The sequence below is a fragment of the Streptomyces sp. NPDC057543 genome (genome assembly GCF_042801895.1).
GTDB lineage: Bacteria > Actinomycetota > Actinomycetes > Streptomycetales > Streptomycetaceae > Streptomyces.
Window position 1 is genome coordinate 1 of sequence record NZ_JBHVFF010000017.1, and the last position, 50,172, is coordinate 50,172.

General features: G+C 72.2%; 42 protein-coding genes and 2 pseudogenes. 18 read left to right on the forward strand and 26 right to left on the reverse strand.

Annotation, left to right across the window (positions count from 1 at the left end):
* Nucleotides 1–339 precede the first annotated feature (339 nt).
* On the forward strand, nucleotides 340–1,185 hold the full coding sequence (locus tag ACFU8Q_RS05305; RefSeq protein WP_384448027.1) for a hypothetical protein: 846 nt from the start codon (nucleotides 340–342) through the stop codon (nucleotides 1,183–1,185).
* Here ACFU8Q_RS05305 and ACFU8Q_RS05310 read toward each other — a convergent pair.
* Together ACFU8Q_RS05310 and ACFU8Q_RS05315 are read right to left on the reverse strand one after the other, a co-directional pair.
* Nucleotides 1,166–2,575 carry an ATP-binding protein gene (locus ACFU8Q_RS05310; protein WP_384448030.1) on the reverse strand — a complete coding sequence of 470 codons (1,410 nt, stop codon included), beginning with the start codon at nucleotides 2,573–2,575 and terminating at the stop codon, nucleotides 1,166–1,168. The two genes, ACFU8Q_RS05305 and ACFU8Q_RS05310, sit on opposite strands and share 20 nt — an antisense overlap.
* The gene (locus tag ACFU8Q_RS05315; protein ID WP_384448033.1) at nucleotides 2,575–3,249 is read right to left on the reverse strand and encodes a response regulator transcription factor; all 675 of its coding nucleotides are present in this window, start codon (nucleotides 3,247–3,249) and stop codon (nucleotides 2,575–2,577) included. Before ACFU8Q_RS05315 ends, ACFU8Q_RS05310 begins: the two co-directional genes overlap by 1 nt.
* A 133-nt stretch (nucleotides 3,250–3,382) precedes the next feature.
* Here ACFU8Q_RS05315 and ACFU8Q_RS05320 point away from each other — a divergent pair, with 133 nt between their 5' ends.
* Both ACFU8Q_RS05320 and ACFU8Q_RS05325 read left to right on the forward strand, forming a co-directional pair.
* Entirely contained in the window at nucleotides 3,383–4,069 is a 687-nt protein-coding gene (locus tag ACFU8Q_RS05320; protein WP_384448036.1) for a response regulator transcription factor, read from the forward strand.
* 134 nt (nucleotides 4,070–4,203) lie between these two features.
* A complete protein-coding gene (locus tag ACFU8Q_RS05325; protein ID WP_384448039.1) occupies nucleotides 4,204–5,619 on the forward strand; it encodes a sensor histidine kinase in 1,416 nt (471 codons plus the stop codon).
* Here ACFU8Q_RS05325 and ACFU8Q_RS05330 read toward each other — a convergent pair.
* From ACFU8Q_RS05330 to ACFU8Q_RS05345, 4 genes are read right to left on the reverse strand one after another with little or no spacing between them, the layout of a single operon-like run.
* Nucleotides 5,605–8,241, reverse strand: a complete 2,637-nt coding sequence (locus ACFU8Q_RS05330; protein WP_384448042.1) for an FtsX-like permease family protein — start codon at nucleotides 8,239–8,241, stop codon at nucleotides 5,605–5,607. The two genes, ACFU8Q_RS05325 and ACFU8Q_RS05330, sit on opposite strands and share 15 nt — an antisense overlap.
* Complete coding sequence (locus ACFU8Q_RS05335; RefSeq protein WP_384448045.1) at nucleotides 8,238–8,963, reverse strand: ABC transporter ATP-binding protein; 726 nt, start codon at nucleotides 8,961–8,963, stop codon at nucleotides 8,238–8,240. Before ACFU8Q_RS05335 ends, ACFU8Q_RS05330 begins: the two co-directional genes overlap by 4 nt.
* Nucleotides 8,960–9,628 carry an ABC transporter ATP-binding protein gene (locus ACFU8Q_RS05340; RefSeq protein ID WP_384448135.1) on the reverse strand — a complete coding sequence of 223 codons (669 nt, stop codon included), beginning with the start codon at nucleotides 9,626–9,628 and terminating at the stop codon, nucleotides 8,960–8,962. Before ACFU8Q_RS05340 ends, ACFU8Q_RS05335 begins: the two co-directional genes overlap by 4 nt.
* Nucleotides 9,625–10,236 carry a hypothetical protein gene (locus ACFU8Q_RS05345; RefSeq protein WP_384448048.1) on the reverse strand — a complete coding sequence of 204 codons (612 nt, stop codon included), beginning with the start codon at nucleotides 10,234–10,236 and terminating at the stop codon, nucleotides 9,625–9,627. The genes ACFU8Q_RS05340 and ACFU8Q_RS05345 overlap by 4 nt, the downstream gene beginning before the upstream one ends.
* Nucleotides 10,237–10,377: 141 nt before the next feature.
* Between ACFU8Q_RS05345 and ACFU8Q_RS05350 the strand changes: the two are divergent.
* Nucleotides 10,378–10,752, forward strand: a pseudogene (locus ACFU8Q_RS05350) (Uma2 family endonuclease); the annotation flags it as partial.
* A gap of 61 nt (nucleotides 10,753–10,813) precedes the next feature.
* Here ACFU8Q_RS05350 and ACFU8Q_RS05355 read toward each other — a convergent pair.
* The 3 genes from ACFU8Q_RS05355 to ACFU8Q_RS05365 all read right to left on the reverse strand — a co-directional run bounded on the left by ACFU8Q_RS05355 (nucleotide 10,814) and on the right by ACFU8Q_RS05365 (nucleotide 14,402).
* Nucleotides 10,814–12,382: a PTS transporter subunit EIIC gene (locus ACFU8Q_RS05355; protein ID WP_384448051.1), complete on the reverse strand. Its 1,569-nt coding sequence runs from the start codon at nucleotides 12,380–12,382 to the stop codon at nucleotides 10,814–10,816.
* Nucleotides 12,383–12,429: 47 nt separating this feature from the next.
* Complete coding sequence (gene murQ / locus ACFU8Q_RS05360; protein WP_384448053.1) at nucleotides 12,430–13,395, reverse strand: N-acetylmuramic acid 6-phosphate etherase; 966 nt, start codon at nucleotides 13,393–13,395, stop codon at nucleotides 12,430–12,432.
* A gap of 89 nt (nucleotides 13,396–13,484) precedes the next feature.
* Nucleotides 13,485–14,402, reverse strand: a complete 918-nt coding sequence (locus ACFU8Q_RS05365; RefSeq protein WP_114245853.1) for a MurR/RpiR family transcriptional regulator — start codon at nucleotides 14,400–14,402, stop codon at nucleotides 13,485–13,487.
* A gap of 121 nt (nucleotides 14,403–14,523) precedes the next feature.
* Here ACFU8Q_RS05365 and ACFU8Q_RS05370 point away from each other — a divergent pair, with 121 nt between their 5' ends.
* Nucleotides 14,524–14,892, forward strand: a complete 369-nt coding sequence (locus ACFU8Q_RS05370) for a hypothetical protein (RefSeq protein WP_384448057.1) — start codon at nucleotides 14,524–14,526, stop codon at nucleotides 14,890–14,892.
* On the forward strand, nucleotides 14,889–15,164 hold the full coding sequence (locus tag ACFU8Q_RS05375) for a DUF4031 domain-containing protein (protein WP_384448059.1): 276 nt from the start codon (nucleotides 14,889–14,891) through the stop codon (nucleotides 15,162–15,164). Before ACFU8Q_RS05370 ends, ACFU8Q_RS05375 begins: the two co-directional genes overlap by 4 nt.
* 243 nt (nucleotides 15,165–15,407) lie before the next feature.
* Here ACFU8Q_RS05375 and ACFU8Q_RS05380 read toward each other — a convergent pair whose 3' ends face one another.
* Complete coding sequence (locus ACFU8Q_RS05380; RefSeq protein WP_384448061.1) at nucleotides 15,408–16,649, reverse strand: Cmx/CmrA family chloramphenicol efflux MFS transporter; 1,242 nt, start codon at nucleotides 16,647–16,649, stop codon at nucleotides 15,408–15,410.
* A gap of 84 nt (nucleotides 16,650–16,733) precedes the next feature.
* Nucleotides 16,734–17,405, reverse strand: a complete 672-nt coding sequence (locus ACFU8Q_RS05385; protein ID WP_384448063.1) for a hypothetical protein — start codon at nucleotides 17,403–17,405, stop codon at nucleotides 16,734–16,736.
* A gap of 488 nt (nucleotides 17,406–17,893) precedes the next feature.
* Here ACFU8Q_RS05385 and ACFU8Q_RS05390 point away from each other — a divergent pair.
* Nucleotides 17,894–18,049, forward strand: a pseudogene (locus tag ACFU8Q_RS05390) (hypothetical protein); the annotation flags it as partial.
* Here the strand turns inward: ACFU8Q_RS05390 and ACFU8Q_RS05395 are convergent.
* On the reverse strand, nucleotides 18,036–20,315 hold the full coding sequence (locus ACFU8Q_RS05395; RefSeq protein ID WP_384448066.1) for a heavy metal translocating P-type ATPase: 2,280 nt from the start codon (nucleotides 20,313–20,315) through the stop codon (nucleotides 18,036–18,038). The pseudogene ACFU8Q_RS05390 and the gene ACFU8Q_RS05395 sit on opposite strands and share 14 nt — an antisense overlap.
* 259 nt (nucleotides 20,316–20,574) lie before the next feature.
* On the opposite strand from ACFU8Q_RS05395, the gene ACFU8Q_RS05400 reads away from it, so the two are divergent.
* Nucleotides 20,575–21,264: a copper homeostasis protein CutC gene (locus tag ACFU8Q_RS05400; protein ID WP_384448069.1), complete on the forward strand. Its 690-nt coding sequence runs from the start codon at nucleotides 20,575–20,577 to the stop codon at nucleotides 21,262–21,264.
* 103 nt (nucleotides 21,265–21,367) lie between these two features.
* On the opposite strand, the gene ACFU8Q_RS05405 is transcribed toward ACFU8Q_RS05400, so the two are convergent.
* Nucleotides 21,368–23,461, reverse strand: a complete 2,094-nt coding sequence (locus ACFU8Q_RS05405) for a HelD family protein (RefSeq protein ID WP_384448072.1) — start codon at nucleotides 23,459–23,461, stop codon at nucleotides 21,368–21,370.
* 394 nt (nucleotides 23,462–23,855) lie between these two features.
* Between ACFU8Q_RS05405 and ACFU8Q_RS05410 the strand changes: the two genes are divergently transcribed.
* Entirely contained in the window at nucleotides 23,856–24,047 is a 192-nt protein-coding gene (locus ACFU8Q_RS05410; RefSeq protein WP_384448074.1) for a hypothetical protein, read from the forward strand.
* Nucleotides 24,048–24,130: 83 nt separating this feature from the next.
* Nucleotides 24,131–24,544: a hypothetical protein gene (locus tag ACFU8Q_RS05415; protein ID WP_384448077.1), complete on the forward strand. Its 414-nt coding sequence runs from the start codon at nucleotides 24,131–24,133 to the stop codon at nucleotides 24,542–24,544.
* A gap of 234 nt (nucleotides 24,545–24,778) precedes the next feature.
* Here ACFU8Q_RS05415 and ACFU8Q_RS05420 read toward each other — a convergent pair whose 3' ends face one another.
* Together ACFU8Q_RS05420 and ACFU8Q_RS05425 are read right to left on the reverse strand one after the other, a co-directional pair.
* Nucleotides 24,779–26,422 (reverse strand): DNA repair helicase XPB, encoded by a 1,644-nt coding sequence (locus tag ACFU8Q_RS05420; RefSeq protein WP_384448080.1) that lies wholly within the window; start codon nucleotides 26,420–26,422, stop codon nucleotides 24,779–24,781.
* A gap of 213 nt (nucleotides 26,423–26,635) precedes the next feature.
* A complete protein-coding gene (locus tag ACFU8Q_RS05425) occupies nucleotides 26,636–29,095 on the reverse strand; it encodes a helicase-associated domain-containing protein (RefSeq protein WP_384448083.1) in 2,460 nt (819 codons plus the stop codon).
* 75 nt (nucleotides 29,096–29,170) lie between these two features.
* Here ACFU8Q_RS05425 and ACFU8Q_RS05430 point away from each other — a divergent pair, with 75 nt between their 5' ends.
* Nucleotides 29,171–30,262 carry a hypothetical protein gene (locus ACFU8Q_RS05430; RefSeq protein WP_384448086.1) on the forward strand — a complete coding sequence of 364 codons (1,092 nt, stop codon included), beginning with the start codon at nucleotides 29,171–29,173 and terminating at the stop codon, nucleotides 30,260–30,262.
* A gap of 212 nt (nucleotides 30,263–30,474) precedes the next feature.
* Here the strand turns inward: ACFU8Q_RS05430 and ACFU8Q_RS05435 are convergent, their stop codons facing one another.
* The 3 genes from ACFU8Q_RS05435 to ACFU8Q_RS05445 are packed head-to-tail and all read right to left on the reverse strand — an operon-like array spanning nucleotide 30,475 to nucleotide 33,430.
* Nucleotides 30,475–31,344, reverse strand: a complete 870-nt coding sequence (locus ACFU8Q_RS05435) for an ABC transporter ATP-binding protein (RefSeq protein ID WP_384448089.1) — start codon at nucleotides 31,342–31,344, stop codon at nucleotides 30,475–30,477.
* Complete coding sequence (locus ACFU8Q_RS05440) at nucleotides 31,341–32,423, reverse strand: FecCD family ABC transporter permease (protein ID WP_384448092.1); 1,083 nt, start codon at nucleotides 32,421–32,423, stop codon at nucleotides 31,341–31,343. The genes ACFU8Q_RS05435 and ACFU8Q_RS05440 overlap by 4 nt, the downstream gene beginning before the upstream one ends.
* A complete protein-coding gene (locus ACFU8Q_RS05445) occupies nucleotides 32,420–33,430 on the reverse strand; it encodes a FecCD family ABC transporter permease (protein WP_384448095.1) in 1,011 nt (336 codons plus the stop codon). Before ACFU8Q_RS05445 ends, ACFU8Q_RS05440 begins: the two co-directional genes overlap by 4 nt.
* A gap of 130 nt (nucleotides 33,431–33,560) precedes the next feature.
* Between ACFU8Q_RS05445 and ACFU8Q_RS05450 the strand changes: the two genes are divergently transcribed.
* Complete coding sequence (locus ACFU8Q_RS05450) at nucleotides 33,561–34,178, forward strand: HAD family hydrolase (protein WP_384448098.1); 618 nt, start codon at nucleotides 33,561–33,563, stop codon at nucleotides 34,176–34,178.
* A gap of 176 nt (nucleotides 34,179–34,354) precedes the next feature.
* Here ACFU8Q_RS05450 and ACFU8Q_RS05455 read toward each other — a convergent pair whose 3' ends face one another.
* Nucleotides 34,355–34,579 carry a hypothetical protein gene (locus ACFU8Q_RS05455; protein WP_384448101.1) on the reverse strand — a complete coding sequence of 75 codons (225 nt, stop codon included), beginning with the start codon at nucleotides 34,577–34,579 and terminating at the stop codon, nucleotides 34,355–34,357.
* A 208-nt stretch (nucleotides 34,580–34,787) separates the two neighbouring features.
* Here ACFU8Q_RS05455 and ACFU8Q_RS05460 point away from each other — a divergent pair, with 208 nt between their 5' ends.
* Nucleotides 34,788–35,171 (forward strand): cold-shock protein, encoded by a 384-nt coding sequence (locus ACFU8Q_RS05460; RefSeq protein ID WP_072485776.1) that lies wholly within the window; start codon nucleotides 34,788–34,790, stop codon nucleotides 35,169–35,171.
* A 21-nt stretch (nucleotides 35,172–35,192) separates the two neighbouring features.
* On the opposite strand, the gene ACFU8Q_RS05465 is transcribed toward ACFU8Q_RS05460, so the two are convergent.
* From ACFU8Q_RS05465 to ACFU8Q_RS05480, 4 genes are read right to left on the reverse strand one after another with little or no spacing between them, the layout of a single operon-like run.
* Nucleotides 35,193–36,050, reverse strand: a complete 858-nt coding sequence (locus ACFU8Q_RS05465) for a 1,4-dihydroxy-6-naphthoate synthase (protein ID WP_384448105.1) — start codon at nucleotides 36,048–36,050, stop codon at nucleotides 35,193–35,195.
* Entirely contained in the window at nucleotides 36,031–36,741 is a 711-nt protein-coding gene (locus tag ACFU8Q_RS05470) for a futalosine hydrolase (protein ID WP_384448108.1), read from the reverse strand. The genes ACFU8Q_RS05465 and ACFU8Q_RS05470 overlap by 20 nt, the downstream gene beginning before the upstream one ends.
* Nucleotides 36,742–36,770: 29 nt before the next feature.
* Nucleotides 36,771–37,250 (reverse strand): DUF2771 domain-containing protein, encoded by a 480-nt coding sequence (locus ACFU8Q_RS05475; RefSeq protein ID WP_384448111.1) that lies wholly within the window; start codon nucleotides 37,248–37,250, stop codon nucleotides 36,771–36,773.
* A gap of 27 nt (nucleotides 37,251–37,277) precedes the next feature.
* Nucleotides 37,278–38,690 (reverse strand): MFS transporter, encoded by a 1,413-nt coding sequence (locus tag ACFU8Q_RS05480; RefSeq protein WP_384448114.1) that lies wholly within the window; start codon nucleotides 38,688–38,690, stop codon nucleotides 37,278–37,280.
* A 456-nt stretch (nucleotides 38,691–39,146) separates the two neighbouring features.
* On the opposite strand from ACFU8Q_RS05480, the gene ACFU8Q_RS05485 reads away from it, so the two are divergent.
* The 3 genes from ACFU8Q_RS05485 to ACFU8Q_RS05495 all read left to right on the forward strand — a co-directional run bounded on the left by ACFU8Q_RS05485 (nucleotide 39,147) and on the right by ACFU8Q_RS05495 (nucleotide 44,668).
* On the forward strand, nucleotides 39,147–40,082 hold the full coding sequence (locus tag ACFU8Q_RS05485; RefSeq protein ID WP_384448117.1) for a DUF3027 domain-containing protein: 936 nt from the start codon (nucleotides 39,147–39,149) through the stop codon (nucleotides 40,080–40,082).
* Between the two features lie 300 nt (nucleotides 40,083–40,382).
* Nucleotides 40,383–43,589 carry a sacsin N-terminal ATP-binding-like domain-containing protein gene (locus ACFU8Q_RS05490; protein WP_384448138.1) on the forward strand — a complete coding sequence of 1,069 codons (3,207 nt, stop codon included), beginning with the start codon at nucleotides 40,383–40,385 and terminating at the stop codon, nucleotides 43,587–43,589.
* Nucleotides 43,590–43,792: 203 nt separating this feature from the next.
* The gene (locus ACFU8Q_RS05495) at nucleotides 43,793–44,668 is read left to right on the forward strand and encodes a DUF5707 domain-containing protein (protein ID WP_384448119.1); all 876 of its coding nucleotides are present in this window, start codon (nucleotides 43,793–43,795) and stop codon (nucleotides 44,666–44,668) included.
* A 49-nt stretch (nucleotides 44,669–44,717) separates the two neighbouring features.
* On the opposite strand, the gene ACFU8Q_RS05500 is transcribed toward ACFU8Q_RS05495, so the two are convergent.
* Nucleotides 44,718–47,198, reverse strand: coding sequence for an HAD-IC family P-type ATPase (locus tag ACFU8Q_RS05500; protein WP_384448121.1), 2,481 nt, complete (start codon nucleotides 47,196–47,198; stop codon nucleotides 44,718–44,720).
* A 123-nt stretch (nucleotides 47,199–47,321) separates the two neighbouring features.
* Nucleotides 47,322–47,648 carry a DUF2530 domain-containing protein gene (locus ACFU8Q_RS05505; RefSeq protein ID WP_384448124.1) on the reverse strand — a complete coding sequence of 109 codons (327 nt, stop codon included), beginning with the start codon at nucleotides 47,646–47,648 and terminating at the stop codon, nucleotides 47,322–47,324.
* Nucleotides 47,649–47,867: 219 nt separating this feature from the next.
* Between ACFU8Q_RS05505 and ACFU8Q_RS05510 the strand changes: the two genes are divergently transcribed.
* The gene (locus tag ACFU8Q_RS05510) at nucleotides 47,868–49,325 is read left to right on the forward strand and encodes an NCS2 family permease (RefSeq protein ID WP_384448126.1); all 1,458 of its coding nucleotides are present in this window, start codon (nucleotides 47,868–47,870) and stop codon (nucleotides 49,323–49,325) included.
* A gap of 33 nt (nucleotides 49,326–49,358) precedes the next feature.
* Here ACFU8Q_RS05510 and ACFU8Q_RS05515 read toward each other — a convergent pair whose 3' ends face one another.
* Entirely contained in the window at nucleotides 49,359–49,574 is a 216-nt protein-coding gene (locus ACFU8Q_RS05515; protein WP_384448129.1) for a ribbon-helix-helix protein, CopG family, read from the reverse strand.
* Nucleotides 49,575–49,720: 146 nt separating this feature from the next.
* On the opposite strand from ACFU8Q_RS05515, the gene ACFU8Q_RS05520 reads away from it, so the two are divergent.
* Nucleotides 49,721–50,161: a MarR family winged helix-turn-helix transcriptional regulator gene (locus tag ACFU8Q_RS05520; protein ID WP_384448132.1), complete on the forward strand. Its 441-nt coding sequence runs from the start codon at nucleotides 49,721–49,723 to the stop codon at nucleotides 50,159–50,161.
* The last annotated feature ends 11 nt before the right edge of the window (nucleotides 50,162–50,172 follow it).

The window sequence follows — 50,172 nt, forward strand, 5'->3', positions numbered from 1 at the left end:
CCGCCGCGCCGGGCCACGTCGCCATAGGACCAGCCCTGCTGCTCCAGCCGGCTCTTCACCAATTCCTGCAGTGCATTGGCCACGCGAGGGATTCTCTCCAGTCAGCGAAGGGTTGACGCGTACGGGCGAGGCCGAGTCTATCCCGGACGAACGTGAAAGGGCGTTCTCGGAATCCGAGAACGCCAAGGTCAGCGACCTGATCGCGCATGCGCCGCCAGGGACTCGAACCCCGGACCCGCTGATATTGAGAGTCAGCTGCTCGGCCACTGATCGACAAGCAGGTCGGGTGCCGTGCGCAGTCAGGAAAATTTCAGGGAGGCCCTGCCAGCGTGCCGTTCCATGACAACCGACACGACTGACACATATACGCCGGGCACGCGCTCCCGGGCGCGGCAGATGCTGAACAAGGTCCCGGAAGTGACCCTCTACTTCTGGGTGATCAAGGTGCTGTGCACCACCGTGGGCGAGACCGCGGCCGACCTGCTCAACGCCAATCTGGGCATGGGGCTGACCAACACCTCGTACCTGATGAGTGCGCTGCTGGTCGTGACCCTGTTCTTCCAGTTCCGGGCGCGTGCGTATGTGCCGGGCCTGTACTGGCTGACCGTGGTCCTGATCAGCGTCGTCGGTACGCTGATCAGCGACAACCTGACCGACAACCTCGGGGTTCCGCTCCAGACCACGACCGTGGTGTTCGCGGTGGCGCTCGCCGTCACGTTCGTCGCCTGGTACGCGAGCGAGCGGACGCTGTCCATCCACTCGATCCGGACGACGCGCCGTGAGGCGTTCTACTGGCTGGCGATCCTGTTCACGTTCGCGCTGGGTACGTCCGCGGGCGACCTCACGGCGGAGAAGCTGAACCTGGGGTACTGGCTCTCCGCGGTCGTGTTCGCCGCGCTGATCGCGGCCGTGGCGCTCGCGCACCGCACGCTGGACTTCAACGCGGTGTGGTCGTTCTGGATCGCGTACGTCCTGACCAGGCCGCTCGGCGCCTCGCTGGGCGACTACCTGTCGCAGCCCACGGCGGACGGCGGGCTGGGGCTGGGCACGGTCGGTACCAGCATCCTGTTCCTCGTCGTCATCCTCGGCCTGGTCGTCTTCCTGACCCGGACCCGGCGCGATGTGGCGCAGGACGGTGCCGTCGAGACGGCCGGCGCGCGGGGAGTCAGCCCGCGGGAAGGGTGACGACGAAGCGTGCGCCGGGGGCCGCGGCGTCCAGCGCGATGTCGCCGCCCGCGGCCCTGGCCAGTCGGCGGGCCAGGGCCAGACCGAGCCCCGCGCCGTCGTGTCCGTCCTCGGGGCGGGCGCGGCGGCCGGGTTCGAAGAGCGAGGCGACGAAGTCCTCGGGGACCCCGGGGCCGTCGTCGGACACGTACACCGTGACCTCGCCCGCGCTCGCCGCGCAGGTGAGGGTGATCGAGTGGGCGGCGTAGCGGCGGGCGTTGTCCAGGAGCGGCGTCAGGATGCGCTCGGCGACGTCCTGCGAGACGCCGATGCTCACGTCGGGGGGCGGTGTGCCGGGTGGTGATGTGTTGGGCGGTGGTGTGCTGTATGCCGCGACGGTCACCGGCGGGGCCGCGGGAAACAGGGTCGCGTTGCGTTCTGCCAGGCCGTGCGCGACGTCGGCGAAGCGGGAGCGGCCAGGGGTCTGCGCGTTGCGGGTACGGACCTCCGAGAGCAGTGAGTCGCAGATCTGCTGCATGGTCGCGGCGGCACCCGCGATGGCCTCCAGGGAGGTCTCCCGCTCCTGCTCGGAGCGCGGGCGTCCGGTCAGCCACTCGGTTTCGGCGGCGATGCGGGCGAGCGGGGTGCGCAGTTCGTGGGAGAGCTCGGCGGCCTGCTGCTGCTCGTGGCGCAGGACGGCGGCCAGCCGGTCCAGCAGGGCGTCCAGGCTGGTCGCGAACGCGGCGAGTTCGGCCGGCCGGTCCTCGGCACCGAACCGTTCGGGGGCGCCCGCGGCGCTCCACCGGTTCGCCTGCTCGCTCATCGACGTAACGGGGCGCAGGGCCCGTCGTACGACGAGGCGGGTCAGCAGATAGATGGTGGCGAGCAGGAGCACGGCCAGTGCGATCGAACCGACCAGGGCGGTGTCCGCCGTACTGCGGTACGGGTCGAGGCTCACGGAGCTGACGACGGTGCCGGCCTGCGTGGGCGGGTGCCCCGGCCGGGCGGGGGTGTCGACGGGGAACGCGTACAGCCGCCACGACCCGGGGCCCTCGGTGTCGGCGAACGTCTCGCGCCGCCCCGCGAGCCGGGCCGCCCGGGTCTCCAGGCCGGCGGGTGCGGTGGGCGGCTTCTCGACCACCGTGCCGCCCTGGAAGATCCAGACCCCTACGTCCAGGGCCCGGTCCTCGGTCGGCTCCCGGACGACGAGCCGGCCGTCGGGGCGCACGTCCACCGTCGCCGCCACGGCCTCGGCGCGGGTGCGCAGGACGTCGTCGGCCTGTCCGTGGAGCCGGTTGTCGAGGGCGATGTTGAAGACGATGGTCAGGACGCCGACCCACAGCGCACTGGCGGCGAGGGCCATCAGGGCGAGGCGGCCGCGAAGGGTGCGGGGGGTGAAGTAGCGGTTCATCAGCCGAAGCGGTAGCCGATCCCGCGGACGGTGCTGATGGTCTGCGGGCTGTCCGCCTCGCGGAGCTTGCGGCGCAGCCGGGTCAGGTACTGGTCCAGGGTGTTGTCGCTGACCTGCGCCCCCTCCGGCCAGCCCGCCCGCAGCAGAGCCCGGCGGCGCACCACGCTCCCGGGGCCGGACATCAGGCACGCGAGCAGGCGGAATTCGGTCGGCGTCAGGGCCACGGGCCGGCCGTGGACCGTCAGCTCGTGCTTCATCGGGTTCAGCCGCATCGCGCCCGCGCTGTCGGCGAGGGCGCTGTCGTGGTGACCGGTGCGGTTCAGGACCGCACGGACACGGGCTGCGAGCTCGCTGAGGTGGAACGGCTTCACCAGGTAGTCGTCGCCGCCCGAGGCGAAACCGGAGAGCCGGTCGGTGAGATTGCCGTGGGCGGTCAGGAAGATCACCGGGACGGTGACCCCCGCACCGCGCATCGCCTGGCACACGTCGCGCCCGTCGGAGTCGGGCAGCCCCACGTCGAGCACGACCGCGTGCACCGACTCGTCGACGGTCTTCAGGGCGGTGGCGCCGTCGACGGCGGTCACGACGTCGAAGTCCTCGTCGCGCAGGCCACGAGCCAGGACATCGCGCAGGCCGTGGTCGTCCTCGACGACGAGAATGCGTGCAGCGGTCACCCGGCCAGTATTACCCGGTCCGCACGCGCGTTCAGGTTCTGTTCAGGTGGCGTGCGACACCATCGGGGCGTGGCCGGGGCGGAGCAGTATGTGCGGACGGACCGGCGCCGCCCGGTCGCGGTAGCGTGACGGGGTGGCGCACATCGTGGTCATCGAGGACGACCCGGCGATCGGCAGCCGGCTGGTCGCCACCCTGCGGGTGCTGGGCCACGACAGCCAGTGGTGCCCCGACGGGGCGAGCGCCCTCGCCGTCACGGAGCGGCGGCCCGCCGCCGATCTCTTCCTCGTCGATCTGGGGCTGCCGGACATCGACGGTTTCGAACTCTGCCGCAGACTCCGTGAGCGGGCGCCGGACGCCGTGCTGGTCGTGCTGACCGCACGTACGGCGGAGATGGATGTCATCCAGGCGCTGGAGTGCGGTGCCGACGACTACCTGACCAAGCCGTTCCGGCTCGCCGAACTCCAGGCCCGGGTCACCGCCCATCTGCGGCGCGCGGCGCCCCACACGAACGGCAGTGCACCTCATCTCCGTGTCGGGGCGCTGGTGATCGACCGGTCGGCGCGACGCTGCACCACCCCGACCGGCGAGGTGGAACTCAGGCCCCGCGAGTTCGACCTGCTGGTGCGGCTCGCGGTCCACCCGGGGCAGGCGGTGAGCCGGGAGGATCTGATGAGCGACGTGTGGGACGAGAATTGGTTCGGCCCCACCAAGACCCTCGACGTCCATGTGGCCGCCCTCCGCCGCAAGCTCGGTGACCAGGTGCGCATCACGACGCTGCGGCAGTTCGGGTACCGGCTGGAGGAATCCACCGGGCCGTGACCGCAGCGGGGTCATGAGAAGCGGTGGCCGTAGTCGGGTCATGAGAAGCCGTGACCGAGGCCCGGTCGTGAGAAGCCGTGACCGTAGTCCGGTCATGAGCGTGACCGTAGTCCGGTCATGAGAAGGGGCGTGCCGTGCGTCGTCGCATTCTGAGAGCGACCGTTCTCGCCGTGGCGTGCGCGGTGCTGCTCTTCGCGTTGCCGCTCGGTTACGCGGCGCTGCGGCTGTACCAGCAGGACGAGGAGCGGGAGGCGCAGTCGCTGGGCGAACAGGTCGCACTCAGCCTGCCCGAGCGGATCACCGCCACGGGCGACCCGATCGAGCTGCCGCCCGTCGAGTCCGGTACGGACATCGCGGTGTACGGGACGGGCGCCCACCGCGTCCTCGGGACGGGTCCGGGCGCGGGTGATGCCCCGGTACGGGAGGCGGAGGAGGGCCGGGTCGTCACCCGGCAGATCGGCGGCAGCCTGGTCGTGGCCGTTCCCGTGGGGGGATCGGAGCAGGTGCGGGCGGTCGTACGGGTCGCCTCACCGGCCTCCGAGCCCTTGCGGCGGGCCGCGCTGACCTGGGCCGGGATGCTGGCGCCGGCGGCGGTCGCGGTGGGTGGGGGCGCCCTGCTGGCCGTGCGGTCGAGCAGGCGGCTGGCCCGCCCGCTGGAGGAGCTGGCCGGGGTCGCCCGGGAGATGGAGGGCGGCGATCTGACGGCCAGGGCGGAGCCGTCCGGGCTTCCGGAGCCGGACGCGGTCGGCCATGCGCTGGCGCGGGCCGCTGCCCGTGTCGATGAACTCCTGCGCCGGGAGCGGGCGTTCAGTGCGGACGCCTCGCATCAGCTGCGTACGGCACTGACCGGCGTACGACTGGAACTGGAGATGTCCCTCGCGGCCGGTCCGAACGCAGACGTTTCGGACACTGATGTGGTGGAGGGCGGTGCGGATGCCGGTGCGGGTGCCGGGTCACGTGCGGCCGTCCGCTCGGCCCTGGCGCAGCTCGAACGCATGGAAACCACCCTGGACGATCTGCTCGCCCTCGCCAGGGACATACCCGAACGGGCGCCGCTCGACCTCGCGGCCCTGCTCGCCCGTGCCCAGGAGGACTGGCACGGGCCGCTCGCCGCACAGGGGCGGCGTCTGAAGATCATGGTCGACGACGCACTGCCGCAAGCGCTCGGCTCGCGGCGGGCCGCCCGCCAGATCCTCGACGTACTGCTCTCCAACGCGGCGACGCACGGTCGGGGCACGGTGACCGTGCACGCGAAGGCGACGGCCGGGGTCGTCGCCGTCGGTGTCGAGGACGAGGGGGACGGCATCCCGGAAGCGGGTACGGACGGTGTCTTCGAGCGGCGGGGCGGTGAGGGAGGCCGCTCGGGCGGTGATGCCGCGCAGGGTGGACCGGCCGCCGGAAGCCATGGGATCGGACTCGCGCTGGCCCGGTCACTGGCCGAGGCCGAGGGCGGGAGGCTGTTCGTCTCCCGGCCCCGGCCCCGGCCCCGGTTCACCTGGCTCCTGGCGGCGTCACCGGTGGAGGAGCAAGAAACCTCACAGCTCCCGTAGTTCGGTCAGCGGAGGTCTGCGTGCGTGCCGCGCCGCCGCCCAGGCCGCCGCCGCCAGCGTGGCCGCGGTGACTCCGGCCAGCGCGATGAGATACGCCCACGGCACCGCGACCTGGTCCGGGGGCGGGTCGAAGACCCCGGAGAGCACCTTCACCAGCATCTGCGACAGGGCCCATCCCACGACCGCACCGGCCGCGCCACCCGCCACCGCGACCAGCGCCGCCTCGCTCCACACGAACCCGGACAGTTGCCGGCCCCTGGCCCCCAGCACCGAGGCCAGCGCCAGCGTGCGACGCCGTTCGGCCAGGCCCAGGGCCAGGACGAGACCGCCCGCCGCCGCACCGATCACCAGGGCGAAGCCCAGCTCGACCCGGGTGAGTCCGGCGAGATCGACCGCGGTCAGGCTGGAGCCGACGACGGCCTGCGACGACGGCAGATCCGTGACATGGGCGCTCGGGCCCAACGCCTTCTTCGCCAGGTCCGCCACCTGGCGCTGGCCGGTGCCCCCGGTGTCGGCGAGCAGTGTCCCGGCGGCGCCGCTGCCCGTCGTACGCGCGATGTACGAGGCGTTGGCGATCAGGAAGCTGTCCTTCGGGGCGGTCGGGAACTCCTTGACGACACCCTGGAAGTGGAAGGGGATCGTACGCAGTTGACCGGTCCGCGCGTCGGTCAGGCGCAGCCGCACCTGATCGCCGGGGTGCAACTGGAAGTCGTGCGCCGTCTCCGCGCTGACCAGCAGCCCGTCCGGGCGCTGGGCCAGGCGGTCCATCAGGGACCGTGCGGTGCCGCCGGAGAAATAGGCGTCCTGGAGCCGCCCCGCCGACACGATGCTCGCGGGCCGTACCCCGTACAGATCCTGCAAGTCGGCGCCCACATAGGCGAACCGGTGCTGGAGCGGTTCCACATGCCGTACCCTCGGCACCGCCGCCAGCTTCGCGGTGTCCGCCGCGGAAAGGGTCGGCTGGGTGACCGTGACATCGGCTCCATTGGTCAACACCGCGTCCACCGCTGCCTGTTGGCGGTACGTGGAGTTGAAGACGCCGGTCGACACGGCGAACGCGCAGGCCAGTGCCAGCAGCACCACCGAGCGGACCACGGTGCCGCGCTGCCGGGACAGGCCGGCCGCGACCGTGCCGGACAGGACCCCGGCCGCCGGGCGGAACAGCCGGGCGAGGACCGGCCTGCCACGGCGCAGCAGCAGATCCACCAGCAGCCACGCCACCACCGCGCCGCCCGCCCACAGCAGCGCCGGACCGGCGAACGCCCAGTAGTCGACCGACAGGGTCGGGGTGCCTTCGGGCGCCAGGACCAGGGCGTAGTTGGTGCCGCTCGTGGCGCGGAAGACGGCCAGCGAACCGGCGAGCAGGCCGAGTCCCAGCACCCACCACGCGGTACGCGGCACCGTGCGCCGCTCGACCGCGGTGCGCCCCGAGGCGATCGTGGCCCGGCGGGCGTCGTAGCGGGCGGGCACCAGCACGGTCGCCGCCGCGACGAGGGCGCCGACGACGCACGCAATCAGCATCCAGGACAGCGGAATGCCCGTGCCGTGGAAGGCCCAGCGGTCCACCAGCGTGGCCAGCCCCAGACCACCGGCCGCGCCGAGCACCGCGACCACGGCCGCCTCCACACCGGCCAGGCCCATCAGCCGGCCGACGGTCGCACCGCGCGTCCGCAGCAGCGCCTGCTCCTTGCGGCGACGGCCCGCACCGGACTGGGCGACCGCCCAGGTCAGGGCCGCGGCCAGCACAGCCCCGGGCACGCCGAGGAAGAGGAACAGCAACTGTGCGTACAGGGCGTCGGACCGGGCGGCGTCCAGGACCGAACCGAGATTATCGCCGACCAGGCCGGTACCGGCGAGCCGCACCTCGGCGTGGTGTGCGTTGCCGGTGGCCGTGGCGTACGCGGCGGCCGGGTCGGACGGCAGGGAGTGGGTGCGCAGGGTGTGGATCTGCGACTGCACCAGGTCGGGGCGGGCCGAGGCGAGCGGACCGAAGACGGAGTCCCAGGTCTGCCGGGGCATCAGGACGACATTGTCCGGCGGCGCGGAGGGCTGCGACTGGGGCGGGGCGCCCACCTTCTGGAACAACGAGTCCGCGAACGGCAGATCGACCACACCGGCCACCTTCACCGGCACGGGCGGCAGCCCGCCCGCCCGCTCGATGGTGACGGTGTCACCGGGGGCCGCGTGCAGATTGGCGGCGGTCTGCTGGGCGAGGAGCACGCCCTGCTCCCGGCCGGCCAGCAGCCGGATCTCGCCGGGGAACGTGGCGGCGTAACCGGGAGGCAGACCGAGGACCGAACCCGCGCCGGTGTTCTGTGTCGTTCCGCCGGTGTGCGCGCCCAGACCACCGGTTCTTGCGTACCCGACCGGCAGGGCCGCCCTGGTGCCGGGCAGGTCCCGTACGGTGGAGAGCACGTGCTGTGCGTCCGCGCCGGTGGTCACCTCCACCTGCCAGTCCACGGACACCGAACGCACCGACTGGGACGTCATGGTGGCGCGGGTCGTGGACAGGAAACCGCCGAGCGCCGCGAGCAGCGCGACGGCGACCATGACACCGAGCGCCGTCCCGATCAGGCGTCCGCTGCGCACCCGCAGCAGGCCCGCGAGCCAGATTCCGATCATCGCAACTCACGTTCCCGGTCGGGGGTTTCGGGCTGTACGAGACGGCCGTCGGCCATGTACCAGCGCTCGTCGAGGGCGCCCGCCACCCGGGCGTCATGGGTGGTGATCAGGACGGCCGCGTCGAGCGAGTCGGCGGCCGACAGCAGCACCTCCAGCACGTGCCGGGCGGTCTCGCGGTCGAGCTGGCCGGTCGGCTCGTCGGCCAGGATCAGCCGCGGCCGGCGGGCCAGCATCCGGGCGACCGCGACGCGTTGCGCCTGACCCGCGGACATCTCGTCCGGGAGTTTGGCGGCCAGCGTGCCGAGCTCCAGCTCGGCCAGGGCGGCGGACGCCCGGTCGGCGACCTCGTCCGCCGTGAGGCCGTCGATGAGCAGGGGCAGGGAGACGTTCTCCAGGGCGGTGAGCGGCGGCAGCAGGCTGGGCCCCTGGAAGACGACCCCGATGTCCCGGGCCTGCAGGATGTCCGCGCCGCCTTCGGGGTCCGTGGTCAGCCCGGGGTGGTCGACCGTACCGGCCGTGGGCCGGTCGAGGGCCGCCATCAGATGCAGCAGGGTCGACTTGCCGGAGCCGGAGGGGCCGACCACGGCGATCCGCGCACCGGTGGGGACGACGCAGTTCGCCCCGTGCACGGCGACGACGGCGTTCGACCCCGAGCCGTAGGTGCGGGCCGCGTCCACACAGACGACGAGCGGCTTCTCGGACATGGGACCGGCGCCGGTCATCGCACCCACCTCCCGTCACGCAGCCGGAGCACCCGGTCGGCGACGGCGGCCACCGCGCGCGAGTGGGTGACCAGGACCATCGCCGTGCCCGCACGCGCGCGTTCGCGCAGCAGCGCCAGGACGCGGCGCTCCGTCTCCCCGTCGACCTCGCCGGTCAGCTCGTCCGCCAGCAGGACGGCCGGGTTGTTGGCCAGCGCGACGGCCAGCCCGGCGCGGGCGGCTTCACCGCCCGACAGCTGCCGGGGCAGTGCGCCCGCCCGGGGGGCGATGCCGACGTCCCGGAGCAGCTCGTGCACTTCGGGGCGGTCCGTGCCGCAAGAAATTCCCTGCACCAGCCGGATGTTGTCGCGGACGGTGAGGTGATCCAGCAGGTTGCCGGACTGGAACAACACGCCGATGAAGCGGGCACGGAGCCGGCTGCGCAGGTGTTCTTGCTGGTGGGAGAGGCGTTCACCGGCGACGTGCACGGTGCCGCCGTCGGGTTCGTCGAGTCCGGCCAGACAGCTCAGCAACGTGGTCTTCCCGGAACCGGAGGGACCGGTCACCGCGACGATCTCGCCATTGTCGACCTGGAGTCCCACGCCCTGGAGCGCGAACGTCTCCTCCTCGCCCGCGCGGAAGAACCGGTACAGGGAATCGGCGGTGAGCCGGGGCGCGGTCATCATGCCCACCGGAAGGAGTCCGTCACGATCTGCCAGGGATCGACGTTGTCGGCTCCCACGGCACCGGACAGGGTCAGCACAACCTGGGTGCCGTTCTGCCAGAACGCGTACCGCTCGACATCCTGGCGGACGCTCTTCCCGGTCACCTGGTCGGGCGCCGAGTCGGCCCGGTAGGTGGCCAGCACGGCGGTTCCGCCCGAGCGCTTCACTGTGCCGACCTTCTCCACCGTGACGTTCTTCGCGCTGCGCCCGACGGCCGGCAGATCGACCGAGCGGACCGACTGGACCGTAGGCGCCTTGTCCGCCGGACTCCGGTCGATCCGGACGCTGTTGAACTTGTCGCTGAACACCGTGGCCCCGCCCACCTGCTGACGGGCCCACCCCTCGGGCACCTTCACCGTGTAGCCGCCACCGGACGGCGACCACGCGACGTACACCTGGTCGTCGGGGATGTCACCGGCCGGATTCACCTCCTTCGGAGGCGCGACCGTGGTGGAGGACGACGAGTGCGAGGAACCGGACGAACCGGAGGAGGAAGAAGAGGAGGAACAGGCCGTGGCCCCGGTGACGACCACAAGGCCGGTCACCACCGCTGACAAGGTACGACGCATGGGGAACACCTCTGCGCGAGCGAAGGAGCCGACCGGAATGCCGCCTCCGCTCCGACGCTAGAAACCCACCGGCCAGCGCCGTGGGTGTCGAGGGTTAGCGGGGGGTTAACGCCGGGAGGGTGTCCGGGTGTGGCCCATCGCCTCGGCGTCCACGTTGCGCCCCTCGACAGGCTCTACGTCCCCGATCCGGTCATCGTGGAGTGCGAACTGATCATGGCCGCCGACCCGGAGACCAGCGATCCGACGGACGCGTCGGACGCGCTGCTCATCGTCGAGATCACGGCGAAGGGAAATGCTCGGGACGACCGGACGAAGAAGTAGCGCGCCTATGCGCGCGCGGGCGTACCCATGTACCTGTTGATCGACCGGTTCGACACGCGTGGCGCGATGGCCACCCTGTTCACCGAGCCGAACGAGGACGGGACGTACAAGCACTCCGACCCGGTGCCGTTCGGGAAGCCGCTCACGCTGCCGCAGCCGTTCGGGACGACGCTCACCGAGGAGTTCCCGGTCTGAGAGGGCATGGAAGTGGGCGGCACCCGGCCTTCGGGGTGCTGCCCACTTCCATGTGCCGGGGTCAGACCCCCGCCGGTTCCTTCGCCGGGGTGCCGGGGCCGGCCGTCGGTGCGGCCGGGCTGCCCGTGACGGGGACCGCGGAGGCCGCCGGTTCCCGGGAGACGTTGAACTCCGTCAGCAGGTCCTTGCTGAAGCCGAAGAAGTACGTCGCGAGGAATCCGGCGAAGTAGCCGACCAGCAGTCCGCCGCCGTAGATCGCGATCGTGGTGCCCAGGCCGTGGTTGCCGTCGAGGAGGGGGAACAGGGCCCAACCGGACGGGCCGATCGCCGTGGAGCCGACCTTGTCGCCGAGCTGGTTGAACAGGCCGATGAAGCCGCCACCGAACGCACCGCCCACGCACGCCGTGATGAACGGGCGGCCCAGCGGGAGGCTGACGCCGTAGATCAGCGGTTCGCCGACGCCCAGCAGACCGGCCGGGAGTGCGGACTTGATCGTCCGGCGGATCGACTCGTTGCGGGGGAGACGGAAGTAGACGGCCGCGGCCGCACCGACCTGGCCGGCGCCCGCCATCGCGAGGATCGGGAGCAGGACCGTGTAGCCCTGCTGCTCGATCAGTGTGGTGTGGATCGGGATGAGCGCCTGGTGCAGGCCCAGCATCACCAGGGGCAGGAAGAGACCGCCGAGCACGAAGCCCGCTCCCGCGCCGCCGTTGGAGAGCAGCCAGTCGGCGAACGTACCGATGGCGGTGGAGACCTCACCGGCCACGTACATCAGGCCGAAGATCGTCACCAGACCGGAGACCAGGACCGTGAGCGTCGGCGTGACCAGCACGTCCAGGGCCTCGGGCACCCAGCGGCGGCACCACTTCTCCACGTACACCGCCAGCACCGCCGCGCCCAGCGCACCCAGCACGCCGCCCTGGCCGGGGGAGAGCTTCTGGCCGAACGCCTCGATGTTCGCGACCCCCGGGAAGACGATGATCGCGGCGACCGCACCGCCCAGGATCGGCGTACCGCCGAACTCCTTCGCCGTGTTGAAACCGACGAACACGGCGATCAGCGCCATGAATCCGGACGCCATCGCGGCCAGCGCGGGCGTGACCGAGGTCAGCCAGCCGAGGTTCACCAGCAGGCCGTTGAGACCGGCGATGATGCCGCAGCCGATGAGTGCCGGGATCAGCGGGACGAAGATGTTCGCGATCCGGCGCAGGAACAGCTTGAACGGGGTGGCGTTCTTCGCCTTCCGCGCCGCCTTTATCGCTGCGCCCTGGGCGGCCAGCTCGTCCGCCGAAGCGGCGGGGGAGGGCGAGGGGGTCGGGGAAGCGGCGGGGGAAGCGGGGGCGGTCGCCGGTTCGGGGGCCGCTGCCCTGCCCTCTTCCACCAGCTGCTCGAACTCCGGGGTGACCCGGGCCACGGTGCCCGGGCCGAGGACGATCTGGTACGTGTCGTCCTCGACCACGCCCATGACTGCGGGCACCGCCTTCAGGGCCTCGTCGTCGACGAGCGAGCGGTCGTGCAGCCCCAGCCGGAGCCGGGTCATGCAGTGGGCGATGGAGCTGACGTTCGCGGCGCCACCGACGAGCGGAAGGATCGCGGCGGCGGTGGCGCGGTTCTTGTCTTCTGTTGCCATGGTGCGTGGTGCCTTGCTGTGCGGGGGTACGGGGTGGAGCCGGAGGGTCAGGTGGTGCGGGGGGCGGCGGCGAGGGCGGCGCGGAGGTGGCCGCCGGACGCGGTCAGCAGGGTGGCGGCGGTGGGGCCGTCGACCTGGCCGAGGATGGTGAGGATGGCGTTCTTCACCTCGCCGTCGGTCGCGGCGAGCGCGGCCTCGATCTCCTCGTCGGACGCCCCGGTGGCGAGCGCGACGATCCGGCGGGAGCGGGCGCGCAGCTTCTCGTTGGAGGCACGGACGTCGACCATCAGGTTCCCGTACGTCTTGCCGAGCCGGATCATCGTGATGGTCGAGAGCATGTTGAGGACGAGCTTCTGGGCCGTGCCCGCCTTGAGCCGGGTGGAGCCGGTGAGCAGCTCCGGGCCGACGACGACCTCGATGCCGTGCTCGGCCGCGGCGCCCAGGGCGGAGTTCGCGTTGCAGGACAGCCCGATGGTCAGCGCGCCCTTGGCACGGGCGTGTTCGACGGCCCCGATCGCGTACGGCGTACGGCCGGAGGCGGAGATGCCGACCACGGTGTCGTCCGCGGTGAGGTCCAGCGCGTCGAGGTCGGCGGCGGCCAGCTCCTTGCTGTCCTCGGCGCCTTCGACGGCCTTGACCATCGCGGACGGGCCGCCCGCGATCAGGCCGACGACCTCGGCGGGGTCGGTGTTGAAGGTGGGCGGGCACTCGCTGGCGTCCAGTACGCCGAGCCGGCCCGCGGTGCCGGCGCCCGCGTAGATCAGCCGGCCACCGCGGGCCATGCGTTCCGCGGTGCCGTCGATCGCGGCGGCGATCTCGGGCAGCCGGGCGCCGACCGCGGCCGGGACGGACCGGTCCTCGCCGTTCATGATCCGGGCTATCTCAAGGGTGTCCAGGCGGTCGATCTCGGCGAGCTCGGGCCGGAACGCCTCGGTGGTGAGCGTTTCGAGCTGGGCGCGCAGCTCCCCGTATCCGTCGGGGGTGGTGGTGTCGGCGTCGGGGGTGGAGGTCATGGAGAGCGGCTCTGCTTTCTCGGTTGCGTACTCGTACGGCTCTGCGGGTGGGGGTGCGGGTGCGGGGTGGAGGTCGGTTCGGGGCGGGGTCAGCGGGGGCGTGGGGTGTGGCGGTGGGCCAGCGCCTCGTAGGAGGCGGCGAGCGCCGGTGCGGCCGTTTCGTATGTGCGCTGCGCCACGCCTATGAACAGGCAGTCGACGACGAGCAGTTGGCTCGTACGGCTCGACATGGCGGCGGGCCGCAGCTCGCTCTCCCGAGCGGTGGACGTGGTCAGCACGTGGTCGGCGTACTGCGTCACGGGGCCGTCGGGGCGGCCGGTGATCGCGATCGTCGTCGCACCGCGGTCGAAGGCGACCCGCAGCGGCTCGATGACGTCGACGGTGGAGCCGGAGTGCGTGATCGCGATGGCGACATCGCCGGAGCGGAGCTGCACGGCGTTGGTCACCGCGAGGTGCGGGTCCGTGTGGGAGTGCGCGATCAGGCCGATACGGGCCAGCTTCTGCGCCAGGTCCTGGCCGACGAGGGAGGAGGCGCCCACGCCGTAGATGTCGATGCGCCGGGCGGTGGCGGCGGCGGCCACCGCGGCGCCGAGCTGGACGGTGTCGAGCCCGGCGGCCGTGTCGGCGAGGGTCTGCTGCTCGTCGTAGGCCAGCTTGGCGACCACATCGGCGATCGGGTCGTCGACCGCTATGTCCGCAGTGACGGAGGGAGCCCGGCCCGACTGCTGGTGCGCGGCGAGCCCTGCGAGGGCGAGGCGCAGATCGCGGTAGCCGGGGTAGCCGAGGAGGCGGGCCGTGCGGACCACGGTCGCCTCGCTCGTGCCGGTGAGCTCGGCGAGACCGGTGACCGTGAGGGCGGCGCAGCCGGCGGGGTCACCGGCGACGGCCTCGGCGACGCGCTGCATGGAGCGGGTCATGGACGGCGCGAGCGTACGCACCTTGGCCGCGAGAGCCGCCGGGGCGGGCGGGGAATCAGCGCTGAAACTTTCCTTCAGGTCATTGGTCACATTTGAAAGATATTTTCAACCCTGTGGCCCGTCAACCCCCCTTTGGTCCCTACCTCTGACAGCGCGGAAAGGGCGGGGGCGGGCGCGAGAGGCGGGTTCGTGGGCGGGTGACAATGGGCCCATGGAGATGAACCCCCTGGAACAGGCGTTGCACACGGCCCGCGCGCTGGTCATGGCCGATCTCGCCGCCGGTGACGTCGCCGATGCCGGGATCGTCTCGCTGGTCGAGGACGCGGTGACCCACCGCCGCTGGTGGGTCGAACAGTGGCCCGACGGTGTCTCGTTCGTCGTCGGTCTCGTCGCGCAGGACGTGCAGGACGCGTTGCTCGAACGGCACGGACGCTGGCCGCTCTGCCCGGTCTGCGACGCGGGCGACCCGCACGCCCTGGACGTCGAACCGGAACTGGGCCCGGACCCGCACTGGGTCTGCACCAAGGCCGCCGTGGCCGTCGCGCCGGTCGGTGCGCTGAGCGGGATACTGCGGCGGTGACGGTCTACATCGACCCGCCGGACTGGCCGGGGCACGGGCGGCTCTGGTCGCATCTGGTGAGCGATGTGTCCTTCGACGAGCTGCACGCCTTCGCGGCTTCCATCGGCTGTCCGCCCCGCGCGTTCGAGCGGGACCACTACGACGTACCGGAATCGCGGTACGAGGACGCGGTACGGGCCGGGGCGCGGCAGATCGGTTCGAAGGAACTCGTCCGCCGGATCACGGAGGCGGGGCTGCGGCGGCCGAAGGGGCGTCCGGCCCCCCGGAGCTGAGGGGCCGCACACACCGGCAGCGCCGGCCCGGATGAGCCGGACGGTACGCATGCCGGCCCGGACGAGCCGGACGGCACCGACCATCCGCCGGATCACGGAGGCGGGGCTGCGGCGGCCGAAGGGGCGTCCGGCCCCCCCCGGAGCTGAGGGGCCGCACACACCGGCAGCGCCGACCCGGACGAGTCGGACGGTACGCATGCCGGCCCGGACGAGTCGGACGGCACCGGCCAACCGCCGGATCGGTCAGACGACGGGGGCGCCCACCTCCGCCGCCTTCGCGGACGTCACGGACGCCCCCGACAACGCAGCAGCCGGCGCCCCGGTCACCCGGCGCGACCTGCCCCCGCCCTGCAGCCGCAGCGAGAACACCACGGCCACCAACGCCAGCACCGTCATCGCCGCCCCCGCCCACGCGGTCGCCCCGAAACCGAAGTCCGCGTCGATCACCGTGCCGCCCAGCCAGGGGCCGCCCGTGTTGCCCAGGTTGAACGCGGCCGTCGTCGTCGCGCCGGCCAGTGTCGGGGCGGCGCCCGCGACATTGAACATCCGGGCGTTCAGCGCCGGGGCCGTGTAGAACGCCGACAGGCCCAGCAGGAACGAGAGCCCGACCGCCGCGACCTGGTTCGACGCGAACAGCGCCAGCGCGACCAGGAAGACGGTCGAGGCCGTGATACCGCTCATCAGCACCCCGAAGAGATGCGCGTCCGCGACCCGGCCGCCGATCGTCGTACCGACCAGCGCACCGATCCCGAACAGTGCGAGCACTGTCGGCACCCAGCCCGAGTCCAGCCCGGCGACATCCGTCAGCAGCGGCGCCAGGTAGCTGAACGCGCAGAAGACACCGCCCGCGGCGAGCGCCGTGATGACGATCGACAGCCACACCTGCCGGTCCCGGTAGATGCCCATCTCCTGCTTGAGCCGCGGCTTCTGCTCCGGCAGCGGAATGCGCGGAATCAGTGTGGTCACCCCGACCAGTGCCACGGCTGACGCCGCACCCACGGCCCAGAACGCCGACCGCCAGCCGAGGTTCTCACCGAGGAACGCACCCAGGGGCACGCCCAGCACATTGGCGATCGACAGACCGCCGATCATCACGGCCATCGCACGAGCCCGCGCGTTCACCGGCACCATCGCGATGGCGACCGCGGCCCCCACCGCCCAGAACCCGGCACAGGCGAAGGCGCTCACGACACGGGAGGCGAAGAGCACCTCGTACGTCGGAGCCAGCGCGCCCGCGACCTGACCGAGGCCGAAGACGGAGATCAGGCCGATGAGTGTGGTGCGGCGCGGCAGCCGGAGCGTGGCCACGGCGAGCAGCGGGGCGCCGATCACCATGCCGATCGCGAAGGCGGATATGAGAAGTCCGGCACGGGGGATCGACACGTTCATGTCGTCGGCGATGGGCGGCAACAGCCCGGAGAGCATGAACTCGCTCGTACCGAGAGCGAAGACCGAGAGACCCAGGATGTAGACGGCAAGGGGCATGCGAGGGCGGCGAGCGGCAGAGTCGGACACGACAGCTGCCAACAGCGATCACGGACCTCGCATTCCCCGCTGCCGCAGGTCGGGTCAGTGGCTGAGCAGCTCCCATTCGGTCAGCAGGTTCTGCCGCGCCCTCGGCTCCCAATGATCCGCCCCGTGCGGCGTACGGAACAGCCGTGGCAGCCCGAGGAGTTGACGCAGCACCGTCGCCCGCCCCTCCCGGAACGCGTCGTCGGGCACGAAGCCGTACTCCTCGCGCACCTGCGCCGCGTATGCCGCGTACTCCCTCGGGGTCGCCGCCAGGATCGCCAGATCCGCGTCGCACAGCACCTCGCCGTTGGCGTCGCCCTCCGCCGGATCGTGGGTGACCGTGAGCCGGACGAGCCGGGCGACCTCGGCCGTGACACCGGCCGGTACGCCTGCCTCCGGCAGGGCACGCTCGGCGAGTGCGGCGCTGCGTTCCTCGTTCTCGGACCGGTCGGGCCGGTAGACCGCGTCGTGGAACCAGGCGGCGAGGCGTACGGCATCCGCGTCGGCCGCGTACCCGGCGAGCGTGTCGATGTGATCGAGCACCGCGGTCAGGTGCGCGATGGTGTGGTACCGCCGCTGCGACTCGGCCCAGCGCGTCAGCAGGTTGTCGGCGTACGGCGCCGGATCGGGACCGGACGCCCCGCCCCGGGCACCGAGGAGCGCCTCCTGCCAGCGGTCACGGAGAGCGGCGGCCCCCGGGTCACTGCTTTCGCGCGAGCTGTCAGTCATGGGACGACCCTAAGGGCTGTCCCGTAGTCCCTGGCGGGCGCACGACGACAGCTACGGCACCTCGCCCGCGTTGTCGGAACGCACGAATACAGCCAGTATGCGAGCGCCCCTCCGCCTTGCGATGCACCGCATCCGACGCCGCGCGCTGATCCACCAGGGATTACGGGACGGCCCCTAGCCGGGGAATCCTCCCGGTATCCGGGGCTCCGCGTCAGGAGCCGGACGGTCGCCCGGCGGGTGGGTGGGGGTGCTTACGAACCTGACACTTCGGGTCGTGAGCCTCACGTTCACGCCTCGGGGGTACCCCCGAGGCCGGAGACGGAGAGTGCGGGCCGGCGGCGCGCGGCCGGGCATTTCGCTCGTGAGGTGGTGCGTGCCACGGCCACGCCCTCCTGGTGGTCGACGTACTCACCGGTCAGCCCGAACCCCGGCAGCTGGGCGTGCAGCCGGGGCCACCGCTGTCACGCCGCCATGCGCAGCCGCAGCACCCGGTGGTGTTCCTCGACGACCATCCGACGACCGGGGGCTGCCCGGTCGTCGGTGGCGTGCGTGAAACCGCACTCGCGGGCGCGGCACAGGCGGTGCCGGGAACGCGGGTGCGGTTTCGCGAGGGCGGGCCGAGAATCGGTCCTACGCGGCCTTGAACCCCCGCAGCCGCAGCGAGTTGCCGACGACGAAGACCGACGAGAACGCCATCGCCGCGCCCGCGATCATCGGGTTCAGCAGCCCGGCCGCGGCGAGCGGGAGGGCGGCCACGTTGTAGGCGAAGGCCCAGAACAGGTTCGTACGGATGGTTCCGAGGGTCCTCCGCGACAACCGGATGGCGTCCGCCGCGGCCCGCAGGTCGCCGCGGACCAGCGTCAGGTCACCGGCCTCGATCGCGGCGTCCGTGCCCGTGCCCATCGCCAGGCCCAGGTCGGCCTGGGCGAGGGCGGCCGCGTCGTTGACCCCGTCACCGACCATGGCGACCGAACGGCCCTCGGCCTGGAGGCCCTTGACGACGTCGACCTTGTCCTCCGGCATGACCTCCGCGTACACCTTCTCGATCCCGACCTCGGCCGCGACCGCCTCGGCCACCGCCCGGTTGTCGCCGGTCAGCAGGATCGGGGTCAGGCCGAGGGCCCGCAGCCGCTCGATGGCCTCCGCGCTGGTGTCCTTCACCGCGTCGGCGACGACGAGCACCGCCCGCGCCTCGCCGTCCCAGGCGACCGCGATGGCCGTCCGCCCGGCGGCCTCCGCCTCGGCCTTGTGCCGGGCCAGCTCCACCGGCAGGTGGATCTCCCACTCGGCGAGCAGCTGCTCACGGCCGACGAGGACGGCGTGGCCCTCGACGACCCCCTGGACGCCGAGGCCCGCGACGTTGGTGAAGTCCTCGGGGGTGGGCAGGTCGGCACCGGTGCGTTCGGCGGCTCCGGCGGCGACGGCGTGGGCGATGGGGTGCTCGGAGGAGTGTTCCAGGGCGCCCGCGAGCCGCAGTACATCGTCCTCGTCGGTGCCGTTCGCCGTGTGCACGTCCAGCAGGGTCATCCGGCCGGTGGTGACCGTGCCGGTCTTGTCGAGGACGATCGTGTCGACGCGGCGCGTGGTCTCCAGGACCTCGGGGCCCTTGATCAGGATGCCGAGCTGGGCGCCGCGCCCCGTACCGACCATGAGGGCGGTCGGGGTGGCGAGGCCCAGGGCGCAGGGGCAGGCGATGATCAGCACGGCTACGGCGGCGGTGAACGCGGCCGTCAGGCCCGCGCCGTTGCCGAGCCAGAAGCCGAGCGTGCCGAGCGCGAGGGCGATGACGACGGGGACGAAGACGGCGGAGATCCGGTCCGCGAGACGCTGGGCCGCCGCCTTGCCGTTCTGCGCGTCCTCGACGAGCTTCGCCATCCGGGCCAGCTGGGTGTCGGCGCCGATCCGGGTCGCTTCGACGACGAGCCGGCCGCCCGCGTTGAGCGTGGCCCCGGTGACGGAGTCGCCGACGCCGACCTCCACGGGCACGGACTCGCCGGTGAGCATGGACGCGTCCACGGCCGACGCGCCCTCCACGACGGTGCCGTCCGTGGCGATCTTCTCGCCGGGGCGGACCAGGAACCGGTCTGCGACCTGGAGGTCGGCCGTCGGCACGATCACCTCACGGCCGTCGCGCAGCACGGTCACCTCCTTGGCCCCGAGCTCCAGGAGCGCCTTGAGGGCGGCGCCCGCCTTCCGCTTGGAACGGGCCTCGAAGTAGCGCCCGGCGAGGATGAAGGCAGTGACTCCGGCGGCGGCCTCCAGATAGATGTTCCCCGCGCCGTCGCTCCGCCCGATGGTCAGCTCGAAGGGGTGCGTCATGCCGGTCATCCCGGCGGTGCCGAAGAACAGCGCCCACACCGACCACAGGAACGCCGCCGAGGTGCCGACCGAGATCAGCGTGTCCATCGTCGCCGCGCCGTGCCTGGCGTTGGTCCAGGCGGCGCGGTGGAAGGGCCACGCGGCATACGTGACGACGGGGGCCGTCAGGGTCAGCGAGAGCCACTGCCAGTAGTCGAACTGGAGTGCCGGGACCATCGACATCGCGATCACCGGCACGGCGAGCACCACGGCGGTGAGCAGCCGCTGCCGCAGGGGCCGCAGCTCGTCGGTCTCCGCGGCCCCGGGGTCTTCGCCCTCGACGGTTGCCGGGGGCGCGGGCTCGTGCGCGGTGTAGCCGGTCTTCTCGACGGTGGTGATCAGGTCCTGTACGGAGACGTCCTCGCCCCGGTAGCTGACCTTGGCCTTCTCGGTGGCGTAATTGACGGTGGCCTCGACGCCGTCCATCCGGTTGAGCTTCTTCTCGATACGGGCCGCGCAGGAGGCGCAGGTCATGCCGCCGATCGCGAGCTCGACCTCTGCGGTGGTGCCGGTACCGGTGCCGGTACCGGTTGTGGCGGTTTGCGCGGACACGGTGTCCTCCCTGGCGGAGTCGTTATACCCCTAGGGGGTATGTCTTGCAGGTTCAGGTATACCCCCCACCCCTATAAAACGCAAGGGTGAATATGGCATCGGGGTCCGGGGCGTGCGTGTCCGTCCGGCGCTCGCTCACCGGAAGCGCGTCTGACCTCACGTATCTTCACGTCACATTGAGGCTGCGCCTCCGGCCGACCGCCCCGTAGGCTGGTCATTGGACTAGACCTATTGCCGCTTCCTGGAGGATTGGGATCACATGAGCAACCGTGCAGTCCTGGAGGTGATCGCTCTCGACGCGGAGGACGCGGTCGCTGCCCAGGCGGGTGGTGCGGACCGGCTTGAGCTGGTCACCGACATGGCGGCGGACGGCCTGACCCCGTCCCGCGCGACCTTCGCGGAGATCCGGGCGGCGGTGGACATTCCACTGCGCGTGATGCTCAGGCTGGAGGACGGCTTCGCCGCAGGCGACATCGACGAACTCGTCGCCAGGGCGCGCGAGCTGCGGGCGGCGGGCGCCGAGGAGTTCGTCATGGGCTTCCTGGACGCCGAGGGCCACCCGGACCTGGTCGCCGTCGAACGGCTCGTCGCCGAGCTGGACGGCTGCCGCTGGACCTTCCACCGCGCGATCGACCGGGCCGCGGACCGGGACGCCCTGCGCAAGCGACTGGCGGACATGCCCGGCCTGGACACGTACCTCACCGCGGGTTCGCCCAAGGGCGTCGACGACGGCATCCCGACCCTGCTCGCCGAGGCGGCCCGCACGGGCGAGCCCGGCTACGAGCCGCGGATCCTGGTGGGCGGCGGACTCCGCCTGGACCACCTGCCGGAGCTGCTGGACGCGGGCATCGACGCGGTGCACATCGGTGGCGCGGCCCGCCCGCACGGCTGGTCGGGACCGGTGGACGTGGCGGCGGTACGGGAATGGCGCGCGGTCCTCGACGGGTAGCGGTGCTCGACGCGTAGCGGGGCGGGGCGGGTCGCCTGCGGCGGGCTGTTCCCCTGCCCGCCCCTTCCCGTAACCGGGGGCGTTGCCCCCGGGCCTCCGCTCCTCAGACGCCGGAGGGGCCTGCGGGTGCCAGCTCGCCCGGCAACCCCGCCGCGTGCACCAACGTCAGCCCCGACACCGCACGCGTCAGCGCCACGTACAGCCGCCGCAGCCCCGTGCGCTCGTCGGGCTCGCCGTCGACCACCGCGGCCGGCTCGTCCAGCACCACGTAGTCGTACTCCAGGCCCTTCGCCAGCGACGCCGGGACCAGGGTCAGGCGGGATTCGGCGGTCGTCTCCTCACCGGGGGAGAGATACGCGTGCCCCGCCGCGGTCAGCGCGTCAGCCAGCGCCGGAATCCGCGCGTCCGCCGCGATCAGTCCGATCGATCCCTCGTGCCGCAGCGACTCCTCGCACGCCGTCAGCACCGCCGCGTCCAGCTCCGCCGGACCGGCCACCTCCCGTACCTCCAGCGAACCCGGCGACTCACGCACCGACTCCACCGCCGCGAGGCCCGGCGAGATCACCGGCAGCAGCCGTGACGCGTACGCGATCACCTCGCGCGGCACACGGAAGCCCGCCGTCAGCTCCTCCACCACCGCGTCCGGCTTGCCCAGGTGGTGCAGTGCCTGCGCCCAGCTCTCCGTCGACCACGGCGTCGTGCCCTGCGCGAGGTCGCCGAGGACCGTCGCCGAACCGGTCGTGCACCGGCGGCCAACCGCCCGGTACTGCATGGGGGACAGGTCCTGCGCCTCGTCGAGCACGACATGGCCGAGCGAGTGTGTACGCGCCACCAGGTCGCTCGCCTCGTCGATCAGCACTGCGTCCGCCGCCGACCACTTCGCCGACTTCACACTCCGGACGGGCTTGGTCCACAGGATCGTCTTCTGCTCGTCCTCGGTGAGCAGCCCCGCCGCGTGCGCGGCCAGGAACTCCGCGTCGACGAGCAGCCGCAGCACCAGCTTGGCCGGTTCGACGGCAGGCCAGATCGCCTTCACGGCCGCCTTCACGGCGGGGTTGCGGGCCACCGCGTTCTGCACCCGGTCGTCGGGCGCCTCGCCCGCCTCCTCCATCCGCACCAGGACGGAGTGCGCGATCCGCTGCGGAAGCGCCTCGTGGGCGGCCCCGTACCGCATGTCACGGGCCAGGAGTTCGGTGACGATCTCCTCCAGCTCGTACGCCGGCACCCGCCAGCGGCGCGAACCGCGCACCACCATCACCGGCTCCGTCGGCGGCGTCACATGCGAACGGATCGCCCGCCGCAGCACCTCCGCCATCCTGGCGTCGCCCTTGACGACGGCGGCGGCCGCCGAGTCCGTGCCGCGCACCTCGATGCCCGCCGTCACCAGATCGTCGACGGTCGCCTGCTTCACCTCCAGCTCACCGAGGGCCGGGAGCACCTGCTCGATGTAGTGGAGGAAGGACCGGTTCGGCCCGATGACCAGCGTGCCGGTCCGGGCCAGGCGTTCCCGGTGGGCGTAGAGGAGGTACGCGACACGGTGCAGGCCGACGGCCGTCTTACCGGTGCCGGGCCCTCCCTGCACGCAGACCGTCCCGCCGAGACCGCTACGGACGATCTCGTCCTGCTCCGGCTGGATCGTCGCGACGATGTCACGCATCGGACCGACACGCGGTCGTTCGATCTCCGCCTGGAGGAGCTTGCTGGTCTGCGCGGCCTCGGTGGGGTCGCTGAGGTGCTCGTCCTCGTACGCGGTCAGCTCACCGCCGGTGTAGCCGAAGCGGCGGCGCCGGCCGACGTCCTGGGGATCCTTCTTGGAGGCCCGGTAGAACGGCTGCGAGACGGGGGCACGCCAGTCGATGACCATCGGGTCGCCGTCGGCGTCATGGACGTGGCGGCGCCCGATGTAGAACTGCTCGCCCTCGGCGCCCTCGGCCTGCTCGGCGCCGACCCGGTGCAGATAGTCCAGGCGGCCGAAGAAGAGGGGGGTGTGGGCGAGATCGGCGAGGGACTTGATGCGCTCGTCGATCTGGGCCTGCAGGACGGCCGCGTTGACCCAGTTCGCGGTGACATCGCGGATGTCGAGGGCTTGGGCGTCCTCACGCATGGCGCGCAACGCGGAGCGGGACGCGGCGAGATGGGCGCGTTCACGAGCCAGGGGATCGGTGGTGGTGTCGCTTTCGTGTTCGTGCGCGGGCACGGTGTTGCCTCCGGCTTTTCAACGCAGGACGGCGGACCGCACCTCGCCCCCGGTTACGGCTCGGGGGTGACGCGGTCCGCTCGGGGATCGATCACGGGGTACGCACGCGGGTGTACGTACGGCTGTCGGCCGGTTTCCGTCCGGTCGGCGGCGCTCCCCCGGCTGCCGGCGACGGCCGGTACCACGGTGCGGGAGGCGGGCAGACCGGCGATTGTATCGACCGCCCCCGTCGGGGTCGAACGGATTTGACGCCCGTCCGACACCGGGCTCATTCCGGTCCGCCGCCGGGTCCACCCCGTAGGGGACGGCGTGCGACCGGAGACCGACGGCACCGCTCCCGGATTCCGTCCGAGGATCGATGCCGTCGCGGGCCTGGCGCAGGACCATGGATCACATGAGCACAGTCACCCTGAACCCCCGCAGGACCGGCCCCGCGCACGGCGCGACCGCGGCCACCGGTCACCGGCACAGCCACCGCGTCGGCGACGCCCTGCGCGCCGCCAGGGTCTATGCCCGCGCCGCGTTCGGCGTGGTCGTCCTCGGCGAGTACGCGGAAGAGGCGGGCGTCCGCCGCCGCGAGCACTGAGTACGCGCCACCTCCCCGCCTGAGTCCCGGTATGAGTAGATGACCGGAGGCGGCGCGGCCCCGCGCCGCGATGGGGTGGCGGCATGGAGCGCAATCACGTTCACGCCATCGCCGTCCCGCAAGCCCCGGTCGGCTCCGTCCCGACGCGTCCCGTCGCCCCCAAACGCGGCCCGAACGCCTGGATCGTCCCCATGCTCGCCACGGTCCTCTCCTTCTTCCTGACCTGCCTCGGCATGTTCGCCATCGGCTTCGCGGCGATGGCCACCGACAGCTGCGGCCCGGACAACTGCCCGTCGGACATCACGGTTCCCCTGGGCCTCATGGGCTACGGGCTGTACGCGGCCCCGTTCGTGACGCCGCTCGCCCTGATCGCCGCCTGGGTGCTGCCGCGGCGTCGCGGCTGGGCCGTCGCCCGCCGATGGGCAGCGGTGATCGCGGTGCTGCCGGGGCTGACGGCCGTGGGCGGCCTGGCCCTGCTCCTGACGCTCGGAGGCTGACCCGTCAGGACAGAGCCTTCGCCGTCCGGGCCCTCGCCTGCCGGCCGTGTTATTGCGTACGCCACGACTCCGGGCCTGTTCGTCACATGGGTTCTGCCATGGCGCTCGCGCTGGACCGCGGCCCGTCGACGGGCCGCGGCCTTCGCGCTGCTGCCGCACGCGGTGATCGCGGCGGACCTGCTGTCGCTGCTGCTCTTCAGCAACTGACCCGCGTACGCGGACCGGTCACCGGCCTCAGCTGTCGGCCAGCAGCTCGTCCGCGTCCACGATCCGGTACGCGTACCCCTGCTCGGCCAGGAACCGCTGGCGGTGCGCCGCGAAGTCCTGGTCGATCGTGTCGCGGGCGACCACCGAGTAGAACCGCGCCTCGTGCCCGTCCGCCTTCGGCCGCAGCACCCGGCCGAGCCGCTGCGCCTCCTCCTGGCGCGAGCCGAACGTCCCCGACACCTGGATGGCGACGGTCGCCTCCGGCAGGTCGATGGAGAAGTTCGCGACCTTCGACACCACGAGGACGCTGAGCTCGCCCTCCCGGAACGCGTCGAAGAGCTTCTCGCGCTGGGCGTTGCTCGTCTCGCCCTTGATCACCGGGGCGTTCAGATGCTCACCCAGCTCGTCGAGCTGGTCGATGTACTGCCCGATGACGAGGGTCTGCTCACCCCGGTGCTTGCGCACCAGCGCCTCCGTCACGTTCCGCTTCGTCTCGGTCGTCGCACAGAACCGGTACTTCTCCTCGGTCTCCGCGGTCGCGTACGCGAGCCGCTCCGAGTCCGTCAGATTGACCCGCACCTCGACACAGTCGGCGGGCGCGATGTAGCCCTGCGCCTCGATCTCCTTCCACGGCGCGTCGAACCGCTTGGGCCCGATCAGCGAGAAGACGTCCGACTCGCGTCCGTCCTCACGCACCAGCGTCGCGGTGAGGCCGAGGCGCCGCCGGGCCTGCAGGTCGGCGGTGAACTTGAAGACGGGCGCGGGCAGCAGATGCACCTCGTCGTAGATCACCAGACCCCAGTCACGGGAGTCGAACAGCTCCAGGTGCGGGTAGACGCCCTTGCGGCGGGTCGTCAGCACCTGGTAAGTGGCGATGGTGACCGGCCGGATCTCCTTGCGCGTACCGCTGTACTCGCCGATCTCGTCCTCGGTCAGCGAGGTCCGCTTCACCAGCTCGTGCTTCCACTGCCGGGCCGAGACGGTGTTCGTCACCAGGATCAGCGTCGTCGCCCTGGCCCGAGCCATCGCACCGGCCCCGACCAGCGTCTTCCCCGCACCACAGGGCAGTACGACCACACCCGAACCGCCGTGCCAGAACCCCTCGACGGCCTGCTTCTGGTACGGCCGCAGCGCCCAGCCGTCCTCGGCCAGGTCGATCGGGTGCGCCTCGCCGTCGACGTAACCCGCGAGGTCCTCGGCGGGCCAGCCCAGCTTCAGCAGCGTCTGCTTGATCTGCCCGCGCTCGGACGGGTGCACAGCCACCGTGTCCGGGTCGATCCGCGCCCCGACCAGCGGCTGGACCTTCTTCGAGCGGAGGATCTCCTCCAGCACGGGCCGGTCGGTGGAGGTCAGCACCAGACCGTGCACCGGATGTTTGGACAGGGTGAGGCGGCCGTACCGGGCCATCGTCTCGGCGATGTCGACGAGCAGCGCGTGCGGGACGGGATAGCGCGAGTACTGCACGAGCGCGTCGACGACCTGCTCGGCGTCGTGCCCGGCCGCGCGCGCGTTCCACAGCCCGAGCGGGGTCAGCCGGTAGGTGTGGATGTGCTCGGGTGCGCGCTCCAGCTCGGCGAAGGGCGCGATCGCACGACGGCAGGCATCGGCCTGGTCGTGGTCGACTTCCAGGAGCAGTGTCTTGTCGCTCTGGACGATGAGGGGTCCGGTCACGCGCGTCGGCCCTTTCTGCTGCGGAGACGGCCGGAACGGCCAAACGTCCAGTGTGCCGCATGTGCGGGCCATGGTGGGGTGTGCTGCTCGGCACAGCGGCGTACGGGCTACGAGCTCCGGGCTCCGGACCTCGGACCTCGGGCTCCGGACCTCGGACCTCGGGCTCCGGACCTCGGACCTCGGACCTCGGGCTCCGGGTTCCGGGCTCCGGACCTAGTGTGCGGCGTCGTCGGCCAGTTCGGCGACGCCGGTGATCCGGTGCAGGGGATAGGTGCGGACCTCGTCCGCCGTGTGGTCGTACGCGGTGACGAAGCCGCCCTCGACCCGGACCGGGGCGATGACGCGCTGACTGGCCGCCCCGTCCGCGTTGACGTAACCGATCCAGAGCGCCGACCCGGTCATCGCGGCGGCCTGGACGGTGGCGAGGGTCTCGGCCGGGGTGGTACGGGGCAGGGCGCCGGCCGGTGCGTCGGGGGCGTCGGCCGGGTCCTTGCGGACCACCGTGGCGGCCGTGTCCCCGGCGCGGATCGCCCGTACCGCCGCGCCGAGCAGCGTGGCGTCCGGGACCGGAGGGCCCTCCGGCACCGGGGCGGGGGCGGTGCGCGGCGGGGTACGGCGGGCGCCCGCGCGGGTGATCAGGACGTCGCCCTCGGCGGACTCGGCCGCCGGGGCGTAGCCCAGCTCGCGCAGCCCGTCGAGCAGGGACGCCGGGTCGACCTGGGCGGCCAGGGCCGTCGGCGCGAGGCGGCGCAGGCGCAGGGTGGCCGAGCGCCGGTCGGCGAGGATCTCGTTCAGCACGGCCTCGTCGTCGCAGCGAACGTACGAGGAGGCGGCGCCGATCCGCAGATGGCCGTGGCGGCGGGCGACGTCGTCGATGAGGTAGCTGAGCGGCTGCGGCACCGGCGTACGGCTGTGGGTGGCCAGGAACGCGTGCAGATCGGCCGCGGACTGTCCGGCGTCCAGGGCGCGGCGTACGGACCCGGGAGTGAAGCGGTAGACCGTCGCGCCGCCCTTCGACTCGATGTCCGCGAGGGCGGAGAGCAGGTCCGCCAGGGGGCGTTCCAGCGGGCCGGGGGCGACGGCCGTCAGGTCGGCCTGGAGCAGGACGTGGTTCAGCGGCTCCGGGATGAGGGGCGCGAGCAGCGCGGTGGCCTCGGCGGGCCCGGCGTCGAGCAGGGCTCGGGTGTGCGAGGCGAGCGCGCCGCGTCCGGTGAGGCCGAGGAGCTCGGACTCGTTCAGCGTCCACAGGGCGATCCGGGACCGCAGGTCGGTGGTGTCCCCGGCGGTGGCGGAGGCGCCGCGCAGGGGGCGCTCCCAGCGGAGGCGGCCGAGGACGGTCTCCGGGTCGGGGGCGGTGCCCGGTTCCAGGGCGGCGAGGAGGGCGAGGACCCGGTGGCGCACCTCGGGGGCGGCGGAGCGGTCGAGGCCGGGGCCGAGAGCGGACAGGGCCCGGCCCTTGGCGTCCTGGCCGCCGACCAGTCCGGGGGTGCGGGTGGCGGCGAGCCAGGCGGTCGCGAGGCGCGCCCAGCGGTCCTGGGCGGGGAGTTCGGCCCAGTCGTCGTACGCGGGCGTCGGCGCGTACCGCTCGTCGGCCTCCCCGTCGGAGGCCAGCAGTCCGGCCGCGTAGGCGAGTTCGACCCAGAACGCCGCGAGCGGCTCCGAGACGTCGAGGGCGGTGGCGGTCTTCTTCAGGTCGCGGACGCTGAGCCCGCCGGAGCGCAGTATCGGCGGGCCGCCGCCGTTCCAGCTCTTCAGCAGCTCCTCGACGGTGGTCACCGCCAGGAACGCCTGACCGGCCGCGGCGCTGTCCACAGCCTGGGGATCACGAACGGCGACCGCTTCCACGGCGGGCGGTCGCGGTTCCGGTACGCGGTGGGCGCGCCCGGCCCGCAGATGCAGGGCGGCCTCGCGCGGCAGCACCACGGTGCGGGTCGACACGGGCAACAGCAGCCCGTGGTCGCGCAGCCATTTCACCGGCGGGGTGGGGTTCGGGGTCACTTCCCCGTACGGCGGCCCCCACACCAGCCGGTCCAGTACGGACAGGGCCTCGGCGGGGGCGGTGTCCAGCAGCTCGCCCATCCTGGCCCGGTCGGTGAAGAGCGCGGACAGGGCCGCCACGGCGGACACCGGGTCATGGGTGGCGGGCAGTCCGGCGGCCGCCAGGATCTCCTGGAGCCGGCCGGGCGACATACCGGCGGTCGCCTCCGCGACGGTCGGGCCGAGACCGGTGGGCGAGGGGTGCTGCGGGGACGGCGCGAGGAGTTCGCGCGCGGTACGCACCAGCCGCAGCCGGTCGTCGTCGCCCCAGACGAGGGCCTGTTCACGCAGGGTGGTCAGGGCGGTGGGCAGCGCGTCCTCGATCGCCGCGTCGGCGTCGTCGCGGTGCTCGCCGTCCTCCCGGCCGTCGCCCGTGAGGAGGCCGAGCAGCGTCTCGTACGGGGCGGGGTCGGGGGCCACGGCGAGCGCCTCGGCGGTCTGCAGGGAGAACCGGTCGAGGTGTTCCAGCGCGCGTACGACGGAGGCCCGCGTGCCCGCTCTCGTCGCCAGCTGGGTGATGTCGTTGGGTACGGGGGTGAGGAGATCGGGGCGGGCACGCAGCAGCCCTGCCAACGACTCGTCGTCCCGGGCGCGGAGAGCTTCGGCGAGCGTCCGCGGTGGTGTGGTCATCCCCATCCGTCCCACGGTAGTCGCTCCGGACAGGCCCGAGGGCGCTACGGTCGGTGCAGGGCGGTAGAGGGGAACCATCGCGTGGGGATCGAGAGCGACCAGCTCGTCTACGACTACCTGAGCCGGGTCGGGGACCTGGCGCAGCAGCAACAGCTGTCCTCGGCCAGTCGAATGAGGCTCGTTTCGGCACTCCGGGGCGAGATCGACCGGCAGCGCGGAAAGCAGTCCGCGGACAGCCCGGCGGCGGTCCGCCGCATCATCGGGAGGCTCGGCACCCCCGACGAACTGGTCGCCGCCGCGGCCGCGTCGGCGGACGGGACGGTCCAGTTGCCCCAGCGGCCGGAACCCGCTGCGGGGGAGGGGCGCGGCATCCCCCGGCCGCGCAAGGGGATGCTCCGGAAAGACAGTTCCGGCCAGGGCGCGTCGCGGGCACGGGGCGGGGCACCGGAGGCCCCGGCGCAGCCGGCGGACTCCGGGGCATCGGGCGTGGCTCCGGACGCGGCCGCCGGGCGGGTCCCGTCGCCGCCGCACATGGCCGGAACGGACGAGCTGGGGCCGTCCGGGAGCGAGCCCGACTGGTGGCGGATCGAGCCGGGGCCGTTCGGTGACGGGGTGGACGTGCCGGGGTTCGTCGGCGGCGTCGAGATCCCGGACATGATGAGGCCGCCGTCGTCCCGGGACGCGGTTCCGGGCCCCCGCGCCGCGGTGGACGACGCGCCGGACGGCGACGACGTCCCCGCCGAGGACACCGGCACCGACGAGACCGCACCGCGCCGCCGACGGCTCCCGCGCCTGCGCCGCCGAGCTCCCCGCGAGTCGACGCCGACGGCCCGGGGCTTCTCCCACCCCTTCCTGCTGCTCGCCGCCGCGCTGCTGGTCACGGGCGCCGTGACGGGTTCCTGGCTCGCCCTGGCGGGCGGCTGGCTGCTCGCGTACGGCTCCCGTACGTTGTCGCGCGCGGAGGCGAAATGGGCCGCGATGGGTCTGCCGGGCGTGGTCGCGGCGGGCGCCCTGGTCTGGCTCTGGGGCCGGACGGACGGCCGCTGGGGCGAACCGATCCCGCAGGACGGGATGGCGGACGCGCTGAGCGGGGTGTGGCCGGTGGTGGTGCGGACGGCCGCGGTGGCGTCGGCGGTGTTCCTGGTGTGGCGGGCGCGGAAGCGGGCGGGGTAGACGGGGGTGGGCGCCTCCGGTCCGCGTACCGTCCCGGTGGCCTCCGGTCCGCGTACCGTCCCGGTGGGCTACGAAGAGGCGAAGGCGGCTTCGGCGCGGCGACACCCCGGTGCCCCGGGGTTCGCCCGGGCCGCGATTCTGCTGCGGGCTCCCGCCCGCGCCCTCACCCGCCGGACATGTGCCCCGCGCCCCGGGTGGGGTCGGGGACGGGTTCACGACGCGGGCGTGGCCTGCCAGGGCGCCCCCGGCACGACGAGCGGCGACCCCGTCACCGGGCACGGGACGATCACCGCGTCCAGGCCGAAGACCTCGCGTACGAGACCGGCGGTGACGATGTCCTTCGGGTGGCCCTCGGCGACGATCCGGCCCGCCTTCATGGCGACCAGGTGGTCCGCGTAACGGGCGGCCTGGTTGAGGTCGTGCAGCACGGTGACGACGGTCCGGCCGCGGGTGCCGTCCGCCGCCGGGGCGGTGAGCCGGCGCACCAGGTCCAGGACCTCCACCTGGTGCGCGATGTCGAGGTACGTGGTCGGCTCGTCGAGCAGCAGCAGATCCGTCTCCTGGGCGAGCGCCATCGCGATCCAGACCCGCTGGCGCTGCCCGCCGGACAGCTCGTCCACCGACCGGTCGCCGAGCGCGGTGATGTCCGTACGCTCCATGGCGTCCGTCACCGCCCGCTCGTCCTCGTCCGACCACTGCTGCCACCAGTGCTGATGCGGCTGCCGGCCGCGGGCGACGAGGTCACAGACGGTGATCGCCTCGGGGGCCACCGGGGTCTGCGGCAGCAGCCCGATCGACTGGGCGATCCGCCGCGTGGGGATCTTCGACAGCTCGGTGCCGTCGAGGAGCACCGCCCCGCCACGCGGCTTGAGGAGCCGGCCGAGCGCGCGCAGGGTGGTCGACTTGCCGCAGGCGTTCGGGCCGACGATGACGGTGACCCGGCCGTCGGGCACGGCGAGGTCCAGCTCGTGGACGACGGTGCGGTCCTCGTACGCGAGCGTCAGCTCCCGCACGGTGAGCCGGCTGGTCGCGGACGGGGCCGCCGTGGCGTCGGACGTGTCGGACGTACGGGTCGAGCTCATGCGGTGCCTCCACTACGGCCGCGGCCGCCGCCCTGACCGCGGACGATCAGCCAGATCAGATACGGGGCGCCGACCGCCGCCGTCAGAACGCCCACCGGCAGTTCGGTGGGCGAGAAGAGCCTGCGCGCCAGCAGATCCCCGAACACCACGATCACCGCACCGAGCAGCGCCGAGCAGAACAGCGGGATCTGCGCGGTCCGGGTCATCCGGCGGGCGATCTGCGGGGCGAGCAGCGCCACGAAGTCGACCGGCCCGGCGGTCCCGGTCGCCACGGACGCCAGGATCACCCCGAGGGCGACGAGACCCAGCCGTACGCGCCCCAGACGCACCCCGAGCGCGGTCGCGGTGTCGTCGTCCATCGATACGGTGCGCTGGGCACGGGCGGCCCACAGGACGGCCGGCAGCAGGACCAGCATCGTCCAGCCGATCGGCGCGGCCTCGGACCAGCCGCGGCCGTTGAGCGAGCCCGTCATCCAGATCTGCGCCTGCTGGGCGACCAGATAGTCGCCCTTCGTCAGGAACAGCGTCGTGACCGACCGCAGTGCGATGGCGAAGCCGATGCCGATCAGGACGAAGCGGGTGGCGTGCAGTCCGCCGCGCCAGGCGAAGACGTACACGAGGGCCGCCGCGGCCACCCCGCCGATGACGGACAGGTACGGCAGCACGGTGTACGAGGTGACGCCGAAGGTCATCGCGCCGACCGTGAGCGCGCTCGCCCCCTGGCTGATACCGATGATGTCGGGGCTTGCGAGGGGGTTGCGGGCGACGGTCTGGATCAGCGCGCCGGCGATCCCGAACGCCGCGCCGACCAGCAGCCCCACGACCATCCGCGGCAGCCGCAGCGTGCCGACGACCAGCTCGTCCGGGGACGGCTGCCCCAGGACCACCTTCACGACCTCGCCGGGCGCGACGAAGCTCTCGCCGACGCAGAGGTACGCGACACAGACCGCGGCCAGCAGCACGACGAGGGCGGTGGCGACGACGGCCGCCCGCCGGTGCAGCAGGAACCGGCCCCGTGCCCCGATCCGGACGACGTGGTACCCGGCGGGCCGTACCCGCACCGAGGTGTCGGCACTCATGCGGGCACCGCCTTCCGGCGTACCAGGGTGACGAGGAACGGAACGCCGATCAGCGCCGTCATCACGCCCGCCGGGACCTCGCTCGGCGGGAAGACGACGCGGCCGATGACGTCGGAGACGAGCAGCATGACGGGTCCGATCAGCGCCGCCATCGGCAGCACCCAGCGGTGGTCGCCGCCGACGATCGCGCGGGCGATGTGCGGGACGGCGAGGCCGATGAACGCGATCGGTCCGGCCGCCGCGACACCGACACCGGTCAGCACCGTGGCCCCGACCCCGCCGACGATCCGTACCGTCGCGACGTTCTGCCCGAGCCCCTTCGCCACGTCCTCGCCGAGCGCCAGGGCGTCGAGCCCACGGGCGACGGACAGCACGAGCACGGTCCCGGCCAGCATGAACGGCCAGATCTGCTGGACCACGTCGGACTCGCGCCCGGCGATCGAGCCGACCTGCCAGAAGCGGAACTCGTCCAGTGCGGACGCCCTGGTCGTCAGCACCGCCGTCGTCACCGACACCAGCAGCGCGTTGATCGCGGCGCCGCCGAGGGCGAGTTTCACGGGGGTGGCGCCCCCGCGCCCGCTGGAGGCGACGGCGTGCACGGCGACGGAGGCGATCGCGGCCCCCGCGAAGGCGAACCACACGTACCCCGTCAGGGTGTGGATTCCGGCGAACGCGATGGCCAGCACCACGCCCACGGTGGCGCCCTGGCTGATGCCGAGGATGCCGGGGTCGGCGATGGGATTACGGGTGATGCCCTGGAGCACCGTGCCCGCGAGGGCCAGTGCCGCGCCGACCATCAGCCCGATCAGGGTGCGCGGCACCCGCATGTTCCGGATGACTTCGGCGGCGTCGGAGTGCCCGCCGTGCAGCAGGGCGTCGATCACCTCGGACGGGGGTATGGAACGGGCCCCCACGGCGAGGCTGAGAAGTACCGCCACCAGCAGCGCCGCGACGGCCGCCGCCGTCGCGAGTGCGCGTCTGGAGCGGCGTGGTGCGGCGGCTGACATCGGACCCAATCGAAAGCGAAGCAAAGTTAGGCTTGGCTAAGTCTAAGCACCGCCGATTTCGGGCCCGAGGGCCGTACCGGACGGGTACGGCGTTCCGGCTCCGTTGTCCGGCCCCGCGACAATGGTCTTCATGCCTTCGCACCCCCTGACGGTCGGCTTCGACCTCGACATGACGCTCATCGACTCCCGGCCCGGCATCAAGGCCGCCTACCTGGCGCTTTCCGCCGAGACGGGGACGCCGATCGACACGGACCTGGTGGTGAGCAGGCTCGGTCCGCCGGTCGACGAGGAGCTGCGGAACTGGTTTCCGGCCGATGTGGTGGCCGCGACCGCCGACCGGTACCGCGAGATCTATCCCACACACGCCATCGCTCCGAGCCTCGCGCTGCCGGGCGCCCGGGAGTCGGTCGCGGCGATCCGGGAGCGGGGCGGCCGGGCGATAGTCGTCACCGCCAAGCACCGGCCGAGCGCGGAACTCCACCTGGCCCATCTGGGGATCGAGCCCGACGCGGTGATCGGCGGCCTGTGGGCGGAGGCCAAGGGACGGGCCCTGCGCGAACACGGGGCGCACGTGTACGTCGGCGACCACACCGGGGACGTACGGGGCGCCCGTACGGCCGGAGCGCTGTCCGTGGCGGTCACCACGGGCCCGTGCGACGCGGAGGAACTCCGGGCAGCGGGGGCGGACGTCGTCCTGTCGACGCTGACGGAGTTCCCGTCCTGGCTGGACGGATACGCGGCACGCTGAGAACCACGAGGACCCGCAGCGAAAGTCCGGGCCGGTCCAGCGGAAGTCAAGCCGGTCCGGCGGCAATTCAAGCCCGTCCGGCGCTTGCGGACAGGCCGGCCACCACATGGGCCCGCAGCGGCAGAACAAGCCCGTCCGGCGCTCGAGGGCAAGGCGGCCCGCCGGACGCCCCGGCGCTACCGCTTCGGCGCCCCCGCCCACACCGACCGCACCACGCCCGCCGCGGCGATCAGGAAGCCGACGCCCATCAGCATGCATACCGACCACGCGATGGACGGAAGCGGACGGGTCCCGAGGAACAGCGGGGCCACTGTGACCAGCGTGGCCAGCGCTCCGACGAAGAAGACGATCGCGCCGATCCGGACCAGCCGGTCACCTGCGCCAGAAGGTGTAGTACTCACCCCGCCAGGGTAATTCCCGACGCGCGTCCCCTCCCACAGCCGACCGCGCGTCATACAGGCACCGTTTCTGGACAGCAGTCCGGATGACCAGGCTTGACGAGGGGTACGTCACCTGGGGAGGCTTCTGCCAGCAGGGGAGCACCACCACTGGATAGCCTGACCTGCTGAGGCTTTGTTCCGGCATACGGGTTGAGATGGGGTGCGTGCTTTGCCGACTGGCAAGGTCAAATGGTTCAACAGCGAGAAGGGCTTCGGCTTCCTCTCCCGCGATGACGGCGGCGACGTCTTCGTGCACTCCTCCGTGCTCCCCGACGGCGTCGACGCACTCAAGCCGGGCCAGCGCGTCGAGTTCGGCGTCGTCGCCGGTCAGCGCGGAGACCAGGCGCTGTCGGTGGCGATCCTGGACCCGACGCCCTCCGTCGCGGCCGCGCAGCGCCGCAAGCCGGACGAACTCGCGTCCATCGTGCAGGACCTGACCACCCTGCTGGAGAACATCACGCCGATGCTGGAGCGCGGCCGCTACCCCGACAAGGCGGCCGGCAAGAAGATCGGCGGCCTGCTGCGCGCGGTCGCCGACCAGCTCGACGTATAGGCCCCGGCCTCCGGCCGGATCTCAGACGAACGACAGCGCATCCGGGCCGAGGGGCGGTACCAGCCCCTCGGCCGCGGCGCGCGTCAGCAGTCCGCGGATCGCCGCGTAGCCGTCCTCGCCGAGGTCGGCCGTGAACTCGTTGACGTACAGCCCGATGTGCTGGTCCGCCACGGCCGGGTCCATCTCCTGGGCGTGCTCCAGCACGTAGGGCCGTGACGCCTCGGGGTCGTCCCAGGCCATCCGTACCGAGGCGCGCACCGAATCGGCGAGCAGCTTCAGCGTGTCCGCGCCCAGTGACCGCTTGGCGATGATCGCGCCGAGCGGGATGGGCAGCCCGGTCGTGTCCTCCCAGTGCCTGCCCATGTCTGCGAGGTTGTGCAGCCCGTAGTTCTGGTACGTGAAACGCGCCTCGTGGATGACGAGGCCCGCGTCCACCTTCCCGTCGCGCACGGCGGGCATGATCTCGTCGAACGGCAGGACGACGATCTCGCCGACCCCGCCGGGCACCACCTCGGCCGCCCAGAGCCGGAACAGCAGATACGCGGTGGAGCGCTCGCTCGGCACGGCGACGGTCCGGCCCGTCAGGTCCGTGCCCGGCTCCTTCGTGAGGACGAGCGGCCCGCAGCCACGCCCCAGCGCCCCGCCGCACGGCAGCAGCGCGTACTCGTGAAGGACCCACGGCAGTACCGCGTACGAGACCTTGAGGACGTCGAGCTCGCCGCGCTCGGCCATGCCATTGGTGATGTCGATGTCGGCGAAGGTGACATCGAGGGCGGGCGCGCCGGGGACCCGTCCGTGCGCCCAGGCGTCGAAGACGAATGTGTCGTTCGGGCACGGCGAGAAAGCGATGTCCAGCCGGTCACGCGTGGTTTCGGTCATGGTGGGTCCAGCCTTCCAGTACGGGTATGAGCTTCCCGAACGCCCCGGTGAGCGCGGTCAGCGCGTCGCCGATGCGCCAGGCGGCGCGGTCGCGCGGGCCGACGGCGTTCGAGACCGCCCGGATCTCCAGCACCGGCACGCCCGCCCGCTCGGCGGCTTCGGCGACCCCGAAGCCCTCCATGGCCTCGGCGGCGGCCGCGGGGTGCGCGGCGAGCAGAGCGGCGGTGCGCTCCGCGGTGCCGGTGACGGTGCAGACGGTGAGGATCTCCCCGGTCGTCCCATCGGTGGCCGCGGCCACCTCCCGTACCAGCGCGGGCGGTGGCGTGAAGCGGTCGCGTCCGAAGCCCAGGGCGGTGACGGGCAGGAAGCCGTCGGGGGTGTCGGCGCCAAGATCGGCGGCGACGATCGCGCTCGCGACAACGAGGGAGCCGAGCGGCGCGGCGGGGGCGAACCCGCCGCCGATGCCGGCCGAGACGACGAGGCCGTACGGCTCGGGCGCGGTGGCCAGCGCGAAGGCGGCGGCGGCAGCGGCGGCGGCCGGTCCCGCGCCGCCCGCGAGGACGTCGAAGGGCCCGGCGCGGTGGATCTCCGCACCCCCCGCCTCGCGTACCGGCGCCGCGGAACCGTCCCCGAACGTACGCGTGACCGCGTCCCGTTCCACCGGGACAGCGGTCACGACAAGCACACGCACGGGAGGAGTCCTCCGAGGTCAGGAGGGGATCAGCTGGTCTTCTTCAGCTCGAAGTGCCAGACGCCCGTGAGCTTCTTGCCCTTGGTCTCGACGATGCTGACCTGCGTCTTGTTCGACGTCTCGCCGGTCTGGCTGGAGAAGAAGGCGCTGCCCGGGATGGACCGGTAGGTCTTCTTGTACGGCTCCTGCTCGGCCTGCTGGCCGTTGATGAACAGCGTCCAGCCGTTGTCCGCGATCTCCGGGTCGACGCCGAAGCGGACCTTGTCGTCCATGGCGACCTCGACGGACTTCTCCGCCTTCTTGTTGAGGCAGCTCTGGTATTCGGAGGACTTGAGGGGCTTGCCGTCGTTGTAGCAGGCCGCCTCGGACGTCACCACGTTGCCGCCGACCGTTACGGTCGCGAGCGGCGTCGGCTTGTCGCAGGCGGAGAGGACAAGGAGTCCCGCGGACACGGCACCAAGAGCGACGCCGATTCGACGGCCCTTACCGGAGAAGAACGCAACGGTCATGGGCCGAAGGCTATCGGTCGCTCCGGCTCACGCCACGCGGGGGTGCGGCGAGCCGCGCCGCGCGCCTACCAGCAGCCCCCGTACGGACGTGGCCGCACCCAGGGCGAGGATGCCCGCGGCGACCGACATGCCCAGTACGCCGTTGAGGGGGAGGACGATGCCGATGCCGCCGCCGACCACCCACGCCATCTGGAGCACGGTCTCCGACCTGGCGAACGCGGAGGTCCGTACCTCCTCGGGCACGTCGCGCTGGATCATCGCGTCCAGCGAGAGCTTCGACAGGGCCTGGGTGAAGCCCGCCGTCGCGCTGAGCGCGGCGACCATGACGGTGCTGAAGAAGAGCGCGGCGAGCACGGCGACCCCCAGCGCCAGAGTCAGCACGGAGGCGACGATCACCTCGGGGCCGCGGGCCCGCAGCCAGGCACCGAACGCCGTGCCGAGCGCGTTGCCCGCACCGGCCGCCACGCCGACGATGCCGAGCGAGACGGCGGCGCTCTGCCCGGAGAGCGGGTGCTCGCGCAGCAGGAACGCCAGGAAGAAGATGAGGAAGCCGGAGAGCGCGCGGTGCGCGGTGTTGGCCTGGAGGCCGTTCAGCACGGACGGTCCCACGGACCGCAGCCCGGGCCGTTTCTCGCCGTTCTTCTCCCGGCCCCTCGACCTCCCGTTCCGCTTCGTCCCGGGCCGGGGGGCCGCCGCGGCGTACGTCGGTACCAGCCGGGCCTTGCGCTCACCCTTCGCGGAGTCGACCGTGTGCGGCAGCGTGAAAGCGAGGACCGTCCCCCCGATGAAGATCACGCAAGCCCCGTACAGCGGCCAGGGAGACCCGATCGTGAGCAGCCCCGCGCCGATCGGGGCGGCGACACCGGTCGCCAGGAGACCGGCCAGGGTGACCCGGGAATTCGCCTTCACCAGGGAGAAGCGCGGTGGCAGCAGGCGCGGCACGACGGCGCTGCGGACCACCCCGTACGCCTTCGAGCAGACCAGGACGCCCAGCGCGGCCGGATACAGCTCCAGGCCACCGGTGGCGACCGCGCCCGACATGGTGAGCGCGAGCACCGCACGGGCCAGCATCGCACCGGCCATCGCGGCGCGGCGGCCGTGCGGCAGACGGTCCAGGAGCGGGCCGATCACGGGCGCGAGGAGGGTGAAGGGCGCCATGGTGACGGCGAGGTAGAGGGCGACGCGGCCCCGGGCCTCGTCCGTCGGCACGGAGAAGAACACCGTCGACGCGAGCGCGATCGTGATCATCACATCGCCCGCGCCGTTCACGGCGTGCAGTTCGATCAGCTTGCCGAGCCCGGACTCCCCGGCGCCGTGGGCGTGCGTCGCCTTCCGGATGCCTTTCGCAGTGATGGTGAACGGGGTGCGGAGGGCATGACCGAGCGCCCGGCCCGTCCTGCGGAGCGGGCCGGAATCCTTGTGCGACCTGGCGGAAGTCACTTCGACATAGTGCCCCAGTCGCCGCGGTGACGAACCGGCATCGGTCCGGGACGCGGAGCACTCCGCCCTGTCGGGTCAGTGCCCCGTCCGGCCCGCCCGGCTCGAACCGGCTGGTCGTCCGGCAGGTCGTCGACCGGTTGTCCGACCCGTCTCCGTGCGGCCCCGAGGCGGTCTTCGCACCGGACACGGCGCCGGATACGAGCCTGTTCCGGACGGGCAGGTGGGCGGGGGGCGGCGGAGAGGGTAGCGTGCGTAGCGCGCCACCGGCGGTTGTTCTCGGCCGCGCGCCTATCGGCGATCCCGCAGAATGGATTGCAGAAGGTGCGCCCGAGGCAGGCACAACGGGTGTGGACGTCGACGCGGCCCCCAGGTCCGCTCCGCCCTCAGCCGTCATGGCCGAAATCGATGGATGTGCTGGCGCACTCGTGAGACTGGCGTAGGAGAGAAGCGAGACCTGTGAGTGCTGCGACGACGCGAAGCCGTACGGCCCGTACCCCTGCCCCCGACCGTCTGTGCGCCGAGGCGGTAGACCTCGCGCGCGCGGCGGCCGAGGAAGCAGCCGCGCCGGGGGTCGTCGGTGAGCATGTGGGCCTGGTCGCCGAGGGCGACCGGGTCGTCACGCACTTCTTCGAGTCCCGGGAGCCCGGCTACCGGGGCTGGCGCTGGGCGGTGACCGTCGCCCGGGCGTCCCGCGCGAAGAACGTCACCCTCGACGAGACGGTTCTGCTGCCCGGCAGCGATGCGCTCCTCGCCCCCGAGTGGGTGCCGTGGAGCGAGCGCCTGCGCCCCGGCGACATGGGGCCCGGCGATCTGCTGCCGACCGAGGCGGACGACCTCCGCCTGGAGCCCGGCTACACCGGTGAGGACGAGCCGCCGCCGAACTCCGCGGTCTCCGAGGTTTCCGAGGAGATGGCCGACCTCGTCGACGCGGAGGACGCGGAGCTGACGACGCGCCCCGAGACGACCGGCCGGGGCTCGATCGCGGCGGTCGCCGAGGAGCTCGGCATGCGGCGGGCGCGGGTCCTGTCGCGGTACGGGCTGCACACGGCGGCCGACCGGTGGGACGAAGGGTTCGGCGCGAAGACGCCGATGGCCCAGGCGGCACCGGCGTCGTGTGTCACCTGTGCGTTCCTGGTGCCGTTGGCGGGTTCCCTGAAGCAGGCGTTCGGGGTGTGCGCGAACGAGTTCGGCCCGGCGGACGGACACGTGGTGTCGCTGTCGTACGGGTGCGGTGGGCATTCGGAGGCGGCGGTGATGCCGAAGCCGCCGAAGCCGGCGCCGCACGCGCTGGACACGATGCAGGTGGACGAGTATCCGTTGCGGCCGGCGCGTGACTCCGGCTCGGTCCCGGCGGAGCCGGACGCTCCGACGGAGGATCTCGGCCACTCCTGAGCGGGGCCGGGTTCGCGGGCACTCCGGCGCGCCCGGTGACGTGGACCGCGGGCCCGCCCGGTGAACCGGTTCCGTCCTCGAACTCCCCCATAGCCTTGAGGGCATGGGGGGACCCCCTCGACGGGCTCGAATCTGTCGCCCGTACGTCGACGAGTCCTGCCCGGAACCGGGGCGGACGCCTTGCCACCCGCGTGGAGCGCCGTTCGCGGAGCCCGCCCGGCGAGAGGACCCGGTACCTTCAGGCGCACACTGGCGGCACGGGCAAGGCGTAACCGGAAAGAGCGGAGTCAGAGCGTGAGCATGAATGCGACCGAGGGGGCCGATCCGTTCGGGACCGCACGGATGCGACGCGGCGTGCTCGACGCCTGGGGCGCCGGCCCAGCCAGGTTCCGCGAGGACGCCAACGCCGAGGAGGACCTCGCGCTCGGCGGCTACCGCGACCGCCTCGTCGTCGAGCTGGCCCAGAACGCCGCCGACGCCGCCGCCCGCGCCCAGGTCCCCGGGCGGCTCCGCCTCACCCTGCACGCGGCGACCGGGGACGCCCCCGCCGTACTAGCCGCAGCCAACACCGGCGCCCCCCTCGACGCCACCGGCGTGGAATCGCTCTCCACCCTGCGCGCCTCCGCCAAGCGCGAGGGCCACGAGGGAGCCGTCGGCAGGTTCGGCGTCGGGTTCGCCGCCGTGCTCGCGGTGAGCGACGAGCCCGCCGTCGTCGGCCGGCACGGCGGCGTTCGCTGGTCCCTCGCCGAGGCCCGCGACCTCGCCGCCCGCGCGGCCGTCGCCAGCCCGGGCCTCGGCGACGAGCTCCGCCGCCGTGACGGCCACGTACCGCTGCTGCGGCTCCCGCTGCCCGCCGAGGGCACCGCACCCGACGGGTACGACACCGTCGTCGTCCTCCCGCTGCGCGACGGCGGCGCCGAGGACCTCGTGGTCCGGCTGCTCGACGCGGTCGACGACGCCATCCTGCTCACCCTGCGCGGTCTCGACGAGATCGTGATCGAAACCCCGGACACCGTACGGACGTTGCGCCGCTCGCAGCACGGCCCGTACACCCACGTCGAGGACTCCGCGCACGGTACGCACCGCTGGCGCACCGTCACCCACCACGGCCCCGTCGAGCCCGCCCTGCTCGCCGACCGGCCCCGTGAGGAACGGCTGCGCCCGCACTGGTCGGTCACCTGGGCCGTACCCGTGGACGCGGAAGGCGCCCCCGTGCGCCCCCGCACCGCCTCCGTCGTCCACGCGCCGACCCCCACCGACGAACCCCTCGGCATCCCCGCGCTGCTCATCGCGTCGCTGCCGCTCGACACCACCCGTCGCCACCCCGCGCCCGGCCCGCTCACCGACTTCCTGGTGCAACGCGCGGCCGACGCGTACGCCGAACTGCTCGCCGGCTGGCAGCCGGTGGCCGTCGACACCATCGACCTCGTCCCCGGACCGCTCGGCAAGGGCGAACTGGACGGCGCCCTGCGCGGCGCGATCCTGGCGCGGCTGCCGCGCGTCGCGTTCCTGGCGCCCGCCGCCCCGCGCGACGCCGCGGCCGAAGCGGACCGGTGGGACACCTGGGACGCGCAGCCGGACGGCATCCGCGAGGCGGCCACCACCGCGCTGCGCCCCATCGAGGCCGAGGTGCTGGAGGGCGTCGGCGCCGAGACCGTACGGGTGCTCGCCGAGGTCCTGCCCTGCCTGCTGCCCGCCGGACTGGAGCGCCGCAGCGAACTGCGCACCCTCGGTATCGCCCGCGTCCCGCTGACCGAGGCGATCGACCGGCTCGCCGGACTCGAGCGCGACCCCGGCTGGTGGCGGCGGTTGTACGACAGCCTGTCCGGCATCGACCCGGACCGCCTCTCCGGCCTGCCCGTCCCGCTGGCCGGGAAACCGGAGACACCGGAGTCGGAGGCCCCGGCCGCGCCCCGCACCACCATCGGCCCCCGCCAGGTCCTCCTCCCGCTGCCCGACGCGCTCACCGGACCCGTCCTCGGCCGGCTCGCCCGGCTCGGGCTGAAGGTCGCGCACCCGGACGCCGCCCATCCCCTGCTGGAGAAGCTGGGCGCCCTGCCCGCCACGCCACGCGCTGTGCTGACCACCCCTCAAGTGCGGGCCGCCGTCGCCGCATCGCTGGACGCGGGCGAGATCTGGGACGAGGACGCGCTGGACGTCGACGAGCTCGCCGAGACCGTCCTCACCCTTGTACGGGACGCCGGTCTGACCCCCGGCGACGAGCCCTGGCTCGGTGCGCTCGCCCTCCCCGACGAGGACGGCGAACCGGCCCCCGCCGGTGAACTCGTCCTGCCCGGCAGCCCGTTCGCAGCCGTCATGCGGGAAGGTGAGCTCGCGCTCTGTGAGCACGAGTTGGCCGAGCGCTGGGGTGAACAGCCGCTCACCGCCTGCGGGGTGCTCGCCACCTTCGCCCTCGTGAGGGCCACCGATGTCGTCCTGGACCCGGACGAACTGGAGCCCAGGGAGGGCGACTTCGCCGAACCCGACGACGCCGGTCTGCTCGACGCCGTCGACGTGTGGTGCGAGGACGTCCTCGACCAGCTGCCGGATTCTCCCGTGCCGCCGGTCGCCACCGAACTCGTCGCCGTCCGCGACCTGGACCTCGTCGACGACGACGCCTGGCCGCAGGCGCTCGCCCTGCTCGCCCGGCCGCCGCTGCGCGACGCGCTGACCCAGCCCGTGCGGGTGTTGCTGCCCGACGGCACGACCCGGTCCGTCCGCCCGTACACGGCCTGGTGGCTGCGCGACCACCCCGTGATCGACGGCCGCCGCCCGGCCGGTCTGCGCGCGGCGTCCGGCGACCCGCGGCTGGCCGGACTGTACGAATCCGCCGACGCCACCGGCTTCGACGACGCCCAGGTGCTGCGCGCCCTCGGCGTACGGACCTCCGTGGCCGCCCTCCTCGACGAGCCCGGCGGCGCCGCCGAACTCCTCGGCCGGCTCGCGGACGAGAACCGCGAGGTCGGCCCCGTGCAACTGCACGCCCTGTACACGGCTCTGGCCGATCTCGACCCCGAACAGGTCACGCTGCCCGACGCGTTGCGGGCCGTGGTCGACGGCGAGGTCCGGGTCGTCGACGCGGCGGACGCCGTGATCGCGGACGCCCCGGATCTGCTGGCGCTGACCACCGGGCTCGCGCTGCTCCCGGTCGCCCCGGCGCGCGCGGCCGAAGTGGCCGAGCTGTTCCAGGTGCGGCGGCTCGGCGAGACCGTGGCGGCCGAGGTGACGACGGAGGGCGAGGAGCATCACGTACCGGATTCGGTGCGGGTCCTGCTCGGCGCCCGGACTCCGGACACGTACGTCGAGCACGGTGAACTGCGCGCGGGCGGCGTCGAACTGGACTGGCGCCGAACCCCCGACGGGACCGTGCACGCCGCCACGCTGGAGGGCGTCGCGGCGGGCCTGGCCTGGGCGGCGGGGCAGTGGCCGCGCCGCTTCGAGGTCGCGGCGCTGCTGGAGGACCCGTCCCGCACGGAGGAACTGGCCCGGGATCGCTGGTTCGACTGAGACGGGGCTCGCAACGGCGGTCGGAGCGCCCGCCCGGCGGTACCCACGGGCGGGGGGAATCTTCGCAGAAAGTTCGACTTTGTGTACAACCCTTCACATGCGTGAAGGGTCTGGTCTGACGAGTCACCAGACTCTCAGACCCAACGAGCCCCGCTCGGGTCGCATCACATACTCGCGGGGCCCTTTCTCCACTGGGGAAATACATGCGTATTCGTGCCACCGTGGCCGCTGTCTCCGGCGCCCTGGCCCTGTCCGCCCTGGCCGTCCCGGCCGCCCACGCGGATGACGCCGCGAACCTGCCGAACATCCCGACGTCGGCGGCCGAGATCTTCGACATCGCCCCGCAGGGCGCGTCGAAGGCCGCCCGTGCGGCGGCCACGTCCGAGCCCGTCATCTCCAAGGTCGTCGTCAACGGCGGCAAGGGCATCGTCCTGGGCACCACCGCCTCCAAGACGGTCTCCGCCTCGATCACCGCCTCGCACCCCTCCGGCATCTCCGACGCCTTCGCCGCCCTGTGGCACGGCAAGGACCTGTCCTCCCCGGACACCGTGGACGGGGCGTTCGTGCCGAACGAGGACGCGGCCAAGTGCACCAAGGTCAACGCGACGACCTCCACGTGCAAGCTGACCTTCACGATCGACCCGCGCTACGACCTGTACAAGAACTCCCTGGCCGGTACCTGGAAGGTCGCCGTGGTCGTGCTCTCCGGCGATGAGACCAGCGCCGCCGAGAACCAGTCCTACAGCACCGCCCGGGTGCAGCGGGCGTCGAAGCTGACGGTGAACGCGGCTCCGGAGCCCGTGAAGAAGGGCCAGACCATCACGGTCACCGGCAAGCTGTCGCGGGCGAACTGGGAGGACCACAAGTACCACGGCTACACCAGCCAGCCGGTGAAGCTCCAGTTCCGCAAGAAGACCAGCTCCACGTACACCACGATCAAGACGATCAAGACGAACAGCACGGGCAACCTGAAGACGACGGTCAAGGCGTCGGTCGACGGCTACTGGCGTTACAGCTTCGCCGGTACGTCCACCACCCCGGCCGTCACGACCGCGGGCGACTTCGTCGACGTGAAGTAGAGCTGTAGGAGCCCGTAGTAGCCCCGTAGCCGGGGAGGTACTCGGGGAACTACACCGGGAAGCGGCGGCCGACCAACCGCCAGGCGTACTCCAGGCCGGCCGCCGCCACCACCGCGATCCCCACCGCGGTCCACGGCATCACCGCTCCCACCAGCTTCAGTGCGAAGAACTGCTGCAGCCACGGCACCACCAGCACGATCAGGAACGCCAGCCCCATCGCCGCCACCAGACACACCCGCCACCAGGTGTACGGACGGGCGATGATCGCCAGGACCCACATCGAGACCAGGAACAGCGTGAGTGTCGCCACGCTGGTCTCCGCGTCCAGCGCCCCGGTACCGGAGTAGTAGTGCCGGGCGGCCATGTACGTCACGAAGGTGGCGGCGGCCGCGATGACGCCCGACGGGATCGCGTACCGCATGACGCGGCGCACGAAGTGCGGATGGGCCCGTTCCTTGTTGGGGGCGAGGGCCAGGAAGAACGCCGGGACGCCGATCGTCAGCGTCGACAGCAGTGTCAGATGGCGCGGCAGGAACGGGTAGTCGACCTGGAAGCAGACCACCAGGATCGCCAGCAGCACCGAGTAGACGGTCTTGGTCAGGAACAGGGTGGCGACCCGGGTGATGTTGCCGATCACCCGGCGGCCCTCGGCGACGACGGACGGCAGGGTCGCGAAGCTGTTGTCGAGCAGCACGATCTGGGCGACGGCCCGGGTCGCCTCGGAGCCCGACCCCATGGCGACGCCGATGTCGGCGTCCTTCAGCGCCAGTACGTCGTTGACGCCGTCGCCGGTCATCGCGACCGTGTGGCCGCGGGACTGGAGGGCGCCGACCATGTCCCGCTTCTGTTGCGGGGTGACCCGGCCGAAGACCGCGTTCTCCTCCATGGCAGTGGCCATGTCGTCGGGGTCGGTGGGCAGCCGGCGCGCGTCCAGGGTGTTCCCGGCGCCCGGCATGCCGAGCTTCCCGGCGACCGCGCCGACGGAGACCGCGTTGTCGCCGGAGATGACCTTCGCGGCGACCCGCTGGTCGGCGAAGTAGGCCAGCGTCCGGCCGGCGTCCGGCCGCAGCCGCTGCTCCAGGACGACCAGCGCGCTCGGTACGGCCCCGCCGGCGACGTCCGGCCCTTCGAGCTCGCCCTCCGCGCGGGCCAGCAGCAGCACCCGCAGCCCCTGCTCGTTGAGCTGCTCGATCTCGGTGAGCGCCGGGTCCTGCTCGGGCAGCAGGACATCGGGGGCGCCCAGCAGCCAGACCGATGCCCGGCCGCCGCCCTCGTCGAACGCGGCGCCGCTGTACTTGCGGGCCGAGGAGAACGGCAGCGCCTGCGTGCACCGCCACTCCTCGCCGTCGGGGTAGGCGTCGACGATGGCCTGGAGGCTGGCGTTGGGCCGGGGGTCACTGGCGCCGAGGGCGCCCAGCACGCGCCGTACGTACGCGTCGTCCGCCCCGCCCAGCACCCGCACCTCGGTGACGTCCATGCCACCCTCGGTGAGCGTGCCGGTCTTGTCCAGGCAGACGACGTCGACGCGGGCCAGCCCCTCGATGGCGGGGAGTTCCTGCACCAGGCACTGCTTGCGGCCGAGCCGTACGACCCCGATCGCGAAGGCGACCGAGGTGAGCAGCACCAGGCCTTCCGGAATCATCGGGACGATGCCGCCGACGGTCCGCGCGATCGACCCCTTGATGTCGTTGCCGTTGACGACGAACTGGCTGATGATCAGGCCGATCGCGGACGGCACCATCATCCAGGTGACGTACTTGAGGATGGTGGAGATGCCGGTGCGCAGTTCGGACTGGACGAGGGTGAAGCGGGACGCCTCCTCGGCGAGCTGCGCGGCGTAGGCCTCGCGGCCGACCTTGGTGGCGGCGAACGAGCCGCCGCCCGCGACGACGAAGCTGCCGGACATGACGAGGTCGCCGGGCTGTTTCAGCACCGGGTCGGCCTCGCCGGTGAGCAGCGACTCGTCGATCTCCAGGCTGTCGGTCTCGGCGACCGTGCCGTCCACGACGACCTTGTCGCCGGGGCCGAGCTCGATGAGGTCGCCGAGGACGATCTCGGAGGTGGAGATCTCGGCCGAGACCCCGTCGCGCCGCACGGTGGGTTTCGCCTCGCCGATGACCGCGAGGCCGTCCAGCGTCTTCTTGGCCCGCCACTCCTGGACGATGCCGATGCCGGTGTTGGCGATGATCACGAAGCCGAAGAGGCTGTCCTGGATCGGCGCGACGAACAGCATGATCAGCCAGAGCACGCCGATGATCAGGTTGAACCGGGTGAAGACGTTGGCGCGGACGATCTCGCTGAGGGAACGCGACGAGCGGACGGGTACGTCGTTGACCTCACCCCGGGCGATCCGCTCGGCCACCTCGGCAGCGGTCAGCCCACGGGCGTTCCCGGCCGGGGCCGGCAGCTTCACGGGGTGGACCGGGTCGAGCTCGGCCCCGGCGTCGATCATCGCCGGTCCGGGGCGGTCGGCCGAACCGGAAGCACCGGGGGTCTGCTCGCCGGAGGAATGGGGTGCCCGCTGCGTCATGGTTCCGACGGTACGGGTGGAACGTCCGAATCACCCACCGGGGATCCGAAGATCAGACCGGGGGAGGAGGGGAATGGTCCTACGGGGGTATGGAACCCGGATTACCTGGTGGGACGCGTCACGTCACGCAGGGGCGTCCGAGGTGCCTTGATCGTCCGGCCCGGTGTCCGAGGCCGAAACCCCGGCCGACTCCTCCTCGGCGGCGGCCGCAGCGGCCCGCTTGATCGCCGCGTCCCGTCCCCGTACGTACCAGATGCCGATCAGGCCGAGTCCCGCGCCGGCCAGGCAGGTCCACACCCACCACGCGTGTCCGTGGTCGTCGAACCAGCCGTAGAACGGGAGCTGGACCAGGAAGAGGACGAACCAGAGGATCGTGCCGCCCGTGATGGTGGCGACAACGGGCCCCTCCAGGGGCTCGGGTGCCTCGTGCTTCGGTGTCCACTTCGCCATGGCCTCAGTGTATGGGGCTCCCCGCGACCCCCTCCCGTAGCCCGTAAGGACGGCATACATAAAGGCTGTCGACCCAGCGGGCACAGCGGTCTACGCGCGGAGATAGCGATCTTCGCCTTATGTATTCATACTGAATCTGCTTGCGACTGTCTCGAATTATTCGTCTGAACGTCCAAAGCTGACCACTTTTAACCCCCCTACGTACGACTGAGGTCCTACATGTCCCCCTCGGCCACCGCTTCGGTCGATTCCACGCAGTCCTCGGGTCCTCAGCCGCACAACGGACTGGATCGCTTCTTCAAGATCTCCGAGCGGGGGTCGTCGGTCGCGCGCGAGATCCGTGGCGGATTTGCCACATTCTTCGCAATGGCGTACATCATCGTGCTGAACCCGATCATTCTCGGCAGCGCGAAGGACATGTACGGGCACCAGCTCAACAGTGGCCAGCTGGTCACCGCCACCGTGCTGACCGCCGCGTTCTCCACACTCCTGATGGGCGTCATCGGTAATGTGCCGATCGCGCTGGCCGCCGGCCTCGGCGTCAACACCGTCGTGGCCCTCCAGCTCGCCCCCAGGATGAGCTGGCCGGACGCGATGGGCATGGTCGTCCTCGCGGGCATCGTGGTCATGCTGCTGGTCGCGACCGGGTTGCGCGAACGCGTGATGCACGCCGTACCGAAGTCGCTCCGCAAGGGCATCGCGATCGGTATCGGTCTCTTCATCCTGCTGATCGGTCTGGTCGACTCGGGGTTCGTCTCCCGCATCCCGGACGCCGCGCACACCACCGTGCCGCTCCAGCTCGGCAGCGACGGTCACCTCACCGGCTGGCCGGTCCTCGTCTTCGTCATCGGCGCGCTGCTCACCCTCGCGCTGCTCGTCCGCAAGGTGTCGGGCGCCATCCTGATCTCCATCGTCGCGATGACGGTCGTCGCGCTGATCATCGACGCGATCGCCGATCTGCCGGGCGAGGCATGGGGTCTGACCGTCCCGAAGTGGCCGGGCAACCCGGTCGCCACCCCGGACTTCGGCCTGATAGGTCACGTCAGCCTGTTCGGCGGCTTCAGCAAGGTCGGTGTGCTCACCGGCATCCTGTTCGTCTTCACTGTGCTGCTGTCCTGCTTCTTCGACGCGATGGGCACCATCCTCGGTGTCGGCGACGAGGCGAAGCTGACGGACAAGGACGGCAACTTCCCCGGCATCAACAAGGTGCTGTTCGTCGACGGCATCGCGGTCGCCGCGGGCGGTGCGACCTCCGCCTCCGCGGGCACCTGCTTCGTGGAGTCCACGGCGGGTGTCGGCGAGGGCGCCCGTACCGGCCTCGCGAGCATCGTGACGGGTCTGTTGTTCACGGTGGCGCTGTTCCTGACGCCGCTCGCGACCATGGTCCCGTCGCAGGCGGCCACCCCGGCGCTGCTGGCGGTCGGCTTCCTGATCATCTCGGGTTCGGTGCGGGACATCGACTGGAGCGACTACACGCTGGCCATCCCGGCCTTCCTGGCGATGCTGATGATGCCGTTCACGTACTCGATCACCAACGGTATCGGCATCGGCTTCATCGCCTTCTCCGTGCTGCGGGTCGTGGCCGGGCGCTGGCGCGAGGTGCCGGCGGCGATGTACGTGGTGTCCGCGGTCTTCGTCTTCTACTACGCGATGCCGGCCCTCGGCCTCACGTCGTGACCGCTGCCCCCCTGATCCGCGCGGTCCCGAGGCTCACGTGACCTCTTCCGCCCTGATCCCCGCGGTCTCTTCCGACCCGTAGAACTTCTCCGTCTCGTCGACGGCCGCCTTGAAGCGCTCGTCGAAGTCATCGCGAATGAGCGTCCGGGCGACATAGTCCTGGACGCTCATTCCGCGTTTGGCGGCATGCTGTCGGAGCCGGTCGAGCAGCTCACCGTCAATCCGCAGGCTGAGCACAGTCGATCCCATGGCAAGCAGGGTTACGGCCCAGGAGGTCGGTTCGCGTCATTTTCCGGATCCGGCTCACTCGTTCGGGTGATCGATTGGGGCAGTCTGCCTCTCGCGCGTGTAACACGAATGGTCTTTAGGGTAGGTAATGAGGTATCCTAATAAACATGCCTGACCTGATCCACGACGGCGACAGTGCGGCCGCCGTGAGCTCCCTTCGCTCAGCCGTGATGCTGCTCGGCCGACGCCTGAAGCACCAGCGCGTCGACGAGTCACTGAGCCCCACCGAGATGTCGGTGCTCGGCACGCTCGCCCGCTGCGGCTCGGCCACGCCGGGTGAGCTGGCCCGCAAGGAGCATGTGCAGCCTCCGTCGATGACTCGCATCGTCGCGCTGCTGGAAGCGAAGGGGCTGGTCAGACTGGAACCGCACCCCGATGACCGTCGTCAGAAGATGGTCAGCCAGACCGAGCGGGCGGAAGCCATGCTCGAAGAGAGCCGCTCCAAGCGGAACGCCTGGCTGGCCACCCTCGCCGAGGGCCTGGACGAGGACGAGTGGGAGACGCTGCGCAAGGCGGCGCCCGTGCTGGAGAAGCTCGCCCACATGTAGCGGGGCAGGCC

Excerpts from the sequence above, each read along its gene's own strand:
- ACFU8Q_RS05305 (WP_384448027.1), top strand. The coding sequence starts at position 340 with ATGACAACCGACACGACTGACACATATACGCCGGGCACGCGCTCCCGG.
- ACFU8Q_RS05520 (WP_384448132.1), top strand. The coding sequence starts at position 49,721 with ATGCCTGACCTGATCCACGACGGCGACAGTGCGGCCGCCGTGAGCTCC.
- ACFU8Q_RS05370 (WP_384448057.1), top strand. The coding sequence starts at position 14,524 with ATGGAGATGAACCCCCTGGAACAGGCGTTGCACACGGCCCGCGCGCTG.
- ACFU8Q_RS05400 (WP_384448069.1), top strand. The coding sequence starts at position 20,575 with ATGAGCAACCGTGCAGTCCTGGAGGTGATCGCTCTCGACGCGGAGGAC.
- ACFU8Q_RS05330 (WP_384448042.1), bottom strand. The coding sequence starts at position 8,241 with ATGATCGGAATCTGGCTCGCGGGCCTGCTGCGGGTGCGCAGCGGACGC.
- ACFU8Q_RS05515 (WP_384448129.1), bottom strand. The coding sequence starts at position 49,574 with ATGGGATCGACTGTGCTCAGCCTGCGGATTGACGGTGAGCTGCTCGAC.
- ACFU8Q_RS05340 (WP_384448135.1), bottom strand. The coding sequence starts at position 9,628 with ATGATGACCGCGCCCCGGCTCACCGCCGATTCCCTGTACCGGTTCTTC.
- ACFU8Q_RS05490 (WP_384448138.1), top strand. The coding sequence starts at position 40,383 with ATGAATGCGACCGAGGGGGCCGATCCGTTCGGGACCGCACGGATGCGA.
- ACFU8Q_RS05380 (WP_384448061.1), bottom strand. The coding sequence starts at position 16,649 with ATGCCCCTTGCCGTCTACATCCTGGGTCTCTCGGTCTTCGCTCTCGGT.
- ACFU8Q_RS05310 (WP_384448030.1), bottom strand. The coding sequence starts at position 2,575 with ATGAACCGCTACTTCACCCCCCGCACCCTTCGCGGCCGCCTCGCCCTG.
- ACFU8Q_RS05355 (WP_384448051.1), bottom strand. The coding sequence starts at position 12,382 with ATGGCAACAGAAGACAAGAACCGCGCCACCGCCGCCGCGATCCTTCCG.
- murQ (WP_384448053.1), bottom strand. The coding sequence starts at position 13,395 with ATGACCTCCACCCCCGACGCCGACACCACCACCCCCGACGGATACGGG.
- ACFU8Q_RS05505 (WP_384448124.1), bottom strand. The coding sequence starts at position 47,648 with ATGGCGAAGTGGACACCGAAGCACGAGGCACCCGAGCCCCTGGAGGGG.
- ACFU8Q_RS05425 (WP_384448083.1), bottom strand. The coding sequence starts at position 29,095 with ATGGGGATGACCACACCACCGCGGACGCTCGCCGAAGCTCTCCGCGCC.
- ACFU8Q_RS05500 (WP_384448121.1), bottom strand. The coding sequence starts at position 47,198 with ATGACGCAGCGGGCACCCCATTCCTCCGGCGAGCAGACCCCCGGTGCT.
- ACFU8Q_RS05415 (WP_384448077.1), top strand. The coding sequence starts at position 24,131 with ATGGAGCGCAATCACGTTCACGCCATCGCCGTCCCGCAAGCCCCGGTC.
- ACFU8Q_RS05510 (WP_384448126.1), top strand. The coding sequence starts at position 47,868 with ATGTCCCCCTCGGCCACCGCTTCGGTCGATTCCACGCAGTCCTCGGGT.
- ACFU8Q_RS05385 (WP_384448063.1), bottom strand. The coding sequence starts at position 17,405 with ATGACTGACAGCTCGCGCGAAAGCAGTGACCCGGGGGCCGCCGCTCTC.
- ACFU8Q_RS05475 (WP_384448111.1), bottom strand. The coding sequence starts at position 37,250 with ATGACCGTTGCGTTCTTCTCCGGTAAGGGCCGTCGAATCGGCGTCGCT.
- ACFU8Q_RS05495 (WP_384448119.1), top strand. The coding sequence starts at position 43,793 with ATGCGTATTCGTGCCACCGTGGCCGCTGTCTCCGGCGCCCTGGCCCTG.
- ACFU8Q_RS05345 (WP_384448048.1), bottom strand. The coding sequence starts at position 10,236 with ATGCGTCGTACCTTGTCAGCGGTGGTGACCGGCCTTGTGGTCGTCACC.
- ACFU8Q_RS05435 (WP_384448089.1), bottom strand. The coding sequence starts at position 31,344 with ATGAGCTCGACCCGTACGTCCGACACGTCCGACGCCACGGCGGCCCCG.
- ACFU8Q_RS05335 (WP_384448045.1), bottom strand. The coding sequence starts at position 8,963 with ATGACCGGCGCCGGTCCCATGTCCGAGAAGCCGCTCGTCGTCTGTGTG.
- ACFU8Q_RS05410 (WP_384448074.1), top strand. The coding sequence starts at position 23,856 with ATGAGCACAGTCACCCTGAACCCCCGCAGGACCGGCCCCGCGCACGGC.
- ACFU8Q_RS05445 (WP_384448095.1), bottom strand. The coding sequence starts at position 33,430 with ATGTCAGCCGCCGCACCACGCCGCTCCAGACGCGCACTCGCGACGGCG.
- ACFU8Q_RS05465 (WP_384448105.1), bottom strand. The coding sequence starts at position 36,050 with ATGACCGAAACCACGCGTGACCGGCTGGACATCGCTTTCTCGCCGTGC.
- ACFU8Q_RS05440 (WP_384448092.1), bottom strand. The coding sequence starts at position 32,423 with ATGAGTGCCGACACCTCGGTGCGGGTACGGCCCGCCGGGTACCACGTC.
- ACFU8Q_RS05450 (WP_384448098.1), top strand. The coding sequence starts at position 33,561 with ATGCCTTCGCACCCCCTGACGGTCGGCTTCGACCTCGACATGACGCTC.